This window comes from Cupriavidus sp. 09_S30 (assembly GCF_056930435.1).
This window is the reverse complement of sequence record NZ_JBXOWI010000002.1, coordinates 1-57671: the sequence shown is the minus strand read 5'-3', so window position 1 is coordinate 57671 and position 57671 is coordinate 1. Positions and strand designations below refer to the sequence as shown.

Below are 57671 nucleotides of genomic sequence, written 5' to 3'. Positions count from 1 at the left end.
GCCAGGCCGGCGTCAGCATGCGCTGCTCGACCGCCCGCACGTCCATCGCGGAGGCGGCGATCTGGGCCGCCAATGACTCGGTGAAGCTGGCGTCCGCGCCGGAGTCGGCCAGGATCTGCTCCGCCCATTGCCGCGCCTGCTCTTGTTTCTGCTGCGGCGTCCAATCGGCCTGCGTGACCAGCGCGAAGCCAAAGCGCTCGGCATCGCGCATCAGCGCCGACAGCGCATTGGGCAGCTGCTTGTCGAACACCCGCTTGACCCAGGCGTACTCGCCGCTGGACAACAGGCGGCCGACGGCACGCTCCGTCAGCGGCGATTCCTGATCCAGCAGGCGCGCACGCAGGAACGCCTCGAAGGTCGGCGGGGCAAACTCGCGGTCCATGCCGGTGGAGAGGCGGACAAACTGTTCGAAGGCGGCCTTCAGCCTGGCCAGGGCCTCCTCTGGCAGGGCCAGGGTCACATCGCTATGCATTTAGGTTCGCAGAAGGGCTCGCAGAAACGGGTACGGTCCTGCCTTTCCCGATGCCCGGCGGCCTTAGCAGGGGCCAGGCATGCGTCGAAGGCAGTCAGGTCAGAACGCGCTCCAGTCGCCGCTGTCGGCCGCTGCGGCGGGCACGGCCGCTGCGGGACGCGCGACAGGCACGGCCGGCGCCGGCCGCGACGCTGCCGCTGCGCCGGTGCCGACGCTCGGCTCACGGCGCGCCGCGCGTGCAGCGGCCGATTGCGTCAGCGCCGCCTTGGGCGTGCCCGCCGCCTTGGCGGCGGCCGGCGTCATCCGGTCGGCCGCAGCCAGGCGGAAGTGGGCCACCGATTCCTGCAGCTTGCCGGCCTGGTCTTCGAGCGAGCCGGCCGCGGCCGCTGCTTCTTCCACCAGCGCCGCGTTCTGCTGCGTCACCTCGTCCATCTGCGCCACGGCCTGGTTCACCTGCTCGATGCCCGAGCTCTGCTCGGCCGAGGCCGCGCTGATCTCGCCCATGATGTCGGTGACGCGCTTGACCGCCTGCACGATCTCTTCCATCGTCCGACCGGCCTGGCCCACCAGCGTGGTGCCGTTGTCCACGCGCGAAACCGTATCCCCGATCAGGCCCTTGATTTCCTTGGCCGCGTTCGCGCTGCGCTGCGCCAGGCTGCGCACTTCGCCGGCCACCACCGCAAAGCCGCGGCCCTGCTCGCCGGCGCGCGCGGCTTCCACCGCCGCATTCAGCGCCAGGATGTTGGTCTGGAAGGCAATCCCTTCGATCACGCCGATGATGTCGACGATCTTCTTCGACGCCTCGTTGATCTCCTCCATCGTCTCGACCACACGGCCCACCACCTCGCCGCCCTTGAGCGCGGTCTCCGAGGCATTGGCCGCCAGACCGCTGGCCTGGCGCGCGTTGTCCGCGTTTTGCTTGACCGTGCCGGTCAGCTCTTCCATGCTCGACGCCGTCTCTTCGAGCGAGGCGGCCTGCTGCTCGGTACGCTGCGACAGGTCACTGTTGCCGGCGGCAATCTGGCGCGACGCCGACGCGATCGACTCGGCCGAGACCTTGAACCCGTGCACCATGTGCGACAGTTCCTGTTGCATCTGACCCATCGCATGCACCAGGCTGTTCTTGTCGCCCGGGCGCGTCTTCACCGCGGTAGAGAAGTCACCGGAGGCAATGCGCGCAGCAATGGCCGCCGCATAGCCGGGCTCCCCGCCAAGCTGGCGCGCCAGCGCGCGGGCAACGAAGTAGCCGAGCAGAACCGATGCCGCCAGGCCGCCCAGCACCAGCACGAGCATCCAGACGCGGGTCGCATCGTAGACGCCGCGCGCTTCTTCCATATTGCTGCGGGCCCGGTCGTCGCGGCGCTTGACCATCTTGGCCATCACATCCTCGAGCGCGTGGCTGGCCTTGAGCAGCTCGGCACTTTCCGTAAACACCTGGCTATCGAACTGCGAGGTGTCGAGCGGCTGCTTGCCGACCATCTCGACGTACTTGAGCATGCGCTCGCGATAGGCGGGCATCAGTGTCTCGTACTGCTTGACCAGCGCCTGGCCTTCCTGCTGGATGAAAGAAGGCTTGGCCTTGCGGATGCGCTCATCGAGCGTGGCCAGGGATTTTTCGATCAGCTCCTTCTCGGCGGAGCGCTCACCCATGGTGGACGCCGACAGCAGTCCGATCTGGGCGCGGCTGACGTAGACAAGGTTGATATTGCCGTCCTGGACCGCCTTGAGCGCCTGCAGATCCTCGTTGTAGATCTTACCGGTCCACTCGGCCATGCGGCCCATGTTCACCACGCCGAGCAGCCCCATCACGGCGCCGATGACGGCCACGACGAGAAAGCCGGCAATCAGCCTTGTCGTGACGCGCAGTTGATTGAACCATTGCATGACAACTACCCCCTTGTCTTGAATAGATGCGACGGCGCCCGTGCTGCCCCCGCTGGATTGCTTCTTTCGGCTTCTTTTAGCTGCTTTCAGCTTCTTTTCACTTCTTTGTGCTTCCAGGCTGCGGCGCCGAGCGCCCCCCGCTCAGCCGCCAGCGCTGTCCGCTGCCGGCTGCAGCGCCAGGTCGGCCCGACGCGGGCGCTGCGGCCTGGCTTCAGCCTGCAGGCTGATGCGGAAGGTCGCAACGGCCTCGCGCAGCCTGCCGGCCTGGTCTTCGAGCGAGCCGGCCGCGGCCGCTGCCTCTTCCACCAGCGCCGCGTTCTGCTGCGTCACCTCGTCCATCTGCGCCACGGCCTGGCTCACCTGTTCGATGCCCGAGCTCTGCTCGGCCGAGGCCGTGCGGATCTCGCCCATGATGTCGGTGACGCGCTTGACCGCCTGCACGATCTCTTCCATCGTCTGACCGGCCTGCCCCACCAGCGTGGTGCCGTTGTCCACGCGCGCGACCGTATCCCCGATCAGGCCCTTGATTTCCTTGGCCGCGTTCGCGCTGCGCTGCGCCAGGCCGCGCACCTCGCCGGCCACCACCGCGAAGCCGCGGCCCTGCTCGCCGGCACGCGCGGCTTCCACCGCCGCATTCAGCGCCAGGATGTTGGTCTGGAAGGCAATCCCTTCGATCACGCCGATGATGTCGACGATCTTCTTCGACGCCTCGTTGATCTCCTCCATCGTCTCGACCACACGGCCCACCACCTCGCCGCCCTTGAGCGCGGTTTCCGAGGCGTTGACGGCCATGTCGCTGGCCTGGCGCGCGTTGTCCTCGTTCTGCTTGACCGCGCCGGTCAGCTCTTCCATGCTCGACGCCGTCTGTTCGAGCGAGGCGGCCTGCTGCTCGGTGCGCTGCGACAGGTCGTTGTTGCCGGCAGCCACCTGGCGCGTCGCCGTGGCGATGCTGCTCATGCCTTCCTGGATTTCATTGACCACCGACAGCAGGCTGCGCTGCATGGTCTGCATCGCCTGCGCCAGCGCCCCCACCTCGTCGGCCGCCTGGTATTCGAAACGGGTGGTCAGGTCGCCCGCGCCCATGCGCAGTGCGAAGTCGAGCATCTCCTCGACCGGACGGTGCACGCGCGCCAGCAGATGCGAGCCGGCTGAGAAGGCGCACAACACGGCCAGGCCGAAGCCGCCCCAGAGCCAGGGCCGCAGCGCCGACAGCGTCTCGGCGCCCTGGAGCTCCGCGGCTACCAGCGTCAGCAGGAAACAAGCCACCGCAGCGCCCTGCGACCAGATGATGCGGCGCTTCAGGTTGAGGCGGAGCAGGCGTCCGGCCCAGCCCAGCGGCCCGCGCCGCACCACCGCGCCGCCGCACACCATCAGGCCGCTGTCGCCTGCGCGGATGCGCGCATAGACGGCGCCCGCCGCTTCGGCCTGCTCGGGGGCCGCCATCGCCCGCACCGAGGTGTAGCCGATGATCTGGCCATCCACGCGCGTGGGCGTGACCGTGGCATTGACCCAGTAGAAGTCGCCGTTCTTGCGCCTGTTCTTCACCAACCCGCGCCAGGAATGGCCAGCCTGGAGCGATTGCCACAAGTCGGCGAACGCCTCCGGCGGCATGTCGGGATGGCGCACCAGGTTATGCGGCGCGCCCATCAACTCCTCATGCGAATAGCCGCTTGCCTCCACGAAGGCCCGGTTGGCGAACGTGATTCGCCCCTTCAGGTCTGTGCGCGAGATCAGGTAATCGGTCGGGGAGAGCTTGTACTCGTGGTGGGTGACTGGCTGGTTGTTTCGCATGTTCGCAATTGCGGCTGGGGCAAGGCCGGGGGGCCGCCGGGATCAGGCCGCGGCAGCCGCGTCGAGCGCGGCGAGTTCTTCGGTGTCAAGCAGCTTCTCGATGTCGACGAGAATCAGCATGCGGTCCTCGATTGAGCCCAGCCCGCGGATGTAGTCGGTATCCATATCACCCGACAGCAGCGGTGCGGCCTTGATCTGCGAGGGCGCCAGCGTCAGCACGTCCGACACGCCGTCGACCACGATGCCGGTGGTGCGGTGGTGCAGATCGACGATGATCACCACCGTGTACTGGTCATAGCTGACCTTTTCCTGGCTGAACTTGATGCGCAGGTCGATGATGGGCACGATGGTGCCGCGCAGGTTGACCACGCCCTTCAGATAGGCCGGCGCGTTGGCAATCTGGGTGACCGCCTCGTAGCCGCGGATCTCCTGTACCTTCAGGATATCCACGCCGTATTCTTCCTTGCCGAGCCGGAATGCCAGGAACTCCGCGCCGGCACCGTCGGCCTTGATGTTGTCTCTCATCTTCCGCTCCTGTTGTCTACCCGTGAAGTGCGGGCATGCCGGCACATCGGCCACATCGGCGCATGGCGCCGGACCCGCCACGACGCCACGACGCCAGCTTCAGCCTCCGTGATAACGGCAGGCCAGCGCGTGCCTGAAGGCCCACATCGATCGCCCTTCACCCCACGTCGGTAGGGTTCATCAGCGCCCCGACGGCAAGCAGCAGTTCCTCGGGATCGAAGGGCTTGCCGAGAAAGCCGGAGGCGCCGGCCTCGCGCGCCCGCGTGCGCACCGCGTCATCGGCCTCGGTGCTCAGCACCAGGATGGGCAGACGGGCGTGACGCGGATTGCCGCGCAGGGCGCGGATCAGCCCCAGCCCGTCGATGCCAGGCATGACCAGATCGGTCACCACCAGGGAGAAATCCGCTCCCGATGCCAGGGCGCACGCCTGTGCGCCGTCGCTGGCCTCGGCAACGGAATGGCCGGCGGCGCGCAGGCAGGCGGCGATCATGCCGCGCAGCGAAGGCGAATCGTCGACGACAAGGATGCTCGTGGAAGACATGGCGACTCCATAGGTCCGGCGTGCGGGCGCCGCTCCGAGGCACGGAGCGGCCGGCGCCACGGGCACCGGCCGACGCCACCGCGCCTGCGGTGGATAACGGCACAGCGGGCCACATCTTTAGCGCCCGTTGCAGAATGGCGAACGGACGCGCTGGCTGGCGCGGGCGCTCAGGCCGGCGCCGGCTCCCGGTCGCGCAGCAGGGCCGAGAATTGACCCGGCCCCAGCGGGCGCGCGAGCAGGTAGCCCTGCACTTCGTCGCACCCCATGCCGGCAAGGATGTCGAGCTGCGAGGCCGATTCCACGCCCTCGGCCACCACGCGCATGCGCAGCTCGTGAGCCAGCGCCACCATCGAACCCACGATGGCGCGCCCCTGGGCATCGGCATCGAGCCCGCCGATCAGGGTGCGGTCGATCTTCAGCGTGCCCACGCGCAGGCGTTTCAGGTAGCCCAGGCTGGAGTAGCCGCTGCCGAAATCGTCCAGCGCCACGTGAATGCCCAGCGCCTGCAACTCTGCCAGGGTTTCGAGCGACTTGCCGATGTCCTTCATCGCCGCCGTCTCGGTGATCTCCAGCGTGATCGCCGAGGGCGGGATGTCCTGCTGATGGATCTGCTCCATCAGGTATTGGGGAAAGTTGCGGCTGGCGAAGCGCAGTCCCGAGACATTGATCGCGACCGGCACGGTCGGCAGCCCCTGGTCGCGCCACTGCTTTACCTGGCGGCAGACGGAGGCGATCACCCAGTCGTCGAGCTTGTCGATCTGGCCCGACTGCTCGGCCACCATGATGAACTCCGCCGGATTGACCGCGCCCAGCGCGGCATGCCGCCAGCGGCAGAGCGCCTCCGCGCCCACCACCTTGCGCTGCTTGACGTCGAACTTGGGCTGGTATTCCAGCGACAGGGCATCATCCTCGATGGCCGGCCACAGGTCCCGCCGTATCACGCGCACCCGGCGTGCGCGCTCGCCCGCCGCCGAGCTGAACTGGCGCATCTGGTTGGAACCGCTTTCGCGCGCCTCGCTCAGGCTGACGCGAGCCGCCTGCATCAGCGTCTCGGAAGTCTGGGCATCGCGCGGGTAGATGGCGATGCCGATATTCACCCCGATCTGCATCTGCAGCCCGCGCGCGGCGACAAACTCGCCCAGCGATCCGAGCAGGCGCGAGCCAAGCTCCTGGGCCCGGCCGTAGCTGACCAGTTCCGGCACGCCGACCGCGAACTCGTCGCGCGCCAGCCGCGCAAGGAAGTCATGGGGCTCCAGCACGGCCTGCGCCAGCGCGCTGGCGTCCTGGGCCAGGATGTCGTCGGCGCGCACCTCGAACACCTCGTCGACCTCGCGGAAGTCGGCGATATGCACCAGCAGCACGGCGCAACTCGTGTCGGCAAACCGCGCATGCGCGATCGATTGTTCCAGCCAGCGCGCAAAGGCCGCCCGGTCGGGCAGTTCATCGACCACGCTGTATTCGCCGACCTCGTGGTCACCGCCCGCGGTGGGACGCACGGTCAGCCGGCCGGGATTGCGCCCGTGGGCACGGCGAACGAGGCCGCCGCCGTCAAGCGCACGGCCCAGGGCGCGCGGATCGGCCCCGTCATCCAGCGCGTTCACGATGCGCGCCTGCGCTGGCGTGCCGAAGCGCGAGCGCAGGCCTAGCACCAGCCACGTCATCATGGCCAGCGAGAGCACGCCGAGCGCCAGCCATGCCGGCGACGGCGCCTCGAAAGACGCCAGGCACGCGCGCGGCGACACGGCGCCGCGATGGCCGCATACCCGGCCCACTTCCATGCCAGCCGTCGCCATCGCGCCGGTGACGACCAGGGCGGCGATCACAGAGGCGCTGCGCCAGCGCAGAAGAGCGCGTCGCAGCAGCTTGAAAGCGGCAGCAAGCACGGCGCCCAGTCCAAGCGCGGCGATGCCGGCCTGCGGCGTTTCGCCGAGGTCCCGCACGCCGCCAGCGACGAGCACGATCCACGCAGGCAGGCCGACCGAGGCGCAAGCGCCCAGCATCAGCATCCAATGCATGGAGCGGAGGTTCCACCGGCCCGGCGCGCGTTGCCCGCCGGCCGCCCCAAGGCCCAGGCCGATGGCCAGACACAGCGAGACGACGAGTAGCAGGAGGCTATCAATCATTGCAGACAAGCGGCCGGCAATGGCAGCCGCGTGTATTGGGTGGGCACAACGTGGGCAAAAGCACGCATCATGTCATTTCAGGTGCGCCATGTGAACCCGGTGGGCGATTCGCGGCGCGCCTAGAAGGCGCTCCAGTCATCGCCAGCCGGTGCCGGCGTCGCAATGGCCGGACGCAGCGCCGGCACAGCCGCCGCGCGGGGGCGCAATTGCGGCTGCGGCCGCGACTGCGAGGATTGCGCCGCAGCCACCGCCTTCGCCGCGGCCGGCTGGCCGGAGACGCCGGCCAGCTGGAAGACGGACACCACGCTCTTGAGCTTCTGTGCCTGCTCCTCGAGCGCGCCGGCGGCCGCGGCCGCCTCCTCGACCAGCGCAGCATTCTGCTGGGTCACCTGGTCCATCTGGCCCACGGCCTGGCTGACCTGCTCGATTCCGCTGGTCTGTTCCTGCGAGGCAGCGCCGATCTCGTTCATGATGTCGGTCACGCGCTTGACGGCGTGGACGATCTCGCCCATCGTCTGCCCGGCTTCGGCCACCAGTCGGGTGCCGCTCTCGACGCGGCGCCCCGACTCGCCGATCAGCGCCTCGATTTCCTTGGCCGCCGCCGCAGAACGCTGCGCCAGGCTGCGCACTTCGCCGGCCACCACCGCAAACCCGCGGCCCTGTTCACCGGCGCGCGCGGCCTCCACTGCCGCGTTCAGCGCCAGGATATTGGTCTGAAAGGCGATCCCTTCGATCACGCCGATGATTTCGACCACCTTGCGCGAAGCGCCGTTGATCTCATTCATCGTGTCGACGACGCGGCCCACGACCTCGCCGCCCTTGAGGGCGATCTGCGAGGCCTCGCCGGCGAGCACGCCTGCCTCGCGGGCATTGTCCGCATTCTGGCGCACCACTGTGGTCAGCTCTTCCATGCTGGCGGCGGTCTGCTCGAGCGATGAGGCCTGTTCTTCGGTCCGCTGCGACAGGTCCTGGTTCCCGCTCGCGATCTGCTGCGTGGCGGAGGCCATGGAGTCCGCCCCCCCGCGCACCTCGGCGACGACCTTCGACAGGCTGTCCTGCATGGCCGCAAGCGCCTGCATCATGCGCCCGACCTCGTTGCGGGAGACACTGGTGATGCGCGACGTCAGGTCGCCGCGCGCGATACGCTCGAACACCGCCAGCGCTTCCTGCACCGGCGCGACGATGGCGCGCTGCAGGCCGATGGCGCAGAACAGGGCGGTCAGCAGGCCGATGGCGATCAGGACGATGGAGAGCACGCGCACCTGCTGGAAACGGCTCTGCGCGTATTCGAAATTGGCCCGGCCCGCCTTCAACTGGAAGTCCTGCAGCGCTTCGTGCGCGGTCACCATGGTCCGCTGGAGTTCCGGCAGGTTCTTCTTCACCAGCCGCGCGGCCGTCTCCTGGTCGCCGGCCAGGAGGGCACGCTGCAGAGGCAGCACGCCCTGCGCCATGAAGGCCTCGCGGGTGCGGCCCAGCTGCGCAGCCAGCGCCTTCTCCTCGTCCGTCTGGGGCAGGCTCATATAGCGGTCCCAGGCCGTGGCGGAACTGTCGACGAACACCTTGGAGCGCGCGACGACCGCCTCCATGTCCTCGCCCGGCAAGGTGCCGCGATCCAGCGCCAGGCGCGTGCGCGTGGTGCCCAGCATGGCCTCGGCCAGGTTCACCGCCGACGCCAGCTGGTTGGAATAGGTTTCCTGCAGCGAACGGTTGCTCTGCGAGATGCCGTACAGGCCCGCCGCGCCAAGCAGGAGCAGCAGCGCCGACAGCGTTGCCATCGCGCCGCGCAACAGCGTCTTGATCTCTATGTTTTTATGAAAGGACATGATGCACCTTGGACAAGACGTACCCGGCGGGGCACGCCTACGCCCCTTGGTTGGCAGACCGACTTCCCGATGACCCACTCGCAGGATATCGGCCGGCCGGGGACGTTCTTGAGTCACCCCGAGCGCAGCGGAATATACCAAACGCGTCCTTTTTGCTTTGCCGGGATTGTTATGCCGGCATCACTATTCGGCAATTCATGGCGCATCGTGGCGCTATCTTGCCGGAATGATCAGGTTATCCATGCTTTGTCGCCAAGGTGCCGGCGGACAGGAAACCATCTATGAGAAGGGGCTATCCGCGGACCTGAGCCGGCGCAGAAAGTTCATTAAACGGGCGCGCCCTCAATTTTTTTTGTAAAACCTTCCTCAAACGGGTTAAAGGCATTTGCACGGTAGGATTCGATCGTTATAATTCAGGCGAATCTTCACGCTCCCACCCCTAAATCGAGGCAAGCAATGGCGACATATCAGGAAATCGTTCAGCAAATCAGCGAACTCCAGAAGCAGGCAGAGGAAATCAAGGCACGCGAACAGGCTGCCGTGATCTCTGATATTCGCCAGAAAATCGAGCAATATGGCTTGACGGCGGACGACCTCGGTTTTGGCGCCAAGCCCGGCGCAAGCAAGAAGATGAGCCGCAAGGTACCCGTTCGCTACCGCGACAACGCCGGCAACACCTGGACGGGCCGCGGCAAGCGCCCGGGCTGGCTGACCCAGGCCCTGGCCGCCGGCAAGACGGTGGAAGACTTCCTGATCCGCTGAGCACCGCGGACCTAATGTCCTGTTCTGCAAATCACTAGGCAAAGTGAAATCGTCCAGTTGGCTGTCAGGCTAGGCGTGAGGAGGCGCCATAGCCGTAGCTATGGCAACGACGAGCAACGACGCCTAGCGGGCAACTGGGCGATTTCGCGACTAGGAATTTGCGGAACAGGACACTAGGCCTCAGGCCGGTCAGTACCGGCATCATCGGTTGAAGGCGCGGGCCTCGCCCAAGCGAGGCCCGCGCAGCATTTCCGTTCCGGGGGGACGGGCCGGGTGATGCGCAGGTACTGCCCGGCCTTTGCTTTTTCCGGCGGCTTATTGTGCGGGCGCCGCCGGCGTCATACGTGCTGCTATCGCGCCCCGCTCAGGCGCTCGTGAATCCCAGCGGATTCATTGACTGCCAGCGCCACGAATCCACACACATCCGCTCGATGTCATGCCGGGCATGCCAGCCGAGCAGCTTCTGCGCGAGCGCCGGATCCGCATAGCAGGCAGCAATGTCGCCTGGTCGCCGCGCGACGATCTCATAGGGCACGGGCCGCCCGCTGGCAGCCTCGTAGGCCTTGACCACCTCCAGCACGCTGTAGCCCCGTCCCGTACCGAGATTCACCGTCAGGCCACTGCCCTCGCGGCGCAGATATTCGAGCGCCGCTAAGTGGCCATCGGCCAGATCGCAGACATGGATATAGTCGCGCACGCCCGTGCCGTCGACGGTCTGATAATCACCACCGAAAACCATCAGCTTTTCCCGGCGCCCTCCCGCCACTTGCGCCACATAGGGCATGAGATTGTTTGGCACGCCGCCCGGATCCTCCCCAATCAAGCCGCTATGGTGCGCGCCGACCGGATTGAAATATCGCAGATAGGCAATGCGCCAGGACGGATCGGAGCGCTCGAGATCACGCAGGATCTGTTCGCCCATCAGCTTCGTCTGCCCATACGGATTGGTCGCCGACAACGGAAAATCCTCGAGAATGGGCACCGTGTGCGGATTGCCGTAAACCGTGGCGGAGGAGCTGAAGACCAGTTGTTTCACGTCCGCCGCCTGCATCGCCTCGCATAGCGCCAGCAGACCCTGCAGGTTGTTGCCGTAGTAGGTGAGCGGCTGCGCGACCGACTCTCCCACAGCCTTGAGGGCGGCAAAGTGGATCGCGCCGGTGATGTCGTTTTCTGCGAACAGTTTCCGCAATAGTGAGTCGTCACGCACATCGCCTTCGACGAAATGCGGAGTCTTGCCGGTGATCGTGGCGATGCGGTCGATCACCGAGCGGCTGCTGTTGCACAGATTGTCCAGGCCGATCACGTGGTAGCCCGCTTCCAGCAGCGCCACCCAGGTGTGGGAGGCGATATAGCCGGTGGCACCGGTCAGCAGCAAGGTTTCAGACATTGGTATTCCATTCCCTGTTGGTTTTAATTGATTTCCACGTATTCAGGCAGAGTCACGGCGCATCTGCAGCCGGCTCCGCGGGTGTTGCCAGTTGTCCGCTGCGCGCCATCCACGCTTCGTAGGCAGCGCGCAGACGCCAGCCTGATTCGAGATCGCGCATGCCGAGGTACTGGGCCACGGCCGCCGGCCCCGCGCCCGCCTCGAAATGCAGCACGCCATAACTATTGCGCAGCGTCTGCGGCGACGCGCGCTCACTGCGCCCGAGCAGCACGCCGGCCTGGTCCAGCAGGATCTCGACGCGGCGGTAGACCGAAGCGGCATGCATTGGCCGGCCGTCCGGCGTGGCCGGAAATGCCAACTGCCCGAGCGCACCGCCGGCACTGCGTACGTCGAGCCAGGACGCCACCGCCGGCCTGGCAAAGGCGAAGAGCGGTGCATCGTAGCTGCGGCCATTGTCCGGCCGCACCATGCGCACGGCGCTGAGGTCCGGGGCGAACTGCTCCAGACGCAGCGCGCGCGCCTGCCCGACCTTCAGTCCGGCCCCCAGCAGCACACCCAGAAGCGCCAGGTCGCGCGCACGCTTCCATTGTGTTGGCGAGTACTCACGTGCCGGCTCAGGCCCGCCGATCGCACCGAGCAGCTGCGCTGACAGGCGCTCCCGCTCGGCCGGCAACAGGAAGGCCATCGGATCGTTTTCGCCGTCGGCCAGCCTGGCTCGCACCGCCTGGGTGGCCGGATTGTGCAAACCCTGCTGCAGGCCGGCCAGATGATGGAAGATGCGCTCGATCAGCCGCGCATAGCGGTAGCGGTGGTGCTTGTGCAGATTCTGGGCATCGAGGAACTCGCCGATCTGTTCGGCCGACCAGCTCAACGGCGCCAGTCCGCGCTCGCCGGACCAGCGCAGCAGCTTGCCCCACATGGCCCGGTAGACGATGGCGGTTGCCTTGCGAAAACCATGGCTGGCCAGCCAGCCATCGAACGCGCGCTCCGGCTGGCTGCGCCAGGCAGCCAGGTCGGCGTCAAACAGCGCCGGCTGCGTTTCGCTGCTGGCTGAGTTGGTGTTCACTGACGCTCCTGTACCATGCCGAGGCCCATCCTGATCGTGCCGAAGGGTTGACGCACATTGCGGCATTGTAATCAAAGGGCCACAGCTGCAGACACCGGCTCACAGTCTTTAACGCCGCGCCATCCTTGCCGCCGCGCCATAGCCGGCCCAAGCATGCAACGGCGAGGCAGAAAAAAGATAACTATACGACACCCTAAGGTCACGTGACGGGGCAGACATCGCCAGCAGCAACAATTAGTCGGTAGTTGGCCGACAGTTAGCAAAATCGCTGCAACAGAATTAAAAAATGCGAAATGGCATTTTTGCCGGGCTCGGAATACATTCGAGACATTGTGACGCGCGTGCGCGATACCGATTTCCGGCCTTGGTATCGGGCGTGCCCATCGCCAGGAGCCCTGCATGACCGGATTTCAACACCAAGCAAATGGCACTGCCGCTTGGGAACCCGACAGCCGCGCGGTGCCGGCCAATGCTGCTCGGGAAGCAGCCCCGGTCTACTACCGCCTGCCCGACACGCCCGAGGGGCTCCATATCAAGGAATACCCGAGCGGATTGCGCATACTCGTGCGCTTCGTGGGCGTGGAGGAACAAGTCGTCAGATATACGATCTGACGCCCGGCTGGAGGCGCCGTACTACCTGGCGCCCCGATTGGCTCCCCGATTCCCGGCTGCGGTCATTGCGCACATGACACCGGGCGCTATCGCATGAATATGGCGCCGGACCGTGGCGCCACCATGTCTCCGCCTGCCCTCTGGGCCAGGATTCAGCCCGCGAGGTCCGCGGGCATTTTCTTCGTGTTGCGCGGGACAAGAAAAAAGCCGGCGCAATGCGCCGGCTTCGGGTTCTTGCCACAAGGCCGCCAGGATCAGCCGACGGTGGCCCCGGACGACTTGACCACCTTGGACCACTTGGCCGCTTCCGACTTCATGAAGTTGGCCAGGTCGGCGGGCTTCTCGGGATGCGCCTCGGCACCCTGCTCGGCCAGTTGCTTCTGCACCTCGGGCTTCTGCAGGATCTTCACCACTTCCGTGTTGAGGCGGTCGATGATCGGCTGCGGCGTGCCAGCGGTGGCATACAGCGCGAACCAGGAAGTCGCCTCGTAGCCCGGCACCCCGGCTTCCGCCACGGTCGGCACGTTGGGCAGGGCGGGCGAGCGCTTGGCGGAGGTCACGGCGAGCGCGCGCAGTTGGCCGGCCTTGATATGCGGGTAGGACGAAGGCAGGTTGTCGAACATCAGGCCGATCTGGTTGCCCAGCAGGTCGTTCACGGCGGGGGCGCTGCCCTTGTACGGAACGTGCTGGATGTGCAGGCCGGTCATCGCATTGAACAATTCACCCGACAGGTGCATCGACGAACCGCTGCCCGAGGAACCGAAGGACAGCTTGTCCGGGTTCGCCTTGGCATAGGCGATCAGTTCCTTGATGTTCTGCGCCGGCACCTTCGGGTTCACCACCACCACGTTCGGCACCATGGCCACGCGGGTGATCGGCGCGAAGTCCTTGACCGGGTCATACGGCAGCCTGGCGTAGAGCGACTGGTTGATCGCGTGCGTGCCGATGGTGCCCATGAACAGGGTGTAGCCGTCGCCCGGCGCCTTGGCCGCCAGCGCCGCGCCGATATTGCCGCCGGCGCCCGGACGGTTGTCGATCACCACCGGCTGGCCGAGCGACTTGCTCAGTTGCAGGCCGACGATGCGTGCCAGGATGTCGGTGGTGCCGCCTGCCGAGAACGGCACGACCAGCGTGATCGGCTTGGTGGGGTAGCCGCCCTGCGCAAAGGCCGACCCGGCCACGCCGGCAAAGGAGGCCGCAAGCGCCATGCCGGCTGCCAGCAGGCGCCGGCGCGCCTTCGAGGTTTGGGACTCGAAACTCATGAACATGCTCCTGATATTGTTATGCCGGTCCGCCCTCTTATGAAAGGCGGACCACAGTGTCGGGCTGGCGGTCTTCTTCAGACAGGCGCCACGCCCAGGGTCGTTCCGCCACAGACATAGAGAACCTGTCCGGTGACGAAGCCGTTGTCGGGCGACAGGAAGAACAGCGCGGCGCGTGCCACGTCCTCCGGCGTCCCCATGCGCTTCACCGCGATGCTCGCGAGAATGCGCTTGGTCCGTTCGCTGCCCTCCGGATTGCTGCGGCGGAACAGCTCGGTGGCGATCGGACCGGGCGCCACGGCGTTGACGGTGATGCCATCGCCGCCGAGTTCCATGGCCAGCGTGCGCGCCATGCCGATCATGCCGGCCTTGGTGGCCGAGTAGACCACGCGCTCGGTCTTGCCCAGCGCGGCGCGGGAAGCCATCTGCACGATGCGGCCGAAGCCCGCGGCACGCATGGCCGGCAGGCAGGCCTGGATCAGCAGCATGCTGGCCTGCAGGTGCAGGCCCACCACGTAGTCGAGGTCGTCCAGCGTGGCGGTGTCGATGGTGCCGGGCCGCGTGGCGCCGGCATTGTTGACCAGGCGCGTGACGGCGAAGCGCTCACACACCTGCTCGCCAACCGCGCGCGTGGCGGCGGCATCGGTCAGGTCGGCCTGGAAGAATGTCATGTTCGGATGCGACCAGCTCGGTTCGGCGTAGTCGACATTGACCACCTGGGTCACGCCGTCCGCCAGCAGCATCTCGCAGATGGCGCGGCCGATTCCGGAACTGCCGCCGGTGACCAGCGTGGCAACGGGAAGAGACATCTTGTACTCCACACCGGCAAGGGTGCCGGGCAATGCTGAGAGAAGGCGCGGCGGGCCGGCGAGCCGGTCGGCCCCGCCGCCTGGGTTCACTCGCCGGGGAAGGCGCAGTGCAATGCGTTGGCTACCGCCGGATCCACTGGATCCGCTGGACCCGATCGATCAGACCGATCGGATCCTCCTGACTAACAGCACAACTAACGGCATCGCGCCAGCCAGGTTTAGCGCGGACCGGTCGCCTTCGGGCAAGCGGTCCGCCCCGCGCGTCAGACGCGCTCGATCACCATCGCGATGCCCTGGCCCACGCCGATGCACATTGTGCACAGCGCGTAGCGGCCGCCGGTGCGGTGCAGCTGGTACATCGCAGTGGTCACCAGGCGCGCGCCGCTCATGCCCAGCGGGTGGCCCAGGGCGATGGCGCCGCCGTTGGGGTTGACGCGGGGATCGTCGTCACGCACGCCCAGTTCGCGCAGCACGGCCAGGCCCTGCGCGGCAAACGCTTCGTTCAGCTCGATCACATCGATCTGGTCCAGCGTCATGCCGAGCTGCTTCATCAGCTTCTGCGTGGCCGGTGCCGGGCCGATGCCCATCACGCGCGGTGCCACGCCAGCCGTGGCCATACCGACGATGCGTGCCTTGGGCGTCAGGCCATGCTGCTTCGCTGCCGCTTCGCTGGCCAGCAGCAGCGCGCAGGCGCCGTCGTTGACGCCGGAGGCATTGCCGGCGGTCACGGTGCCGTCCGGGCGCACCACGCCCTTGAGCTTGGCCAGCGCTTCCATGCTGGTGGCGCGCGGGTGCTCGTCGCGCTCCACCACGATCGCATCGCCCTTCTTCTGCGGGATCGTGACGGCGGTGATTTCCTGTGCCAACGTGCCGTCGGCCTGCGCGCGCGAAGCCTTCTCCTGGCTGCGCAGCGCCATCAGGTCCTGGTCTTCACGGCTGATCTTGTAGTCAGTGGCGACGTTCTCGGCGGTCTCGGGCATCGAGTCCACGCCGTAGGCAGCACGCATGGCCGGGTTGATGAAGCGCCAGCCGATGGTGGTGTCGAAGATCTGCGCATCGCGCGAGAAGGCGCTGCTGGCCTTGCCCATCACGAAGGGGGCGCGGCTCATGCTTTCCACGCCGCCGGCGATCATCAGGCCGGCCTCGCCCGCCTTGATGGCGCGCGCGGCGGTGCCGGTGGCATCCATGCCCGAACCGCACAGGCGGTTGATGGTGGCGCCCGGTACAGCTTGCGGCAGGCCCGCCAGCAGCAGCGACATACGCGCGACGTTGCGGTTGTCCTCGCCGGCCTGGTTGGCGTTGCCGTAGATCAGGTCGTCGATGGCGCTCCAGTCCACGTTCGGATTGCGCGCCATCAGCGCCTTCAGCGGCACTGCGCCCAGGTCGTCCGGACGCACCGCGGACAGGCTGCCGCCGTAGCGGCCGATGGGGGTACGGATGGCGTCGCAGATAAAGGCTTCGGTCATGTCTCGTCTCTCGTCTCGTTTGGTTGTCGTGTATGCCGGGGCGCACCGCTCAGGCGGCGGCGCCCTGCTTCAGGGGCACGCCGGTCAGGCGCTGCAGTTCCTCGAAGGACAGGCCCTCGACCAGGTCGCGCGCGACCAGGCCGTCGGCCGTCACGTCAATGGTAGCCAGGTCGGTGTAGATGCGGGTGACGCAAGCGATGCCGGTCAGCGGATAGGTGCACTGCGGCACGATCTTGCTTTCGCCCTTCTTGGTCTGGTGCTCCATCATCACAAAGACCTGCTTGGCGCCGCTCGCCAGGTCCATGGCGCCGCCCACTGCGGGGATCGCGCCCGGCGCGCCGGTGTGCCAGTTGGCCAGGTCGCCCTTCTCGGAGACCTGGAAGGCGCCCAGCACGCAGAAGTCGAGGTGGCCGCCGCGCATCATGGCGAAGGAATCCGCGTGGTGGAAGTACGAGCCGCCCGGCTTGAGCGTGACAGGCTGCTTGCCGGCGTTGATCAGGTCGCCGTCTTCCTGGCCGGCTGCGGGCGCGGGCCCCATGCCTAGCAGGCCGTTCTCGCTGTGCAGCAGGATCTCGCGGTCGGCGGGCAGTTGGTTGCCCACCAGGGTGGGCAGGCCGATGCCGAGGTTGACCACGGCACCGTCGGGAATGTCCTTGGCTACGCGTGCAGCCATCTGATCGCGGGTGAGGCGTTGCATATCGGTTCTCCTTTCGCTCTCAGGCTTGGTCAGGAAATGCGGGTGGGACCGCAGTCCACCTGGACGACACGCTTGACGAACAGGCCCGGCGTGACGATGTGCTCGGGATCCAGCTCGCCCAGCTCCACCACCTTGTTGACCTGCACGATGGCGCACTTGGCGGCCATGGCCATGATCGGGCCGAAGTTGCGCGCGGTCTTGCGGTAGGTGAGGTTGCCCCAGCGGTCGGCGAGGTCGGCCTTGATCAGGGCGAAGTCGGCATGGATGGGCGTCTCGAACACATAGCCCTGGCCGTTGATGATGCGGGTTTCCTTGCCCTCGGCCAGCGGCGTGCCATAGGCGGTACGGGTGAAGAAGCCGCCGATGCCGGCGCCGGCGGCGCGGATGCGCTCGGCCAGGTTGCCCTGCGGCACCAGTTCGAGCTCGATCTCGCCCGCGTGAAAGAGCGAGTCGAACACGTAGGAATCTGCCTGGCGCGGGAAGGAGCAGACGATCTTGCGCACGCGCTTGGCCTTCAGCAGCGCCGCCAGGCCCGTGTCGCCATTGCCGGCGTTGTTGTTGACGATGGTCAGGTCGCGCGCGCCCTGGGCGATCAGCGCGTCGATCAGCTCGGCGGGCATGCCGGCCAGGCCGAAGCCGCCGATCAGGATGGTGGCGCCGTCGTGGATGCCGGCAACCGCCGCTTCCACCGAGTCGAATATCTTATTGATCACTTGCGTTCCTGTTTGGAAAGCCCCGCTCAGCCAGCCGGAAGCCGCCGCTGTGCGGCGCGCAATACTGTCTCCGGAGGTCTTCGCCGGGCGATTCGTCCTGCCGGCAGCCCTTGCGGACGTGGCAGAACACCCACCAGCAGGTCTTGCCTGTATTTGTTCTAATTGCGAACTTGAATTCGCTGAATGAACATAGTACGCTTGACAGGGGTGAGGGTCAAGCGTAGTGCCCGCCACCCACCCCATCCTCCGGCCTGCCCGGCCCGCAGCCGGGTGCAGGCACCTGCAAGCGGCCGGCGGCAATGCGCGCGGCTCGTCACCGCGCTGCCGAGGCACGCTGCAGAAGCAAGGTCAAGGCAGCCGCAGGACCGCGCGGCTGCCCTCCGCCCCTGGCCGGATCTCCAGCCGCACGTCGATGCGCTCACGCAGCTCGCTGACATGCGAGACCACGCCCACCAGGCGCCCCGCCTGCTGCAGGTCCAGCAGCGTGCGGATGGCGAAATCCAGGCTCTCGGGGTCGAGCGTGCCGAAGCCCTCATCCACAAATAGCGTATCGAGCTGGATCCCGCCAGCCCGCGACTGCACCACGTCGGCCAGCCCCAACGCTAGCGACAGCGAGGCCAGGAAGCCTTCGCCGCCGGACAGCGTGCTGGCCGGCCGCGGCAGGCCGGTGTCGTGATCGAACACCTCCAGGTCGAGCCCGCCGGCCACGCGCTTGTCGCCCTGCTCGCGCACGCGCTGCAGTTCATAGCGGCCGCGGCTCATGCGCACCAGGCGCAAGGACGCGGCTTCCAGCACTTCGTCCAGCAAGGTCGCCAGCACGAAGCGCTGGAAGCTCATGCGACGCGGGTTGTTGCCGCCGGCCACCTCGGCCAGCCGGCCCAGGATGGCGAAACGGGACTCGATGCCGCCCGCCTCGGCAGCCAGTTCCTGCAGCCGCTGACGGCAAGCGAGCAGGCTCTGCTCGACTCTTGCCAGCGCCGCCTGCTCGGCGACCAGGGTCTCCAGCGCCGCCTGCGAGCGGGCCCGCTCGGCACGCAGCCCCTCCAGGTCAGGCGCCTGGTGCCGCGACGCCGCCTCGGCCGCGCGCGCCTGCCGGTCGGCGGCGGCCGCCAGCGCCAGGTCGAAGGCCCGCAGTTCCGCCTCGAGCGCGTCGAGCCGGGCGGGCTCCATGCTGGCCGCCTCCAGCGCCTCGGCCGAGGCAAACCCCGCCTTCGCCAGGGCCTGCTCGAAAGCCTCGCGCGCCAGCCCGAATTGCTCCGCCTGGCGCCCGGCCTCGTCGCGCGCCGCCGCATGGGCGGCGCTGGCCGCGGCCTGGGCCGCTGTGGCCTGGCGCTCGGCGGCCAGCGCATCCTGCAGCGCGGCTTCGGCCGCCGCCAGCTCCGCGCGCGCAGCCTGCAGCGCGCGCGCCACGGCCTCGGCATCGCGCTGTGCCTCCGGCACGTGCTCGCACGCTGCGCTCCACTCCCCTTGGCGCCGGGCCGACAGATCCGAGGCTTGTCGCGCGGCGCCGTCTGCCGCGGCCAGCGCCGTCTCCGCCCGGCTCAGCGCCTCCCGCTGCGCCGCCACGCTCGCGCCCAGCGTTTCGGCCTGGGTGGCGGCCGCGCGTGCTTGCGCCAGGGCCTGGGCCTGCGCCTCGGCCTGCAGGGCGAGCGAGCGGGCAGCGTCGGCGGACACGTCGCCGGCCGCGCGCTCCAGTTCCCCGAGCCGTGCCTGGGCCGCCAGCAGATCCGCCTGCGCCGACTGCGCGGCCGCGCTGGCAGCGCGCATGTCCTGCTCGGCCTGCTCCACGCGCGCACGTGCCGCATCGAGCGCGGCGTCGGCCACCGCGGCCTCGAGCGGCAACGCCGGCGTGGGATGTGCCGTACTGCCGCAGACAGGGCAGGGATCGCCCTCGTGCAGCGCAGCGGCCAGGCGACCCGCCTGGCCAGCCAGCCAGGCGGCCTCGGTCTCGCGCAGCGCGTTGCGCGCCGCCTGCAGCGCATTGCCGGCCTCCTGCTCCCGCGCCGCTCGCTCGGCCCGGCGCGCCAGCGCTTGCTGGCAGGCCCCGCTGGCCTCGCCATGCTGCGCCAGCAAGGCGGCACGCTGGCGTGCGGCATCCAGCTTCAATGCAGCGGCTTCGACACCGGCGGCAACACCGCGCGCAGCCTCTAGCGCTGACTCGGCCTGACGCAATGCCGACTCGTGCTGCCGGCGCACGGCCCCGGCGCGCTCGTGCGCTGCCACGGCCTGCGCCTGGGCTGCCTGGGCGGCTGCCAGGGCATCGCGCAATTCGCCCAGCCGGCGGGCATGGGGGAGTACACCCTCCAGCCAAGCCACCTGTTGCTGCGCCTGCTGGCGCACCGGATCGCGCGCGCGCTCGGCCGCCAGGGCGGCTGCGGCGGCGTGCGCGCCGGCCTCTTGCCGCGCCAGCGCAGCCGCGGCATCGGCCGCCGCCTGCGCAGCGCGCTGGTCCAGCGCCTGCGTCGCGCGCAAGCGCTGCAGGACGGGCGCGACCGACATGGCCTGGCGCGCGGCGCGTGCGCGCTGGCGCTTGGCATCGCACTCCGCCTGCCCTGCTTGCAGGGCGGCGAGGGCTGCCTGCGCCTGCGCCGACTCGGCGAGTGCCGCGGCAGCATGCTCGCCTTGTTGCAGGTGCAGCCCCGCCAGCGCCAACGCGGTGCGCGCGGCGCCGTCGCGTTCGCGCAAGGCATTGGCCTGGCATGCCGACTCCGCCAGGCGCGCCTCGAGCGCCTCCAGGTTCTCAAGGCCATGCTGCTGCAGCAATTCCGTGCGCCGGATCTCCACCCGTTCGGCATCGCGCCGCAGCTCGAGTGCCTGCACCTTGAGGAGATCTTCCACGCGGCGATACAGCTCGGTGCGGAACAGGCGCTCGAGGATGGCCTGACGGGTCTTGGAGTCGGCCGTCAACAGTTCGCGGAAGCGCCCCTGCGGCAGCACGATCACCTGACGGAACTGGCTGCTGTCAAAACCGAGCAAGCCCTTCACGTAGTCATCCACCTTACCGGGCTGGCTAGCCTTGCTGAGCCAAGCGCCGCTCTCGAAGGCATCGAGCTGCGCCTTGGCGGTCTCCTTGACCGTGCCGTCGCCGCGCAGCTTGGGCCGCTCCTGCGCCGGCGAACGGACGATGCGGTAGCGCTGCGCGCCGAGCGAGAACTCGAGCTCGACCTCGCAGCGCAGCCCGGCTGCGGCGTTGGCGCTGCGCATGTCCTGCGCGCTGCGCTCGCCGCCCGAGGTATCGCCGTACAAGGCGAAGCAGATCGCGTCGAGAACGGTGGTCTTGCCCGCGCCGGTGGGCCCGTGGATCAGGAAGAAGGCGTGCTCGCCCAGCTGCGTGAAATCGATGGCCTCGCGCGCAGCGAAGGGGCCGAAGGCCTGCATGGCCAGCTTCAACGGTCTCATGCGCCGGCTCCCGACTCGGCCTGCAGGCTGTCCAGGGCCTGCACCAGCGCCTGGCGCTGGCCGGCATCCATATCGGCATCGGTCACTTCGCGGAAGAAATCGGCGAACAGCGTGGCGGTGTCGAGTTCGCGCAGGCGGCGCCCTGCCGCGGCGGCGGCGCCTGAGCGCGCCAGCACGGCGCGCTCCAGCGCGAGCGTGTTCGGATAGGCCTGGCGCAAGCGCGCCATCGGATCGAGCAGCGCACCCGTATCGGTCAGCACGGCATGGATGTAATCGTCGCGCGCCGGATCGTCGGCGCCGGCCGCCACCAGCGCGGCGAGCTCGCCCTGCAGCACGCGCAGGTCGCGTCGCGGCTTGAGCGCGATCGGCTCGATGCGCACGCTGCCGTCGCCGCCCAGTTCGATCAGGGACACCGACTTGGCGTGGGCCGCCTCCGATACCGAGTACTTCAGCAGAGAGCCCGCGTAACGAATGCGCTCGCCAAGCGTCTGCGGCCGGTGCAGGTGTCCCAGGGCAACCAGGTCGAAGCCGTCGAACACGCTCGCCGCCACCGCCCCGCTGCCACCGACCGACAAGGGCCGCTCCGACTCGCTGGCCGCGCCGCCGACCACGAAGGCGTGGCCGACCACCACCGAACGCGTGCCCGGCGGATGCGCGGCGCGGATGGCATCGAGCTGCGTGACCAGCGCCGCCTCGTGTCCGGCCGGCTCGGTGCCGAAGGCGTCGCGCACCAGGGCCGGCTCGGCATAGGGCAAGGCGTAGATGCACACATCGCCATCGGCATCGCGCAAGGTGATGCGCAGCGGCTCGCGCGTGACGAGCCCCGCCACATGCAGGCCCTGCTCCTGCATCAGCCGCGCGCCGAAGGCGAGGCGCTGCGCATTGTCGTGATTGCCCGCGATCATGACCACGGGCACGCGCAAGCCGACCACGATGCGCGCCAGCACGTTGTCGAGCAGGGCCACGGCCTCGGGCGGGGGAACCGCCCGGTCATAGACGTCGCCGGCCAGCAACACGGCGTCGGGGCGCAGTTCGCGCACCAGCGTGACGAACTGGTCGAGCACATGGGCCTGGTCCTCGACCAGGCTGCGCGCGTGGAATAGCCGGCCGAGATGCCAGTCGGCGGTGTGTAGGAAACGCAATCTGACTCCTGATGCTTGATGGGTGCGGCGATGCCGCAACACGCCAGTGCGCATCATAGCGTCGCGCCCGGCCGGGCCGGCGTTCGGGCACGGTTCAGGGGACGCGGCTCAGGGTGCGTGGTTTCGGGGACCCGCTCCACGCGGGCCGCCCCTTCCTCTCCGTACCGATCACGAAACCTCGCCCGGGTCTCGTAACTGAGCCGCAATACTCCTGACACAACCGCCCTGGATCGCCCTGGATGTATTGCTTGACTAACATCCACGACGCAAATGATAATCCTTCTCATTCGCAACAATAACTATTTGAAGCCAGGGAAAGGATCGTGCAGACCACAGCCGTTGTCAGAAGATGCAAGAAGACCAATTCCATTCCACGTCTCTCCGGCGCCGTTGGCATCGCGGTGGCGGCCACCCCGGTCGCCGCGCAGCAGGCCGGCAGCACCACGGTGGCCGCGGCCGAGCTGCCGCCCGTGACGGTCAGCGGCGCGACCGAAAGTGGCTTCAAGCCCGAGACCACGTCCTCGATCAAGACCCCCGAAAAGCTGCTCGACACGCCGCGCTCGATCACCGTGATCCCGCAGGAGGTGATCCAGAGCACCGCCTCGACCAGCCTCACCGACGTGCTGCGTACCGTGCCCGGCATCGCCTTCGGTGCCGGCGAAGGCGGCAACCCGGTGGGCGACCGCCCCTTCATCCGCGGCTATGACGCGCAGGCCAGCACCTTCCTCGACGGCTTCCGCGACATCGGCTCGCAGTCGCGCGAACTCTTCAACGTCGAAACCGTGGAAGTGAGCAAGGGCCCGGCCGGCGCCTATGACGGCCGCGGCTCGGCCGGCGGCAGCATCAACATCACCAGCAAGGCGCCGCGCCTGGAGAACTTCGCCGAGGGCAACGTCAGCCTGGGCAATGCCGACTACAAGCGCGCTACAGTCGACGGCAACTGGCAGTTTTCCGAGCATGCGGCATTCCGCCTCAACGCCATGGCCCACGACCAGGAGGTGCCCGGCCGCGACGTGACCAAGCAGAGCCGCTGGGGCATCGCGCCGAGCATCGCCTTCGGCCTGGGCACCGACACGCGCCTGACGCTGTCGTACTACCACATGCAGTCCAACGACATCCCGGACACCGGGATTCCGTACAACAACCCCACCTTCAACGCGCGCACGGATGGCCGTCCCCGCACCAGCTTCCCGGGCGATGGCTCGCCGGTCAACGTGCCGCGCAACACCTATTACGGCCTCGCCGACCGCGATTTCCGCAAGGACCAGGCGGACATGGGCACGATCCGCTTCGAGCACGATTTCAGCCCGGCGCTCCGCTTGCGCAACCAGACGCGCATTGCCCGCACCCACCAGGACTACATCTGGACCCAGCCTGACGACAGCCAGGGCAATATCTACTACGGCATGGTCTGGCGCCGCGCCAATACGCGCGTGAGCACCGTCAACACCATCGCCAACCAGACCGACCTGTTCGGCACCGTGCAGACCGGCTTCGCCAGGCACAAGTACGCCTTCGGCTTCGAGTTCTCCCAGGAGAAGAGCGAGAACGACAGCTACAACGTGGCCACCGGCAGCAACCGCTGCCCCAACGGCCCCGGCGCCGCCGGCGGCTACAACTGCACCACGCTGCTCAACCCGAATCCGAACGATCCGTGGGCGGGCAGCATCTCGCGCGTCAACAACCCGACCAACTCGAAGACCAACACGGCCTCGGTCTACCTGTTCGACTCGGTCGAGCTGAGCAAGCACTGGCTGGTCAACGGCGGCATCCGCTACGACCATTACGATGCCAACTTCACCAGCGGGGTGGATGCCAAGACCGGCCTGCGCTCCGACTTCGGGCGCACGGACAACCTGTTCAACTACCAGCTCGGCATCGTCTTCAAGCCAATTGAGACCGTCAGCCTGTACGCGTCGTACGGCACCTCATCCACGCCGGCCGGCTCCTTCCTGACCCAGGGCAGTGACGGCAATGCGCTCGGGCCTGACCGCAAAGGCAATGTCGGCAACCAGCTCGCGCCCGAGAAGAACCGCGCCTTCGAACTGGGCGCCAAGTGGGACGTGCTGCAGCGCCGCCTGGCCCTGACTGCCGCGCTGTTCCGCATCGACACCAGCAATGCCCGCATCACGATGCAGAACGGCACCGTCGCGGCAGTCGGGGACAAGCGGGTGGATGGCTTCGAGCTGGGCTTCGCCGGCAACGTCACCGACAAGTGGGCGGTGTTCGGCGGCTATACCCACCTGAAGAGCGAACTGCGCAATGCCGGCGGCGCGGGTGCCGAGTTCGGTCTCGCCAACGGCACCTCCTTCCCCAACACGCCGGACGACAGCTTCAGCCTGTGGACCACCTACGAGGTACTGCCGAAGCTGACCATCGGCGGCGGCGCCTACTACGTGTCCAAGGTCTGGGGCAATGAGTCGACCAACAAATGGGTCCCCTCGTACTGGCGCTTCGACGCCATGGCCTCCTACCGGGTCAACAAGAACCTGGCGCTGCAACTCAATGTGCAGAACCTGAGCGACAAGGTCTACTACAACCAGGCCTACGCATCGCACTACGCCTCGATCGCACCTGGCCGCGCCTTCATCTTCAGCGCCAACGTGCGCTACTGACCGGCGGCACGCGCCAGCGCGTGCCCGGCGCCCCGGCCTCGCCCGCCCCGGCAAGGCCGGGGCATTCACTTTCCCCGCCATGCTCGAACTGCCCTTCCGCACCGCCACGCCCGGCGAACTCGAACAGCTCACCCCGCCAGCCCTGCGCGACAAGCTATGCGGCCCCGCCCATCTCGCGCTGCCCTGGCTTGGCGCCGCGGCCCTGGCTGGCCACCTCGACGCACAGGCCATGCTGGGCCAATGGTTCCTGGCTGGCCGCGGGATGCCGCGCGACGCGGCGCGCGCCTTCGCCTGGTTCAAGCATGCCGCCCACGCGGGCCACGCGGGCGCGGCCAACCTGGTGGGGCGCTGCTACGAGAACGGATGGGGCACGCTGCAGGATGCGCACGCTGCCGCGCGCTGGTACCGGCTGGCCGCCGAGCGGGGATCGGACTGGGGCATGTACAACCTGGCCACCGCCCTGGTGCTCGGCAACGGCAGCGCAGCGGACCGCGCGCAGGCGCTGGCCTGGTACCGGCGCGCGGCCGCGCTCGGCCATGCCAAGTCGCTCAACATCATCGGCGGCTTTTACGAAGATGGGTGGGAGGTGGAGCAGGATCTGGCCCAGGCCGCGGACCACTACCGGCGCGCCGCCGAGGGCGGTGACTTTCGCGGCCAGTTCAACCACGCACGCCTGCTGGCGCTGGGCGGGCAGGAGGCCGAGGCCGCGCGATGGATCCGCCTGGTGCCGCGCAGCGCGACGCCAGCCTTTCTGTCCCGGACGCAGGATTTCCTGCGCGACGCGCCGCATCCCGCGCTGCGCCGCATGCACGCGTGGCTGTGTGAAGCGATGCCGCACGGCACGAATGCCCGTGCGGCCTGAATCCCTTGCTCGACGCTCAGTCGACGCGGAAGCCGACCTTCAGCGTGACCTGGAAGTGCGCCACATCGTCATTGACGATATGGCCGCGCGTCTCGATCACCTCGAACCAGTCGATGTGCTTGATGGTTTCGCTCGCCTTGGCGATGGCGTTGCGGATGGCCTTGTCCGTGCCCTCCGGTGAGGAACCGACGATCTCCACCAGCTTGTAGGTATGGTTTGACATGGCGCCCTCGTTTTGGCTGCGAATCCTGGCTGCGATTCTTGGCTGGAATGCGGGTGATGGCGCACGGTCGCGCGCCGTTTCCATGATAGGCAGCGCCGCGGACATTGCCCAGCCGGGCTGGCATCATGCCACCCCGGCCCGGCCGGCGGCGGCCGGATCCCGCTCCCGGAAGTAGGCCTCGAAGAACTCCACGCAGACGCGGATCTTGGCCGAGGTGGTCAGGCGCGACGGATAGACCGCCCAGATATTGGCGTCCTGCCGGTAGTCGGGCAGCAGCTGCACCAGGGCCCCGCTGGCCAGCAGCGGGCCCACGTCCCAGGTCGAACGCAGCGCGATGCCATGCCCGTCCACCGCCCAGCGCACCACGATCTCGCCGTTGTTGGAAGACAACGGACCGGTCACCTTGACGGTCTGCTCCTCCCCGCCGTCGCGCAGCTTCCAGACCCCGAAGGGATGGTCGCGCTCCTTGATCACCAGGCAGTCGTGGCTGGCCAGTTCGGCCAGCGTGCGCGGCTGCCCGCGGCGCGCGAGGTAGGACGGTGCCGCGCACAGCACGCGGTGATTGGCGCCCAGACGGCGTGCGATGTGATGCGGCGCGATCTCGTCGCCCACGCGGATATCGAGGTCGAAGCCCTCGGTCGCCACATCGACGAGACGGTCGAAGACCTCGAAGCGCACCTGCAGCGCCGGGTACTGCCGCACCAGTTGCGAGATGGCCGGCGCCACCACATTGCGCCCGAAGCCGAAGCTGGAGCACACGCGCAGCAGGCCGCGCGGATTGCGCCGCGTACTCGACACTTCCTCGAACAGGTGGTCGATGTCGTCCAGGATGCGCTGGGCCAGGGCATAGACACGCTCGCCGTCCTCACTCACCACCACGCGCCGCGTGGTGCGGTGGAACAGACGCACGGAAAGCGCCGCCTCCAGCAGTTGGATGCGCTTGCTGATGTAGGCCGGCGACACCCCGAGCGCCTCTGCGGCGGCGGAAAAGCTCGAGCGGCGGGCTACCTCGATGAAGACACGCAGGTCTTCGTTAAGCAGTTCATTCTTCACGGATCGTGTTTTATCACTTCACGATTCGGCTGATTATATTCCGGCCGCCGCAACTTACCATGGTCGCCGATTCTCCTTTCCTGAAGCGATTCCCCCATGAACCACACCCCCAAGGCACCGCTGCGCATCGCCGTCATCCCCGGAGACGGCATCGGCAAGGAAGTGATGCCGGAAGGCCTGCGCGTGCTCGCGGCCGCCGCCGAACGCTTCTCGCTCGCGCTGGAATTCGTCCACTTCGACTGGGCCCACTGCGACTACTACCTGCAGACCGGCGCCATGATGCCGCCCGACTGGCGCGCCCAGCTCGAAGGCTGCGACGCGTTGTACTTCGGCGCGGTCGGCTGGCCCGACAAGGTGCCCGACCATGTCTCGCTGTGGGGCTCGCTGCTCAAGTTCCGGCGCGAATTCGACCAGTACGTCAACCTGCGCCCGGTGCGGCTGTTCGAGGGCGTGCCCTGCCCGCTGGCCAACCGCAAGCCGGGCGACATCGACTTCTACGTAGTACGCGAGAACACCGAAGGCGAGTACACCGCGCTGGGCGGCCGCATGTTCGAGGGTACCGAGCGCGAGGTGGTGCTGCAGGAATCGGTGTTCAGCAGAGTCGGCACCGACCGCGTGCTGCGCTACGCCTTCGAGCTGGCGCGCGCGCGCCAGCGCCGCCACCTGACCGTGGCCACCAAGTCCAACGGCATCGCCGTCAGCATGCCCTACTGGGACGAGCGCACCGACGCCATGGCAGCGCACTATCCCGACGTCACCGTGGACCGCCAGCACATCGACATCCTGACCGCGCGCTTCGTGCTGCAGCCCACGCGCTTCGACGTGGTGGTGGCCTCCAACCTGTTCGGCGACATCCTGTCCGACCTGGGCCCCGCCTGCGCGGGCACTATCGGCCTGGCGCCGTCGGCCAACCTGAACCCGGACCGCCGCTTCCCCTCGCTGTTCGAGCCGGTGCATGGCTCGGCACCGGACATCTACGGCAAGAACATCGCCAACCCGATCGCCATGATCTGGTCGGGCGCGATGATGCTGGACTTCCTCGGCGGCGCGCGTGCCGCGGACAGCGCCGACGGCGCGCCCGACGCCCGCTTCCGCCAGGCGCACGACGCCATCGTGCAAGCCATCGAGACCGTGCTGGCGCAGGGCCCGCGCACGCCCGACCTGGGCGGCGGCGCCAGCACCACTGAAGTCGGCGAGGCCATCGCGCGCCTGGTGCGCGCCGCCAGCGAGGCAGGCGCGCTGGCCGCCTGACTCCCGCTCCCTTGCGCCGCCCGGGGGCGGCCGCGGCGCAAGGGCATCGCTCTCCACCATAACGACGGCCCCCACAGGAGACAGACATGCAAGACCGCGCATTCAAGCCGGGGCGCCGGCAACTGCTGCTCGGCGCCGCCGGCACGCTTGCCGGCACCCTCGCCGGCATGCTGCCGCTGGCGTCCGCACGGGCCGCCGATAGCGACTACCCTTCCCGCCCCATCACCTTCATCTGCCCGTGGCCGGCCGGCGGCACGGCCGACGTGACCATGCGCGTGCTGATGCAGCTGGTCGGGCGCGAGCTCGGCCAGTCGGTGGTGGTGGACAACCGCGCCGGCGCCTCGGGCATGATCGGCACCAAGGCCCTGGCCAATGCCCGCCCCGACGGCTACACCATCGGCCAGATCCCGCTGTCGGTGACGCGCTTCTCGCAGTTGGGCGTGGTGCAGATGGACCCGCTCAAGGACCTGAGCTATCTCGCACGCGCCTCGGGGCAGACCTTCGGCATGGTGGTGCGCAGCGATTCGCGCTTCAAGTCACTGGCCGACCTGGTCGCCTTCGCGCGCGCCAATCCCGGCAAGGTGAACTACGCCACCGCCGGCGTGGCGGGCCAGACCCATGTGGGCATGGAGGAGTTCGCGCTGAACGCCGGCATCAAGCTCAACCACATCCCCTACAAGGGCGGCGCGCCGGCGCTGTCCGACCTGCTCGGCGGCCAGGTCGACCTGCTGGCCGACTCCAGCTCCTGGGCGCCCTACGTGGAGCAGGGCAAGCTGCGCCTGCTCGCCACCTGGGGTGCGCAGCGCCTGCCGCGCTTCAGCAGCACGCCCACGCTCAAGGAGCTCGGCTACAACGTGGTGATGGACGCGCCCAACGGCATCGGCGCGCCGCGCGGACTGGATCCGAAGATCGCGCTGAAGCTGCGCGAGGCGCTGCGCCGCGCCATCCTCAGCACGGAATTCAAGACGGCCTGCGAGAAGATCGACGCCATCGTGATGTACCAGGACGCCGACGACTACCGCAAGTTCGTCGCCGACAACTACGAGCACGAGAAGAAGCTGATCGAACGGCTCCACCTCAAAGAGATGCTGGGCTGATCCCGGCACACCACGAAGAAAGCCCGATGACCACCGCCACCCAGGACACCCGCAAGGACCTTTCGCGCGCACTGATCCGCCTGCACGCGCACGACAATATCGTGATCGCGCGCGCACCGCTGGCGCTCGGCCAGAGCGTCGAGCTCGACGGGCAGGCGCTGCGCCTGCGCGCGCAGGTGCCGGCGGGCCACAAGGTCGCCGCCGAGGCGATCGCCGCCGGCACGCCGGTGCGCAAGTACGACACCGTGATCGGGCTGGCCGCGCGCGACATCGCGCCCGGCGAGCACGTGCACGCGCACAACCTGCGCTTCGTCGAGTTCGAGCGCGAGCCGGCCTTCTGCCAGGACGTGCGTCCCGTCGACTACGTGCCCGAGCATGCGCGCGCCACCTTCCAGGGCATCGTGCGCGCCGACGGCCGCGTGGGCACGCGCAACTACATCGGCATCCTGTCCTCGGTCAACTGCTCGGCCACCGTGATCCGCAAGATCGCCGAGTGGTTCACGCCGGAACGCCTGGCCGGCTATCCCAACGTCGACGGCGTGGTCGCATTCCAGCACAGCAGCGGCTGCGGCATGTCCTCGCCCAGCCTGCACTTCGACGTGCTGCGCCGCACGCTCGCCGGCTATGCGCGCCATCCCAACCTGGCCGGCGTGCTGATCGTCGGGCTGGGCTGCGAGCGCAACCAGGTCGCGGACCTGGTCGATTCGCAGGCACTGCGCGATGGCGAGGGCGGCACCATGCTGCGCACGCTGGTGATGCAGGAGTCCGGCGGCACGCGCGCCACCATCGAGGCCGGCGTGGCCGCGGTGCGCGAGATGCTGCCGCTGGCTAACGCGGCCGTGCGCCGGACGGTGCCGGCCAGCCACATCAAGGTGGGCCTGGAATGCGGCGGCTCGGACGGCTTCTCCGGCATCACCGCCAACCCCGCGCTAGGCGCCGCCATGGACATCCTGGTGTGCCACGGCGGCACCGCCATCCTGTCGGAGACGCCCGAAATCTACGGCGTGGAGCATATGCTGACGCGGCGCGCGGTCACGCCCGAGGTCGGGCAGAAGCTGCTCGACCGCATCGCCTGGTGGAAGGAATACACGCGCGGGCACAACGGCCAGTTCAACGGCGTGGTGGGCCCGGGCAACCAGCAAGGCGGCCTGGCCAATATCTTCGAGAAATCGCTCGGCTCGGCGATGAAAGGCGGCACCACGCCACTGCAGGCAGTGTATGAGTATGCCGAGCCGATCGACCGCGCCGGCTTCGTCTTCATGGATTCGCCGGGCTACGATCCCTGCGCCGTCACCGGCCAGATCGCCAGCGGCGCCAACATGATCCTGTTCACCACCGGCCGCGGCTCGATGTTCGGCTCCAAGCCCGCGCCCACGCTGAAGCTGGCCAGCAACACGCCGATGTTCACGCGGCTGCGCGAGGACATGGACATCAACTGCGGCCGCGTGCTCGACGGCGAGCTGACGGTGCAGCAGATGGGCGAGGAGATCTTCGCCCACCTGCTGCGCGCCGCCTCGGGCGAGACCACCCGCAGCGAGGCTCTCGGCCTGGGCGACGGCGAATTCGTGCCCTGGCACCTGGGCATCGTCAGCTGACCGCGGACGCTGGATCGCGCCGGCCACCTGCACTCCCTCACCGCGCGGCAGCGATGCGCCGCGCGGCCTCCTTTCCGCTGTTTCGTTTCCTCACGCACACCATGCCCTCGACTCCTTCCCCGACGCTGCCGGCGTCCCTGGCCCCATCCCGTGCCGACCTGATCGTGTCCCGCTGCCTGATCGACGGTGCCTGGCGCGACGCCGCCGACGGGCGCCGCTTCGCCGTGACCGATCCCGCCAGCGGCGACACCGTGGCCGAGGTGCCCGATTGCGGCGCGGCCGACGCTGTCGCCGCGGTGGATGCCGCCCAGCGCGCCTTCGCCGGCTGGCGCGCGACGCCGGCACGCGAGCGCGGCGCGCTGCTCAAGCGCTGGCACGCCGCCATCCTGGCGCACCAGGAGGACCTGGCGCGGCTGATCTCGCTCGAGCAAGGCAAGCCGCTGGCAGAAAGCCGCGGCGAGGTGCTGTATGGCGCCTCCTACGTCGAATGGTTCGCCGAAGAGGCGCGCCGCATCCACGGCGATATCCTCCCCGAGGCACAGGCCGGCAAGAAGCTGTTCGTGCTCAAGGAGCCGGTCGGCGTAGTGGCGGCCATCACGCCCTGGAACTTCCCGCTCGCCATGCTGGCGCGCAAGATCGCGCCGGCACTGGCAGCGGGCTGCACGGTGGTGGCCAAACCGGCCGAGGACACGCCGCTGACGGCGCTGGCGCTGGCGCGGCTGCTGCAGGAGGCCGGCGCGCCAGCCGGCGTAGTCAACGTGCTGCCCGCCTCGCGCGCACAGACTCCGGCCGTGGCCGATGCCTGGCTGGCCGATGCGCGCGTGCGCAAGGTCTCCTTCACGGGCTCCACCGCGGTCGGCAAGCATCTGGCGCGCGCCAGCGCCGACACGCTGAAGAAGCTCTCGCTGGAACTCGGCGGCAACGCACCCTTCATCGTCTTCGATGACGCCGACATCGATGCCGCTGTGGCCGGCCTGCTCGCCGCCAAGTTCCGCAACGCCGGCCAGACCTGCATCTGCCCCAACCGCGTGCTGGTGCAAGACGGCATCCACGACGCTTTCGTCGCCGCGCTGGCGCGCGCGGTCGGCGCGCTGCGCGTCGGGCCGGCCGCCGCCGGCGCGGCCGAGGTCGGCCCGCTGATCAACCAGCGCGCGCTGGCCAAGGTGCAGCACCACGTGGAAGACGCGCTGGCCAAGGGCGCGCAGCTCGTCACCGGCGGCGCGCGCCACGACTGCGCCGAGGCGCCGCGCGGCCATTTCTTCGCGCCCACCGTGCTGAGCGGCGCCACCACGGCGATGCAGTTCAACCAGGAGGAGACCTTCGGCCCGCTGGTGCCGGTGTTCCACTTCACCACCGAGGCTGAGGCCATCGCCATGGCCAACGCCACGCCCTACGGGCTCGCCGCCTACTTCTATTCGCGCGACATCGCCCGCGTGTGGGACGTGGCGCAGGCGCTGGAGGCCGGCATGGTGGGCGTCAACGAAGGCGCGCTGTCGAGCGAGGCGGCGCCCTTCGGCGGCATCAAGGAATCCGGCTACGGGCGGGAAGGCTCGCGCTACGGGCTGGACGACTACCTGCACACGAAGTATGTTTGCCAGGGCAACCTGGAACGGTGCGCGGCGCGCTGAGGCGCCGCGCCTTTCCCTGTGCCGGAGACTTCCATCATGTCCTACGACAACACCTTCAAGGCCGCCATCGCGGCCGGCCGCGCGCAGATCGGCCTGTGGATCTCGCTGCCCGACGCCTACTCCACCGAAGTCTGCGCCACCGCCGGCTTCGACTGGCTGCTGCTCGACGGCGAGCACGCGCCCAATGACGTGCGCAATGTGCTGACCCAGTTGCAGGCCGTCGCACCCTACCGCGCGCATCCGATCGTGCGGCCGCCGCACGGCGACACCGCGCGGATCAAGCAGCTGCTCGACATCGGCGCGCAGACGCTGCTGGTGCCGATGGTGGACACGGCCGAGCAGGCACGCCAGCTCGTCTCGGCGATGCGCTATCCGCCGGCCGGCATCCGCGGCGTGGGCAGCGGCGCGGCGCGCGTCTCGCGCTGGGACCTGCGCCGCGACTACCTGGATCGCGCCGATGCCGAGGCCTGCCTGCTGGTGCAGGCCGAGACCCGCCAGGCGCTGGACAACCTCGAAGCCATCTGCGCGGTGGACGGCGTGGACGGCGTCTTCATCGGCCCGGCCGACCTGAGCGCCTCGCTCGGCCATCGCGGCAATCCCGGCCATCCGGAGGTGCAGGCGGCCATCGAAGACGCAATCCGCCGCATCGTGGCCAGCGGCAAGGCGGCCGGCACGCTCACCCCCGATCCGGCGCTGGCGCGCCGCTACCTGGCGCTCGGCTGCACCTTTGTCGCCGTGGGCTTGGACGTGCGCCTGCTCGCCACCGCCACGCGCGCACTCGCGCGTGACTTCTTGCCGGCGGCCGCGCCCGCCGCGCCGGCAGGCCCCGCCGCCTCGGGCCCCTACTGAGCCGAAGCCAGCGGCGCCGTTCCGCACGGCGCCGCGCCTTGGCCTGGGCCGCCGCGCTACTCCGCCTTGATTCCGTGCGTGCGGATCAGCGCAGCCCAGGCCGCCGTCTCGCTGCGGATGCGCGCAGCCAGCGCGTCCGGCGCGCCGTCCGCGCCGGCAACCGGCTCCATGCCCTGGCGCTGCAGTTCCGTGCGCACGGCGGGCGTCGCCAGCACCGCGCGCACTTCCTGGTAGAGGCCGTCGACCACCGGCGCCGACGTGGCGCGCGGTGCCATCAGCGCATACCAGGAGCTGACTTCCACGCCCGCAATGCCCTGCTCCGCCAGTGAGGGGATCTGCGGCGCGGCCGGCGAGCGGCGTGCCTGCGTGACGGCAAGCGCGCGCAGCGCGCCCGACTGGATGAAGGGCGCCAGCGTGGGCAGCGCGCCGAGCAGGACGGGGACCTGTCCACCCACCACGTCGTTGACCGCCTGCGTGGTGCCCTTGTAGGGCACGTGCAGCAGCGTGACGCCCGCCTTCTGCGCGAACAGCTCGCCGGCCAGATGCAGCCCGCTGCCAACGCCGGGGCTGGCGAAGCCGAGCGGCGGGTTCGTCTGCTTGGCGAGCTGCACCAGCTCGGCAACGTTGTGCGCCTTCACCGCGGGATGGACCGCCAGCACGTTCGGCGAGCTCGCCAGCAGCGCCACCGGGCGGAAGTCGCGTTCGACCTGGTAGGGCAGCGCCGGCATCAGGGTGGGGTTGATGGTGAGGTTACCCGCCGGCGCAATCACCAGCGTGCAGCCGTCGCCGGCGGCGCGGCGCACGGCGTCCATGCCGATATTGCCGTTGGCGCCGGGCTTGTTGTCGACCAGCACGGAAGCGCCGTTGCGCTTCTGCATGCCGTGGCCGATCGCGCGCGCCAGCAGGTCGGCCACGCCGCCCGCCGGGAAGGGCACCACCACGCGCAGCGGCTTGCAAGCGGGCAGCCCCGCGACGGCCGGCGCCGAAGCACCGGCGAGGATACAAGTGAGGCCAAAGGCCAAGGCAACACGCGTCATCATTACGCTCCTCCTCATGTTGTCGACACCGAAGCGCGCGGCAGGTAATGCCGCAGCCTGCGCTCGGCCCATACCACGCCCGCGTAGGCGACCACGCCGATCAGCGTCAGCGCGGCGATCGACACGAACACCGCCGCGGAGTTGCATCGCCCAGCGGCCAGCGGCCAATCGAGCGCTCCTACTGCGTCTTTGTTTTGCCCATGAAACACCGATCCATTATTGGAACATCGATCAAAATATAACGCCTCTTGTGGAGGCTCGAGACTAGGGTTGACCCCTAGCAGGTGGGAGGCAGCCCGATGCCGCTTCCGCTGGCAGGGCGCCGCCGTGCGCTCTGTAGAAAGGGGGACGACGATGGCCGAGGGCCCAAGGCTCGCAGTCAGCGTTCGTGCCGGATAGCGCTGCGTACCAGGTGCGCAGGCAGCTGCCGATCGAGGCCGATGCCTTCGCCAGCCCGCCACACAGGAACGCGAGGCAGGACCGTCAGCCGGATGCGCGGCAACGCGGCGCGGTGGTGCACGCGTGCGAATGTGCCCCGCAAGTTGTCGCTGCCCGGCCGGACATCTCACGCACGCGCTGCGTGCCTTGCGCGCGCTGCACGTGCACGTGCACGAGTGCGCGTTTGCCTATGTGCATCGGATGCACATCCCCTTTTCATGTGACGCACATGCGTCAATGCTGTGTGATGAAGCGCGAATAAACGAACGGCGCATGTGAGGCATGCGCGTGAGCCATGCGCGTGAGGATGTGCATCGCGCGTGCACCATGTCAGTCGAACGCCGACAAGCCTTGTGCCGGCTCCCTGGCATATCGCCTCGATATGTGCCCCATGGGGTAGTGGGTTGAACAATGGCGCCATGCCATCGTCCAATCTATGTAGTGTTCTTAGGAGTCAACTCATGCAAGGCAAGTACAACCCCATGCGCATCAGTAGCGGCCACGCCGCCCTGCTCGGCGTCCTGGCGCTATACACAGCCCTGCTCACACCGGGTACGAGTGCGGCCGCGGTCCCCGCGACCCCGATGGTTCCCGCCACTACCGGCCCCATCACCTATGTCTGCGGCGGCGTCGGCGCAGACGAGCAGCAGGCGCTGCAGGCCGATGCGCGGCACTATGACATGAGCCTGCTGTTCACGCAGGGACAGCGCGGCGAGTATCTGTCGGACGTGGAAGTCACGGTCAAGCACAATGGTACGGAAGTGGCATCGTTCCAGGCTGAAGGACCGCGCTGCCTGATCAAGGCCCCGAAGGGCAGGTACCAGATCAGCGCAACGTACTTGGGCGTGGAAAAACGCGTCGACCTCGGCTCGGGCCAGAGCAAGCAACTCAACTGGTAGCGTAGCAGCGTAGCGGCCCGCTTCCTGCGGCCCGTCTCCTGCGTCCCGCATGCCCGGCGTGCCCGGGGGCCCTGCACGATGCGGACAGCGGTGGCACACTTGCGCTCTGACTCAATCACGATGGAGCAAGCCACCATGCCGCAAAGCCGTTGGATCCGCATCGAAGCCGAGATGGGCAGCTTCGACGCTTACCTGAGCCTGCCGCCCGCCGCATTGCAAGCCGGCGCACCGGGCATCGTCCTGCTGCAGGAAATCTTCGGCGTCAACGAGCACATCCGCGCGGTGGCCGACCAGTTTGCCGCCGATGGCTACGTGGTGCTCGCGCCGGACGTGTTCTGGCGGCTCGCGCCGCGCGTCGAGCTGGGCTACGTCGGTGCAGACATGGAGCGTGGGCTCTCGCTGCGCAAGCAGGTCGATGTCGGCCTTGCCGTGCAGGATATCGGCGCGACCGTACATGCCCTGCGCAAGGAGACGGGCGGCGGCAAGGTCGCCGCGGTGGGCTACTGCTTCGGCGGCCTGCTGTCCTACCTGTCCGCCGCGCGCGGGCTGGTCGATGCCGCGGTACCGTTCTACGGCGGCGGCATCCAGAACAATCTGCAGGAAGCCGCATCGATCCAGGTGCCAGTGCAGTTCCACTACGGCGCCCTGGATGCGCACATCCCGCCCGAGGCCGTGCAGCAGGTGCGCGATGCCGTGGCCGGCAAGGACGCCGAAGTCTTCGTCTACGACCAGGCCGACCACGGCTTCAACTGCTGGGCACGCGCCTCTTACCACCAGCGCTCCGCGGCGCTGTCGCACGGCCGCGCGCTGACCTTCCTCGCGGGCGCGCTCTAAGCGCTCTACCTAAGCGCTCTACGCTAAGCGCTTCAAGGCGTTCCTGCGCCGCCGGCAACTGCCGGCGGCGCCTTGCCAACTGCCCTCTGGCACCCTTATGCTGGGCGCCAAACCCGCTTTTCAGACTTGCTGGCCCCAAACAATAACGACGGAGACCACCATGCAGTCAGAGCAGCAGCGTGCCCTGCGCAATACCATTCCCGACGCCATCGCGCGTGCCGTGCGGCGCAACCCCGACCGCGTCGCCATCCGCTTCGGCGAACGTGCCTGGACCTTCCTGGAGCTGGAACTGGCCAGCGCTCGCGTAGCGGGCGCCCTCGCCGCCTGGGGCCTGCAGCCGGGCGATCGCGTGGCGGCCTTCGGCAAGAACTCCGACGCCTACCTGCTGCTGTGGCTGGGCTGCCTGCGCGCGGGCCTGATCCACGTGCCGGTCAATTACTCGATGACGCGCAAGGAGGCCGAGTACATCATCGGCCAGTCCGGCGCCAGCGCGGTGTTTGCCGATCCTTCGCTGGCCGAGCGGGTTGCCGGCCTGCCGTGCCGGCTTAGCGGCACGCTGCACGGCGGCGGCGCGCACGACGTGCTGCAGGCCGCCGCCCAGGGTCCGCAGGCTGACATCGCAGCGGCGCTCAGCGAGGACATGCCCGCACAGATCCTCTACACCTCGGGCACCACCTCGGCACCCAAGGGTGCGGTGATGACGCACCGCGCGCTGCTCGCGGAGTACGCCAGCGCCATCGCCTGCTGCGACATCCGTGCCGGCGACCGCGCGCTGGCCGCGCTGCCGCTCTACCACTCGGCGCAGATGCACGTGTTCCTGATGCCCTTGCTGCTGATGGGCGGCACTTCATTGATCGCCGACAGCCCGGAGGCCGGCTTCTGCCTGCGTACCATCCATGAGGAGAAAATCAACAGCTTCTTCGCGCCGCCCACGGTGTGGATCGCCCTGCTGCGCCATGCCGATTTCGACCCGGCACGCCTTGGCTCGCTGACCAAGGCCTACTACGGCGCCTCGATCATGCCGGTGCCGGTGCTGATGGAACTGCAGGCCAGGCTGCCGGCGCTCAGCTTCTACAACTGCTACGGCCAGAGCGAAATCGGCCCGCTCGCCACCGTGCTGGGCCCGGACGAGCACCGGGACAGGCCCGCGTCGGCCGGGCGGCCCGTGCTCAACGTGGAGACCCGCATCGTCGACGAGAAGATGTGCGATGCTGCACCGGGCGAGCTGGGCGAGATCGTGCATCGCTCGCCCCAGCTGCTCACCCATTACTGGGACAAGCCCGAGCAGACCGCCGACGCATTCGCCGGCGGCTGGTTCCACTCCGGCGACCTCGGCTATATGGACGAGGCCGGCTATCTCTACGTGGTCGACCGCATCAAGGACGTGATCAACTCCGGCGGCGTGCTGGTATCGAGCCGCGAAGTGGAAGAATGCCTGTACACGCATGACGCGGTCGGCGAGGTGGCGGTGATCGCGCTGCCGCACCCGAAGTGGGTGGAAGCGGTGACGGCCTGTGTGGTGTTGAAGCGCGGCAACGAGACCCGCGAGGAGAACCTGCTGGCGCATGCACGCGCCAGCCTGGCAGCATTCAAGGTCCCCAAGCGCATCGTCTTCGTGAACGACCTGCCGCGCAACACCGCGGGCAAGCTGCTCAAGCGCCAGCTGCGCGACGACTACGCGGGATTGTTCGGCGACTGAACGGTGGCGGCACCGGGCCGCCAGCGGGCACCAGCGGGCACCAGCGGGCACCAGCGGGCGCTCAGTAGGGCATCGCCACGCCGTTCTCGATCTTCACGCGGTCGCCGTTGCGCAGATGATAGGCGTCGGACTGCGTCAGCGTCAGGTAGGCGTTGTCGTTGGTGCGCACGCGCAGCCGGAAGACCTGCGGCGCGGTGCTGGCGCGCTTCTCGACCTCGTTGCCTGCCAGCGCCCCGACCACCGCCCCGCCGATCGTGGCCACGGTATTGCCGCGCCCGCCTCCGACCTGGTGGCCCAGCAGTCCGCCGACGAGGCCGCCCACCACGGCGCCGGCGCCGCTGGTGCCCGCCGGTTGCGCCTGCAGCAGCTCGATGGACTCCACCCAGCCATAGCGCACGCCATAGGCGGGAGCGCCGGCTGCGCCCTGCGCGTAGCCTGGCTCGCCGTAGGCCGGCTGCTGCGGGTAGCCGGACTGCTGCGGGTAGGCCGGCGCCTGGCCATAGGCAGGCTGCTGCGGATAGCTGGGCGACTGGGGATAGGCTTGCGTATACTCCGGCGCCGTCGCGACCGGATACGACGTGGCGGTGCTGCCATAGCCGTCCTGGCTCACATAGGTACCGCTGCCGTAGCTGCTGCCATAGGTCCCGCCGTAGCCATTGGTGTAGCCGTTGCTATAGCTATTGCCATAGCCGCCGTATCCCCCATAGCCATATGGCGCGGTGGCACAGCCGCCCAGTGCCAGCACGGCGAGCGCGGCGGCGGTGGCGGACAGCAGGGAACGGGCGGAAAGGGACATGATGGCAGCGGCTCCAGCGCATTGTTATCGACGATGCGCGGGAGTCTAGGGCCGCGGCCGCATGGCGGGTGTCACCAGGAACACTGATTGGTAACACACTGTAACGGGGCGGCACGTTTACCCTTGGCAGCGTGTCACGCCGCAGCAGAACCATGTTTCGGCAACCCTTCGCTAGCGTGCCTGAGGGCCGGAAAGCGCGTGGAGCCGCTCGCCTGCAGCGCCCTGCTTGTCCGCCGTGTCAGCCCCGTTCCGCGCCGTCGTCGTTGAACGCAGTGATGCGTGCCACGCGGAAGGTACCCTTCAGCGATTCGAGTTCACTTCGGTGCAGCATGGCCAGCCGGGCCAGGCAGCGCTCGCCCTTGGGCTGCAGGCGCACCTCGACGATGCGGCGGTCATCGGCGTTGACCTGGCGCCTGACCAGGCCAGCTTCCTCGCAGCGGTTGACCAGCGCAACCACGCCATGCGGCTTGGCTTGCAGCCGCTCGGCCAGTTCGCCGATCGAGGCCCAGTCCTTGCCCGGACAGCCTCGCACATGCAGCAGCAGCAGGTACTGCTGGGCCGTAATCCCTTCGCCGCGCGCGGCATCCTCGGAGAAGCGCAAGAAGCGGCGCAGCTGGTAGCGAAAGTCGGACAGGGCTTCGAAGTCCTGCTTATCGAGCGGGGGCGGGGCAGCGGTGGAACGGCGGGTCATGTCTGCTGGGCAAGATGGGAACCGGCGCTTGGGCGCCGATGCTCATTATAGGGATCGGAGCGCCGCAATCTCCCCATTCGCTGCCGGAGCGGGCGAGGGCTGTGGCAGAATCGTGCGGTTGCTGACCCTTTGCGGCCTCTTTCCAACGCCCACGGAAACTCCCTGATGTTCACGGAAATTGCACTCTTCCTGCTCGATACCGTCTTCACCCTGTTCGGCATGGCGCTGCTGCTGCGCCTGTGGATGCAGCTCACGCGGCTGCCGACCCGCAATCCGGTCTCGCAGGGCGTGTTCCAGGTGACGGACTGGCTGGTGCGCCCCTTGCGCCGCCTCATTCCCGGCATCGGCGGCTTCGACTGGGCCACGCTGATCGCCGCCTGGCTGACGGGCGTCGTCTATCTCACGCTGGCGCTGGCAGTCTCCGGCGGCAACCCGCTCGACTTCCTGCCGTTCACCCTGCTGATGGCGATTCCCAGCGTGCTCAAGTGGACGGTGAGCCTGGTGATGTGGGTCACGCTGCTCATGGCGCTGCTGTCCTGGGTCAACCCGCACTCCCCCGTCACACCGATCATCCATCATCTGACTGCGCCACTGCTGCGCCCGATCCAGCGCGTCGTGCCGCGCCTGGGCGGTTTCGACATCTCGCCGCTGGTGCTGTTCGTGATCGCGCAGATCCTGCTGATGGTGATCGCGCGCCTGGGTGCCGGCATTTCCAGCAGCCACTTCCTGCTGTAACTGCCAGCCGTGTGGCGCCTACGGCACCACGCGGCATTGTCCAGGTGGCTGGACAGTGTTTTGATGATTGATGCTTTTTCTGTTCCTCGGCAAGTTCTACATTACGGGCAACGTGGCTTCGACCACGACCACTGCCAGGAACGAAAGAGAAGCATCATGAAGACTCCCGCACAAACCCGCAGCATCGCCATCTCCCTGCTCTGCGCGATCGGCCTCTCGATGGCCGCCAGCGCTGCCCACGCCGCCAGCCCGGTTTCCGACCTCGCCCGCCTCGACGGCAGCATCGGCCACCTCAGCGCGCGCGATCCCTACTCCGAGGGCGCCCGCATCGGCAACCGCGATCCGTTCGTGGAAGGCGCGCGCATCGGCAACCGCGACCCGTACTCGGAGGGCGCCAACCTCGGCACCCGGGACACGTATTCCGAAGGCGCGCACATCGGCGGCCGCGACGGTTACACCGAAGGCGCCTGATCCGCGCCAGCCACGCCGACGGCTGCTCCCCCAGCCGTCAGGCGAGCGCGATACCGGCCTGCTCCTGCGTGGCCAGCATCGATTCGATCTCATCCATGAAGGCCCGCACCTTGCGCGGCTGCAAACGCCGGTCCGGCAGCAGGGCAAAGACCCGCAGCGGCGGCGGCGTGTATTCGGGCAATATCCGCACCAGTCTGCCCTGGGCCACCTCCGCTTCGCAGTAGTGCAGTGCCAGGCGCGCGATGCCCAGCCCCGCCAGCGCTCCCTGCAAGCGCAACTCGGCATTGAAGGTCTGCATGCGCGGACGGATCGGTACTGAGACGCTCTCCCCCTCGTACATAAACTCCCAGACCGTATCGCCCGGCGTGGTCAGCACCGGCAGGTTGGCGAGCTGCTCAGGCTTCGCCTGCTGCGGCAGCGTCGCGGCCAGTGCCGGCGCGGCGAACAGGCCGCGCTCGACATGGTAGATGCGGCGGGCGACGGTACCGGAATCCGGCAGGTCGGCGTCCACCGCGACGAAGGCAATGTCGAAGCCATCGCGGATCGGATCCACCAGGCCCTGCGCCGTCTCGATCGATACATCGAGCGCAGGATGGGCCTCCAGCGTGCGGCAGATCACGCCGCCCAGTTGCTGGGCGCCGAACTCATACGGCGTGGCGATGCGCAGCACGCCCTGCACGCGCTCTTCGCGCGCCAACGTTTCCTGGCGGATTTCGCGCAGCCGCGCGAACAGGGGCGCCACGTCGCGGTAGACGGCGCTGCCGGCGTCGGTCAAGCGCATCCGGCGCGTGGTGCGCTCCAGCAGCTTGGCGCCGATGGCGTCCTCCAGCCTGGCCACCGCCGCCGAAACCCGCGACTTCGGGCACTCGAGCTGCTCAGCCGCCGCGGTGAAGGTGCCGTACTCCACCACGCAGCAAAAAGCCTCCCAGTCGTTCCACTGAATCGTTTCGTTCACTGACGATACTTCCCTCTACAGCCCCGCCGTATATTTCATTCGCGCGACATTATGCGGCACGCAGCGGTGCCCGTCTGCAGTAGAGGCCGCCAGGCCGCCGGCCCGCCCGTGCGATACGCACCGAGGATCACTTTTGCGCGGCTCGGCCCCGGCCTTGCACCGGGCTCCGCCCGTGCCGTGCGCCGCCTCCGGCACTGGCGCCGAACGCGCATTTCCTCTACCCTTTCGGCCTTTCCGTGCTATTCGGCATCGTGCCGATTTCACCGATGGGCACCCCAGCCACCCCCACCCCGACCGCCGAACCCGGCGCCGGCCCGGCCGCCGAGAAGCCGAGTGACAGCTACGTGCAATCCTTTGCGCGCGGCCTGTCCGTGATCCGCGCCTTCAGCGCCGAGCATCCGGCCCAGACGCTGACCGAGATCGCCCAGGCCAGCGGCCTGACGCGGGCCGGCGCGCGCCGCATCCTGCTGACCCTGGTCGGCCTCGGCTACGTGCAGGCCGATGGCCGGCTGTTCCGCCTGACGCCCAAGATCCTGGACCTCGGCTTCGCCTACCTGACCTCGATGCCGTTCTGGAACCTGGCCGAGCCGATCATGGAGGCGCTGTCGCAGGAGGTGCACGAGAGCTGTTCCATCTCGGTGCTGGACGGCACGGAGATCGTCTACGTGCTGCGCGTGCCGGCACGGAAGATCATGACCATCAACCTGTCGATCGGCAGCCGCTTGCCGGCTTACTGTTCGTCGATGGGAAGAGTGCTGCTCGCGGGCCTGCCCGAGGCGGAGCTGGACCGGGTGCTGCGCGCCTCCGACCTGCGCGCCCGCACGCGCAACACCGTGACCGGCATCGATGCGCTCAAGACTGTCATCGCGGACATCCGCGCCCGCGGCTGGGCAGAGAACGATCAGGAGCTGGAGGAAGGCCTGGTGTCGCTGGCCGCGCCCATCCGCAACCGCGCAGGACAGGTGATCGCGGCCATCAATATCAGCGGCCAGGCCAACCGCACCAGCGCCGCAGACATGGTGAAGAACTTCCTGCCGCCGCTGCTGGCCGCCTCCGAGAAGATCTCCAACCTGGTCGGCCTGCGCACCTGAGGCGCGGCGGCTCCCTGCGCGGCGATCTGCCGCGCAAGGGCATGCCCGCTCAGGCCGGCGGCAGCGCCACGCTGCCGAATGCCGCCGAACGCGTGCCCGGCAGCGCGTGGTTGCTGGCGCCATGATAGGCGAAGGCTACCGACAGCTTGACCGCATCGGAGACATTGCGCCCCGCGCTGTGGAACAGGCGGCTGTCGAAGAAGAGCACGTCGCCGCGATGCAGCGACAGCGGCACGATCCGCTGCAGCAGCGCCTGGCTGGCCGGATGCGCCTCGACCAGGAACTCCAGCGCGTCGAGCTGCTCCGGCGCCAGCGTCACCTTGTGCGAGCCGGGAATCACGCGCAGCACGCCATTGCGTTCGTCTTCGTCGCCCAGCGCCAGCCAGACCGTCACGAGCTCTGGGCTGGCAAAGGACCAGTAGCGCGTATCGCGGTGCCAGCCGGTCTCGCTGCCAAAGTGCGGATGCTTGGTCATCACGCAGTTGTGGTGCGCCAGCGTCAGCCGTGCCGGCTCGCCAAGCAACCCCTCCACGACCTGCACCAGCGCCGGATCGCCTGCCCAGCGGCGAAACGCCTCATCGCGGCCGTAGGCCTGGCGCAGGCGCCGCACGGTGCCGCCGCCCTCGGCATCGCGGCTGGTCGGCGCGCCCGGGTAGCCGAGTTCGGCCTCGTACTCCACGGGGGGCACGGCGCCCGCCAACTGCTGGCGGGCCACCTGCTCCAGCGCCGCGCATACGGCCTCGGGCGCGAAGCCGCGCAAGACGAGGTAACCATCCTGGTGGAAATCCGCGGCCAGCTTGTCCAGCGCGGCGGGAAGCGGAGTGCGCCCGCGGGCCGCGTCGGGCGCCGTCGGGGAGAGTTGCTGCGGGGAAGTCATCGCGTGTGACTGGTTGATCGGCAATAGCTTCGATAATGCCAGAAGCGGGCCGCCCCGGTGAACCCGCACGACCGTGCGCCAGCGGACAGTCCGCACCGGTACGGCCACCGCTACAATGTCGCGTCACCCCCACCCGGAGCCGGCTGTCGTGACCGCCCGACCGAGAATTGCCAACGCGCTCGCCGAGGCGCAGACACAGCTGGGCCGCATCGTGCTCGGCAAACCACTCCAGGTCCGGCTCGCGCTGGCGTGCATGCTGGCACGCGGCCATCTGCTGCTGGAAGACCTGCCGGGCGTGGGCAAGACCACGCTTGCCCACGCGCTGGCGCGCACGCTGGGCCTGCAGTACCGGCGCGTCCAGTTCACCAGTGACCTGCTGCCGGCCGACCTGATCGGCGTCTCGATCTTCCTGCGCGAGGCCGGCGAATTCCGCTTTCATCCCGGGCCAGTGTTCTCCCAGGTGGTGCTCGCCGACGAAATCAACCGCGCCCCGCCCAAGACGCAGAGCGCCCTGCTCGAGGCCATGGCCGAAGGACAGGTCACCCACGATGGCACCACCCATGCCCTGCCCGCGCCCTTCTTCGTGATTGCCACGCAGAATCCGCTGGAGCAGCTGGGCACCCACGCGCTGCCCGAATCCCAGCTCGACCGCTTCACCATGCGGCTGTCCCTGGGCTACCCGGACCCGGCCTTCGAACGCGTGCTCTACCTGGGCGGCGCAGGCCAGGCAGAGGCACCGGCGATCGTGGATGCCGCCCTGGTGCGCGCCCTGCAGGCGGCGGCGGCACAGGTCTATACCAGCCCGGCGCTGGTCGACTACGTGCTGGCGCTGGTGCAGGCCACGCGCGGCCGGCGCGAATTCGCCGCCGGCCTGTCGCCGCGCGCCGGGCTGGCGCTGCTCGCCTGCGCACGCGCCTGGGCCTTGCTCGATCAACGCGAGCTGGTTCTGCCGGAAGACGTGCAGGCCGTCTTCGCCGCGGTGGCGGCCCACCGGCTCTTGCCCGGGACGGCGGCCGGCGCCGACGAGGCCATGGCCGAGCTGCTGGCCGAAGTCGCGATTCCCTGAGTCTCCCATGCTGCGCGCCCAGCCAGATGCCGCGGCGGGACCTGGCGCCCGCCACCGCCCGCCGCAGGCCGGCGAGACGCAGGCCGGCAAGACGCGGGGCGCCATGCGCTTGCGCCGCCGCCGCGAGCCGGTGGACGGCGTGGTCACGCTCGACCGCCGCCATCTCTATATCCTCCCGACCCGCAGCGGATTCGGCTTTGCCGTGCTGCTGGCGGCCATGCTGCTGACTGCGCTCAACTACAACATCAGCCTGGGCCTGGCCCTGACCTTCCTCCTCAGCGGCCTCGGCATGGGCTGCATGTGGCAGGCCTACCGCAACCTGCTCGACCTGGCCGTGAGCGGCGGCAGGGCCGGCACCGCCTTCGCCGGCAGCACGGTCACCTTCCACATCCGGCTGCGCAATGCAGAGGCAGCGCCCCGTTTCGGGGTGGTGCCGCGCGTGGCGGGAGATAAGGTGCCCGAGCGGGACAGCCTGCACCTGGAGCCGGCTGCAGACACGGCGCTCGCCCTGCAGCTCGAAGCGCCACGCCGCGGCTGGCTGGTCCTGCCGCGCCTGACCCTGTCGAGCCGCTTTCCACTAGGGCTCTTCCATGTCTGGAGCCATGCCGACCTGCCACTGGCCGCGCTGGTCTATCCTGCGCCCGAGCCCGGCGCGCCGCCGCCGCCCTGGGCAGCACAGTCTGCAGGAGACGGGCCCAGCGCGCGCGGCGGCGAGGACGGCATCGACCAGTTGCGCCGCTACCGCAATGGCGACCCGCTGCACCGCATCGCCTGGAAGCACAGCGCGCGCACCGGCCGCTGGATGACACGCGACGGCAGCCCCGAGACACGGCCCGCCTGCTGGCTCGAATGGCAGGCCATACCCGCCTCGTTCGACCATGAGGCCAGGCTGTCCCGCTTGTGTGCCTGGGTGCTGGCAGCGGACGAATCCGTCCGTTTCGGCCTGCGGCTGCCCGGTGTCGAGATACCGCCCGCCAGCGGCACGGCACAGCGGCGCGCCTGCCTGGAGGCCCTCGCACTCTGGCCCGGTGCGCCTGCCGGAGGCCCGCCGTGACGGTGAGCACGCGCCCGCTCGGGCACGACGAACACGGCCTGCTGCTGGGGCAGCTCGCGCTGGTGCTGGCGCCGCAAGCCCGCACCCTGCCTTTCACGGTGAGCCTGCTGCTGATGCTGTTGCTGCTGTGGCGCTGGCTGTTGTGGAGCCAGCGCGCACCACTGCCTTCCCGGCTGATGATGGCCGTGGTGGCCGGCCTGGTTCTGTTGACGGCCGCGGCGCTGGCCTGGCAGTCAGGCGGCAGCTTCGGCCGCGAGCTGTCGGTGGCGCTGCTCGGTGCCTTCGTCATCCTCAAGCTGCTGGAATGCCGAGCCCTGGGCGACGCCACCCTGGTGACCCAGCTCTGTTTCTACCTGCTGCTGAGCCTCTACTTGTTCGACCAGCCGTTCTGGCTGGCCCTCTACGGCGCCGCGGTGGCGGCCTGGCTGTTGCGCAACTGGCTGTGGCTGCAGCACCCCGAGGCGCGCGGCCGGCTCGCCGCCTGGCGGCTGCTGGGCCGCATGGTACTGCTCGGACTGCCTTGGGCGCTGCTGCTCTTCGTCCTGTTCCCGCGGCTGGACCAGCCGCTGTGGCGATTGCCGGATTCGTCCACGGCCGGAACCACGGGGTTGAGCGACACCATGCGGCCGGGCAGCGTCGGCGAGCTGATCCGCTCGCCGGAGCTGGCCCTGCACGCCACCATCCGCGGCGCCCCGCTGCCCAACGCGGCGCTCTACTGGCGTGCCATGGTGCTGTGGGACTATGACGGGCAGGCCTGGCTGCCAAATGCCGCACGCCGGCGCGCTGTGCAGCCGGCCCAGGCTCCCGCACCCGACGCAGAGGATGGCAGCGTCGACTACGACGTGACCCTCGAACCGAGCGGACAGCGCTGGCTGCTGCTGCTCGATCGCGGCCAGACGCTCGAGCGCGACGGCACCGCCATCGGCGTCACCGTCGACGGCGAATTCCTCGCCAGCGCGCCAATCGGCCAGCGGCTGCACTATCGCGCCCGCTCCACGCCGCCGGCGCCGCAGCCGCTCGACGCCCAGGCTCAGCGGGCCGCGCTGGCCCTGCCGCCCGGCAATCCGCGCAGCCGTGCGCTGGCGCAGCAATGGGCAGACAGCTATGCGGATCCTTGGCAGCGCGTGCAGGCTGCACTGCGCCTGTTCGCCGCCGCCCCCTTCCGCTATACGCTGTCACCACCACCGTTGGGCGCGCAGCAGGTGGACAGCTTCGTCTTTGACACGCGCAGCGGCTTCTGCGAGCACTATGCCGGCAGCTTCGTCTTCCTGATGCGTGCCGCCGGCGTACCGGCACGCGTGGTTGCCGGCTACCAGGGCGGAGAGTACAACCCGATCGGCGGCCACTATATCGTGCGCCAGGCCGATGCCCATGCCTGGGCCGAGGTCTGGCTGGCCGGCCGCGGCTGGGTCCGCGTGGACCCCACCGGGGCGGTGTCCCCCAGCCGCATCGAACAGGGCGCCGCCGAAGCGCTGAGCGCAGAAGCCGGCGGCCTGAGCGGATGGCCCCAAGGCCCCGCATGGCTGCGCCAGGTGCGCTGGGGCTGGGACGGCATGGTCTACGCGTGGCAGCGCTGGGTCGTGCAGTACGACCGCAAGCAGCAGGCCAGGCTGCTGCAGCGGCTCGGCATCGGCACCAGCCAGCCGCAGGTGCTGCTTGCCGGGCTGGCCATGCTGGCCCTGATGCTGCCGCTGCCGCTGTGGCTGCGCCGTCGACATGCCGACCCGGTGACCGTGCTCTATGCCCGCTTCTGCAAAACGCTGGACAGGCTTGGCTGTGCCCGCGGGCCGGCCGAAGGGCCGCGTGCCTTCGCGGAACGCGCAGGCGCGAGGCTGCCGGCCGCCGCGCCACTCGTGCATGCCTTTATCGATCACTACATACGGCTGCGCTATGGCGAGCTGCCGGCCGCACATCGCGGCGCTGAAATCGCCGCGATGCGGCTTACGCTGCGCAAGCTGGCACGCCTGCCTCGTTCCCGCTGATCTTGTCGGCCCAACCACTTGAACGTGGTACTCACGCACGCGGCCTGTGGTCAACGCCTTCACCTCTGCGCTGGGTGCGGTGCTATTGCAGAATCGGCAGTGCGCCGAGCACGCGAACCTGACAGGTGCGCCGGGACAAGGGCCGGAAGCGGTGACGCAATGGCTCAGCCAGATGCAGAGCCCTGACAGTGCGAGGCATGGACGCAGCACACAGCCATCAGGGGGCGGTGGCGCAACTGGATATGCTGGTCGAGCAGCAGGCGCAGCTCATCGCCTGCGAGAATCTCTATCGACTGGTCGTCGACTGGTCGTGTATTGGCACTGGCCGCGAGGGGCTTCGTGCTGATGCAGCGCCGGCTTGACTGAGGCGGCGTCGCTGCCGCGCAGCGCGGCTTGGCGGAGGGGTAGCGCTGGCCACCCCGAGGGAAACGGATCCCCGGGATCAGAACAACGGGAGTTGGCGCATGCCGAAACCGACGGTCTCTTCCACACGCATGCGGGCATGGGCCAGCGAACCTTCCGCGCCCGAATAGTTGCCGGCGGCCCAATGGTAGACCACGGGCAGGTCGCCGCGCTCTGACAGCCGGACCTCGCCCAGCTTATCGCCGCGCTCATTGCGGTAGTAGTGTGAACGGTAACCGCGCTCCCAATGCGGGGCTACGGTCTTCTTGTGGCGGCGGGGCGCCGACGGCGTGGACTGCGGCGCGCGGCGCGCTCTGTCTGTACCCGCACCGGCCGGGGCCCGGGTGAAATCCAACTGCATAGACTTCCTTGTTCAATCGCTCCGGCTTGCGCCCGGGGAACCGGTCGCGGGGACGGAGCAGAATTTGATGCGTCGCAGGCGTGATGATACCCGTAAAGACGCTCGTTGGAAGCCCCCCTGTGAGCCGGAATGCCGCGATCTGCAAGGCTTAGCGGGAGGTATACCCCGCGCGTATACGCTTCGTATACGTCTCGTATACGCGTCCGTTTACCCAAGGTATACGGACCGTAAACGAGCACGGCGGCGCGGCAGTTTACCCGCCGCGCCGCCGTCGACCTCACCGCAATCTAGGTCGCTCAGCCCAGATCGAGCGGAATGAAGATGCGCGCGTCGTCGCGCTGCACCAGCAGCGCAACCTGCTTGCCTGCCTTGGCCACCAGCGAGCGCAGCTGCTCGGCGGAAGTGATCGCCGTGCCGTTGAGCGACAGGATCACGTCACCGGGCTGGATGCCCACCCGCGCGGCCGGACCGCTCACGTCCTCCACCACCAGACCGCCATCGATGCCGCTATCGCGTTTCTCTTGGGGCGTCAGCGCGCGCACCGCCAGGCCAAGCCGGCCGCCGGCCTCGCTCGGGCCGTTCTTCTGCGCCACCGCCTGGTCACGCGCCGCGCCCACCTTCACGCTCAAGGTCATCGCTTGACCCTTGCGGATGATCTTCACCGTGCCGTCGGTGCCGGGCTTGATGTCGGCCACGTGCTCCGGCAAATCGCCCGAGTGGTCGATTACGTCGTCGTTGAACTGCACGATCACGTCGCCCGCCTTCAGCCCCGCCTTGGCCGCCGGGCTGTCAGGCTCGACCGAGGTGACAAGCGCGCCCGACGGCTTGGGCAGGCCGAAGGAGTTGGCCAGCGCCTGGTTGACTTCCTGCACCGCGATGCCCAGGCGGCCGCGCGTCACCTTGCCATGCTCGACCAGTTGCTGCTCGACCTTCGTCGCCACATTGATCGGAATAGCGAAGGACAGGCCCTGGTAGCCGCCGGTCTGGCTGTAGATCTGCGAATTGATGCCGATCACTTCGCCGCGCTGGTTGAACAGCGGGCCGCCCGAGTTGCCGGGGTTGACCGCGACGTCAGTCTGGATGAAGGGCACATAGGTGTCGTCGGGCAGCGAGCGGGACTTCGCGCTGACAATGCCGGCCGTCGCAGTATTCTCGAAACCATAGGGCGAGCCGATCGCCAGCACCGGCTCGCCGACACGCACGACCGAGGCATCGCCGAGCTTGACGGTCGGCAGGTTCTTCGCGTCGATGCGGATCACCGCGATATCGGACTGGGCATCGGAACCGAGGACCTTGGCCTTGAACTCACGCCTGTCGGTCAGCTTGACGGTGACTTCCTGGGCGCCGTCGACCACGTGCGCGTTGGTCAGGATCAGGCCATCGGAATTGATGATGAAGCCCGAACCCAGGCCGCGCACAAGCTGCGGCTGGCTGTTCTGCGGCATCTGGAACTGCGGGCCGAAGCGCTTGAAGAACTGGAACAGGGGATCATCCGGATCCATGCCCTGCGGCACCTGCGCGGAGGTCCGCTGCGCGCGAGCGGTCACGCTGATATTGACCACTGCCGGACCATATTGCTGCACGATGCCAGAGAAGTCGGCCGGGCTCGCCACGGCCACGGGCTGGGCCGGTGCGGCCGCCACCGAGGTCGCGCCGTAGGTGGGCGGGATGACTTCCTTCTGGAGATAGGCGTAGCCTCCGGCAATGGCGGCCAACGCGGCAATACCGACGGCCGAACGAGCAAAAGTCTGGCGAATCATGGAATGTCCCTTTCTTTGATATCCGGCGCCTTAACCTTCCCTGGCGCGACGGAACCATCCTATCCAACGATCCTTAAGTCAGACTTAAACTGCCGAAGGGCATTGATGTGCACCAGGTCGATCGCGGGCCCAGCATGTGAGCACATGCCCACTCTCAATAGAAGGGAATTGTTCAGCGGCGGACTTGCGCTGCCATTTCCCCGGGCAAGGCATTGCGCCGGATTTTTGGCCAGTCAGGCGCTTTTTGCCACGCCAGGCACTAAGCTGGAAAATCGCACGCCGGAATCAGGCCCATATCCGGGCGGGCGGTGAGTATTCACTCCTACGAACCCACCAGGAACTGCCATGAAACTCGACAAATTGCTGTACACCGCCCACGCGACCGCCACCGGCGGCCGCGACGGCCGCGCCGTCACATCCGACGGCCAGTTGGATATCAAGCTCGCAGTTCCCAAGGAAATGGGCGGTGGCGGCAATGGACTGAATCCGGAGCAGCTGTTCGCCGCGGGCTACTCAGCCTGCTTCATCGGTGCAATGCGCTTTGTCGCCGGCCAGCAGAAGGCCGTGCTGCCCGCCGACACCTCGATCGAGGGTGCCGTCGGCATCGGGCCGGCAGGCCAGGGCTTCGGCCTGCAGGTGGAATTGAAGATTTCCATCCCGGGCTACGACAAGGCCGAAGCGCAGAAGCTGGTGGAGCAAGCGCACCAGGTCTGCCCCTATTCCAACGCAACACGCGGCAATATCGACGTCGTGCTGACCGTGGTCTGACACGGCCCCGCGGACAAAGTCAGTCCGCTGCCGGGGTATCGGCGTCGGCACTGTTCGCCGGCTGGGGTGCTGGTGCCGGCTCCGGGCCGGCGCAATAGGCCCGCTTCTGCTCGGGGCTGAGGCGCTTGACCGCGGCCTCGGCTCGCGACGCCTCAGAGCGGCTGGGAAAGGCACGGCTTCCGAGGATGCGGATCGGCTTACGGGCACGCGTGTATTTGGCGCCCGTGCCGGCCTGGTGCTCGGCAAAGCGTCGCAGAACGTCAGTGGTGATGCCGGTATAGATCGTGTTGCCCTCGCACTCGAGCAGATAGAGGTACCAGGTGGCGGGGGTCGACATGACGAGGAATGGAGCGGTGTGGGCGCCTGAGGTGACGAAGCCGAGGGTATTACGCGTGTATCCAGCGATTATCGCCTTGGGTGAAGCTGGGCGTCAGGTCTTTTCTCGGAAGCCGCAAAGCAAAACCCCCCAGATCCTTTCGGATCTGGGGGGTTCTGGGAATGGAGAGCCTGGCGATGACCTACTTTCACACGGGTAGTCCGCACTATCATCGGCGCAAAGTCGTTTCACGGTCCTGTTCGGGATGGGAAGGGGTGGTTCCGACTCGCTATGGTCACCAGGCATAAAGGGTTGCTGTGCCGGGGTTGAGCCGTCGCAGCGAATAGGGATGTAGTCTTGGTTGTGAGGTATCGGCACAGAGGCGATACGTCAACCAGTGAAACACACTGGTTATAGGATCAAGCCTTACGGGCAATTAGTACTGGTTAGCTTAACGCATTACTGCGCTTCCACACCCAGCCTATCAACGTCCTGGTCTCGAACGACCCTTCAAGGAGGTCAAGCCTCCAGGGAATCCTCATCTTCAGGCGAGTTTCCCGCTTAGATGCTTTCAGCGGTTATCTCTTCCGTACATAGCTACCCTGCGATGCCTCTGGCGAGACAACAGGTACACCAGCGGTACGTCCACTCCGGTCCTCTCGTACTAGGAGCAGCCCCCGTCAAGATTCCAACGCCCACGGCAGATAGGGACCAAACTGTCTCACGACGTTTTAAACCCAGCTCACGTACCTCTTTAAATGGCGAACAGCCATACCCTTGGGACCGGCTACAGCCCCAGGATGAGATGAGCCGACATCGAGGTGCCAAACACCGCCGTCGATATGAACTCTTGGGCGGTATCAGCCTGTTATCCCCAGAGTACCTTTTATCCGTTGAGCGATGGCCCTTCCATTCAGAACCACCGGATCACTATGTCCTGCTTTCGCACCTGCTCGACTTGTCGGTCTCGCAGTTAAGCACGCTTTTGCCATTGCACTTTAGGTACGATGTCCGACCGTACCAAGCGTACCTTCGAACTCCTCCGTTACACTTTGGGAGGAGACCGCCCCAGTCAAACTGCCTACCATGCACTGTCCCCGACCCGGATTCACGGGCCAAGGTTAGAACCTCAAACAAACCAGGGTGGTATTTCAAGGACGGCTCCACCGAAACTAGCGTCCCGGTTTCAAAGCCTCCCACCTATCCTACACAGATCGGTTCAAAGTCCAATGCAAAGCTACAGTAAAGGTTCATGGGGTCTTTCCGTCTAGCCGCGGGGAGATTGCATCATCACAAACACTTCAACTTCGCTGAGTCTCGGGAGGAGACAGTGTGGCCATCGTTACGCCATTCGTGCAGGTCGGAACTTACCCGACAAGGAATTTCGCTACCTTAGGACCGTTATAGTTACGGCCGCCGTTTACCGGGACTTCAATCAAGAGCTTGCACCCCATCATTTAATCTTCCGGCACCGGGCAGGCGTCACACCCTATACGTCCACTTTCGTGTTTGCAGAGTGCTGTGTTTTTATTAAACAGTCGCAGCCACCAGTTTATTGCAACCCCTTCACCCTTCTGGCGCAGGCCAGTCAAGCTACCAGGGCGTACCTTATCCCGAAGTTACGGTACCAATTTGCCGAGTTCCTTCTCCCGAGTTCTCTCAAGCGCCTTAGAATACTCATCTCGCCCACCTGTGTCGGTTTGCGGTACGGTCTCGTATGACTGAAGCTTAGAGGCTTTTCTTGGAACCACTTCCAATTGCTTCGCGACCTGAGTCGCTCGCCCCGCAGCCTTGAATTACGCGCCCGGATTTGCCTAAGCGCCTTCTCCACTGCAGGGACCGGGACTTCCAACACCCGGACAACCTTCCGCGATCCGTCCCCCCATCGCATCATACGACGGTGCAGGAATATTAACCTGCTTCCCATCAGCTACGCATCTCTGCCTCGCCTTAGGGGCCGACTCACCCTACGCCGATGAACGTTGCGTAGGAAACCTTGGGCTTACGGCGAGGGGGCCTTTCACCCCCTTTATCGCTACTCATGTCAGCATTCGCACTTCTGATACCTCCAGCATCCTTTACAAGACACCTTCACTGGCTTACAGAACGCTCTCCTACCACGCACTTGCGTGCGTCCGCAGCTTCGGTGACTGGCTTAGCCCCGTTACATCTTCCGCGCAGGACGACTCGATCAGTGAGCTATTACGCTTTCTTTAAAGGGTGGCTGCTTCTAAGCCAACCTCCTGACTGTTTTAGCCTTCCCACTTCGTTTCCCACTTAGCCAATCTTGGGGACCTTAGCTGGCGGTCTGGGTTGTTTCCCTCTTGACACCGGACGTTAGCACCCGATGTCTGTCTCCCGTGATTGCACTCTTCGGTATTCGGAGTTTGCTATGGCGGGGTAATCAGCAATAGACCCCCCAACCATGACAGTGCTCTACCCCCGAAGGTGAGACACGAGGCACTACCTAAATAGTTTTCGGAGAGAACCAGCTATTTCCAGATTTGTTTAGCCTTTCACCCCTATCCACAGCTCATCCCCTAACTTTTCAACGTTAGTGGGTTCGGTCCTCCAGTACGTGTTACCGCACCTTCAACCTGGCCATGGATAGATCATCTGGTTTCGGGTCTACACCCAGCGACTGAACGCCCTGTTCGGACTCGCTTTCGCTACGCCTGCCCTAATCGGTTAAGCTTGCCACTGAATGTAAGTCGCTGACCCATTATACAAAAGGTACGCCGTCACCCCCGAAAGGGCTCCGACTGTTTGTATGCATGCGGTTTCAGGATCTATTTCACTCCCCTCCCGGGGTTCTTTTCGCCTTTCCCTCACGGTACTGGTTCACTATCGGTCGATCACGAGTATTTAGCCTTGGAGGATGGTCCCCCCATCTTCAGACAGGATTTCACGTGTCCCGCCCTACTTGTCGTACACCTAGTTCCACAACGCTGTTTTCGCATACAGGGCTATCACCTGCTATGGCCGGGCTTTCCATCCCGTTCTGCTAACAACACTGCTAAAGAGTACAAGGCTCTTCCCATTTCGTTCGCCACTACTTTGGGAATCTCGGTTGATTTCTGTTCCTGCAGCTACTTAGATGTTTCAGTTCGCCGCGTTCGCTTCCCTTGCCTATGTATTCAGCAAGGGATGACCCATACGGGCCGGGTTTCCCCATTCGGACATCTCCGGATCAAAGCTTGTTTGCCAGCTCCCCGAAGCTTTTCGCAGGCTACCGCGTCCTTCATCGCCTGTGATCGCCAAGGCATCCACCACATGCACTTGTTCGCTTGACCCTATAACGAGTGTGTCTCAAGCTCGCGCTTGAAACGGTTCGCTACAGGTTGAGTTCTCGCATTTGTGCCGTATTCCAAGTCATCTTTCGATCACTTAAATACTTTGGTTGATACAATCACAACCCGGTATCACGTTAAACTACATGCGCGTCTCATCAACACGCCGTGACACCTTTACTACATCCCATATTGTTAAAGAACAGCCGATCTGGACCAGGTCCAGTCGCTTGGCCAATGCCAAATGCAAGCACTCAACGCTAAGCGCTTGCATTTGGCTTGTCCAACCCAAGGTCGATGGTGGAGGATGACGGGATCGAACCGACGACCCCCTGCTTGCAAAGCAGGTGCTCTCCCAGCTGAGCTAATCCCCCCTCAGATAACTTGGTGGGTCTGGTAGGACTTGAACCTACGACCCCCGCCTTATCAAGACGGTGCTCTAACCACCTGAGCTACAGACCCTTGGCTGTAACAGCAAACAGACCGATAAGTGTGAACGCTTAACTAAGGAAGCACGCTCTGGAAAGGAGGTGATCCAGCCGCACCTTCCGGTACGGCTACCTTGTTACGACTTCACCCCAGTCATGAACCCTGCCGTGGTAATCGCCCTCCTTGCGGTTAGGCTAACTACTTCTGGCAAAACCCACTCCCATGGTGTGACGGGCGGTGTGTACAAGACCCGGGAACGTATTCACCGCGGCATGCTGATCCGCGATTACTAGCGATTCCAGCTTCACGTAGTCGAGTTGCAGACTACGATCCGGACTACGATGCGTTTTCTGGGATTAGCTCCCCCTCGCGGGTTGGCAACCCTCTGTACGCACCATTGTATGACGTGTGAAGCCCTACCCATAAGGGCCATGAGGACTTGACGTCATCCCCACCTTCCTCCGGTTTGTCACCGGCAGTCTCTCTAGAGTGCCCTTTCGTAGCAACTAGAGACAAGGGTTGCGCTCGTTGCGGGACTTAACCCAACATCTCACGACACGAGCTGACGACAGCCATGCAGCACCTGTGTCCACTTTCTCTTTCGAGCACCTAATGCATCTCTGCTTCGTTAGTGGCATGTCAAGGGTAGGTAAGGTTTTTCGCGTTGCATCGAATTAATCCACATCATCCACCGCTTGTGCGGGTCCCCGTCAATTCCTTTGAGTTTTAATCTTGCGACCGTACTCCCCAGGCGGTCAACTTCACGCGTTAGCTTCGTTACTGAAGAAATGAATCCCCAACAACTAGTTGACATCGTTTAGGGCGTGGACTACCAGGGTATCTAATCCTGTTTGCTCCCCACGCTTTCGTGCATGAGCGTCAGTGACGTCCCAGGGGGCTGCCTTCGCCATCGGTATTCCTCCACATCTCTACGCATTTCACTGCTACACGTGGAATTCTACCCCCCTCTGACATACTCTAGCCTTGCAGTCACAAGCGCAATTCCCAAGTTGAGCTCGGGGATTTCACGCCTGTCTTACAAAACCGCCTGCGCACGCTTTACGCCCAGTAATTCCGATTAACGCTCGCACCCTACGTATTACCGCGGCTGCTGGCACGTAGTTAGCCGGTGCTTATTCTTCCGGTACCGTCATCCCTCCGGGGTATTAGCCCAAAGGATTTCTTTCCGGACAAAAGTGCTTTACAACCCGAAGGCCTTCTTCACACACGCGGCATTGCTGGATCAGGGTTGCCCCCATTGTCCAAAATTCCCCACTGCTGCCTCCCGTAGGAGTCTGGGCCGTGTCTCAGTCCCAGTGTGGCTGATCGTCCTCTCAGACCAGCTACTGATCGTCGCCTTGGTGAGCCTTTACCTCACCAACTAGCTAATCAGACATCGGCCGCTCCTATTGCGCGAGGCCTTACGGTCCCCCGCTTTCACCCTCAGGTCGTATGCGGTATTAGCTAATCTTTCGACTAGTTATCCCCCACAACAGGGCACGTTCCGATGTATTACTCACCCGTTCGCCACTCGCCGCCAGACCGAAGTCCGCGCTGCCGTTCGACTTGCATGTGTAAGGCATGCCGCCAGCGTTCAATCTGAGCCAGGATCAAACTCTTCAGTTCAATCTCTGTGTGTCCTTTCGGTTTCCCTACGGGACTCGCTCTTTCGAGCGGTCGCTCACTCTCAGAAAACTGACTGGCTCCGTCCGAAGACGAAACCAAACATGTTTACTGTGCGAGCACTGATAACTTGTAAGCTAAAAGACCGAGGTCTTCCGCTTCCTGCATCAAGCGCCCACACTTATCGGCTGTTTGTTTGTTAAAGAACTCACGCGATTCGCTTTGCTTACCGCGTCGCTGCGTTATCAGCAGCAGAGAAACGAGATTATCAACGACTTTCTACGTTTCGTCAACAGGTTCGAAGCATCTTTTTTGCTTCGGTCAGTCGCGCTTCGCAGCACCACCAACCATCCCATCGACCCCGCAACCCGCGTCGCGCCTGGCTTTGCCGGGTGCTTCGTGTTGCGAGGGGGCGAATATTAGGCCAGTTCCTCTAGCTTGGCAAGTGCT

General features: G+C 67.0%; 46 protein-coding genes, 2 tRNA genes and 3 rRNA genes (1 of these 51 running past the window's edge). 20 read left to right on the top strand and 31 right to left on the bottom strand.

What is annotated here, in order from left to right; genetic code table 11:
• The 7 genes from AC1Z3O_RS20485 to AC1Z3O_RS20455 all read right to left on the bottom strand — a co-directional run.
• A protein-coding gene (locus AC1Z3O_RS20485) for a DUF4088 family protein (protein ID WP_483517719.1) crosses the window boundary here: on the bottom strand, positions 1 to 472 show its 5' portion. The gene continues 263 nt to the left of window position 1, outside the view; only the first 472 of its 735 coding nucleotides appear in the window; its start codon is at positions 470 to 472; its stop codon lies beyond the left edge, outside the window.
• A 99-nt stretch (positions 473 to 571) separates the two neighbouring features.
• Positions 572 to 2356 (bottom strand): methyl-accepting chemotaxis protein, encoded by a 1785-nt coding sequence (locus AC1Z3O_RS20480; RefSeq protein ID WP_483517718.1) that lies wholly within the window; start codon positions 2354 to 2356, stop codon positions 572 to 574.
• A gap of 141 nt (positions 2357 to 2497) precedes the next feature.
• Complete coding sequence (locus AC1Z3O_RS20475; protein ID WP_483517717.1) at positions 2498 to 4147, bottom strand: methyl-accepting chemotaxis protein; 1650 nt, start codon at positions 4145 to 4147, stop codon at positions 2498 to 2500.
• A 42-nt stretch (positions 4148 to 4189) separates the two neighbouring features.
• A complete protein-coding gene (locus AC1Z3O_RS20470) occupies positions 4190 to 4672 on the bottom strand; it encodes a chemotaxis protein CheW (protein WP_483517716.1) in 483 nt (160 codons plus the stop codon).
• Between the two features lie 157 nt (positions 4673 to 4829).
• The gene (locus AC1Z3O_RS20465; protein WP_483517715.1) at positions 4830 to 5213 is read right to left on the bottom strand and encodes a response regulator; all 384 of its coding nucleotides are present in this window, start codon (positions 5211 to 5213) and stop codon (positions 4830 to 4832) included.
• Between the two features lie 167 nt (positions 5214 to 5380).
• Positions 5381 to 7345, bottom strand: a complete 1965-nt coding sequence (locus tag AC1Z3O_RS20460; protein ID WP_483517714.1) for a putative bifunctional diguanylate cyclase/phosphodiesterase — start codon at positions 7343 to 7345, stop codon at positions 5381 to 5383.
• Between the two features lie 110 nt (positions 7346 to 7455).
• Positions 7456 to 9159, bottom strand: coding sequence for a methyl-accepting chemotaxis protein (locus AC1Z3O_RS20455; RefSeq protein ID WP_483517713.1), 1704 nt, complete (start codon positions 9157 to 9159; stop codon positions 7456 to 7458).
• A gap of 456 nt (positions 9160 to 9615) precedes the next feature.
• Here AC1Z3O_RS20455 and AC1Z3O_RS20450 point away from each other — a divergent pair, with 456 nt between their 5' ends.
• Positions 9616 to 9921 (top strand): H-NS histone family protein, encoded by a 306-nt coding sequence (locus AC1Z3O_RS20450; RefSeq protein WP_483517711.1) that lies wholly within the window; start codon positions 9616 to 9618, stop codon positions 9919 to 9921.
• 364 nt (positions 9922 to 10285) lie between these two features.
• Here the strand turns inward: AC1Z3O_RS20450 and galE are convergent, their stop codons facing one another.
• Positions 10286 to 11308, bottom strand: a complete 1023-nt coding sequence (galE, locus tag AC1Z3O_RS20445; protein ID WP_483517710.1) for a UDP-glucose 4-epimerase GalE — start codon at positions 11306 to 11308, stop codon at positions 10286 to 10288.
• A gap of 52 nt (positions 11309 to 11360) precedes the next feature.
• On the bottom strand, positions 11361 to 12374 hold the full coding sequence (locus tag AC1Z3O_RS20440) for a tyrosine-type recombinase/integrase (RefSeq protein ID WP_483517709.1): 1014 nt from the start codon (positions 12372 to 12374) through the stop codon (positions 11361 to 11363).
• Positions 12375 to 12773: 399 nt separating this feature from the next.
• Here AC1Z3O_RS20440 and AC1Z3O_RS20435 point away from each other — a divergent pair, with 399 nt between their 5' ends.
• Positions 12774 to 12986, top strand: coding sequence for a hypothetical protein (locus AC1Z3O_RS20435; protein WP_483517708.1), 213 nt, complete (start codon positions 12774 to 12776; stop codon positions 12984 to 12986).
• A gap of 254 nt (positions 12987 to 13240) precedes the next feature.
• On the opposite strand, the gene AC1Z3O_RS20430 is transcribed toward AC1Z3O_RS20435, so the two are convergent.
• The 7 genes from AC1Z3O_RS20430 to AC1Z3O_RS20400 all read right to left on the bottom strand — a co-directional run bounded on the left by AC1Z3O_RS20430 (position 13241) and on the right by AC1Z3O_RS20400 (position 22474).
• A complete protein-coding gene (locus AC1Z3O_RS20430; RefSeq protein WP_483517707.1) occupies positions 13241 to 14248 on the bottom strand; it encodes a Bug family tripartite tricarboxylate transporter substrate binding protein in 1008 nt (335 codons plus the stop codon).
• 77 nt (positions 14249 to 14325) lie between these two features.
• Entirely contained in the window at positions 14326 to 15057 is a 732-nt protein-coding gene (locus tag AC1Z3O_RS20425; RefSeq protein ID WP_483517706.1) for an SDR family NAD(P)-dependent oxidoreductase, read from the bottom strand.
• Between the two features lie 263 nt (positions 15058 to 15320).
• Positions 15321 to 16523: a 3-oxoadipyl-CoA thiolase gene (gene pcaF / locus AC1Z3O_RS20420; RefSeq protein WP_483517705.1), complete on the bottom strand. Its 1203-nt coding sequence runs from the start codon at positions 16521 to 16523 to the stop codon at positions 15321 to 15323.
• A gap of 49 nt (positions 16524 to 16572) precedes the next feature.
• On the bottom strand, positions 16573 to 17220 hold the full coding sequence (locus tag AC1Z3O_RS20415) for a 3-oxoacid CoA-transferase subunit B (RefSeq protein ID WP_483517704.1): 648 nt from the start codon (positions 17218 to 17220) through the stop codon (positions 16573 to 16575).
• A 29-nt stretch (positions 17221 to 17249) separates the two neighbouring features.
• Positions 17250 to 17933 (bottom strand): 3-oxoacid CoA-transferase subunit A, encoded by a 684-nt coding sequence (locus tag AC1Z3O_RS20410; protein WP_483517703.1) that lies wholly within the window; start codon positions 17931 to 17933, stop codon positions 17250 to 17252.
• A gap of 348 nt (positions 17934 to 18281) precedes the next feature.
• Positions 18282 to 21332, bottom strand: a complete 3051-nt coding sequence (locus AC1Z3O_RS20405) for an AAA family ATPase (RefSeq protein WP_483517702.1) — start codon at positions 21330 to 21332, stop codon at positions 18282 to 18284.
• A complete protein-coding gene (locus AC1Z3O_RS20400; RefSeq protein ID WP_483517701.1) occupies positions 21329 to 22474 on the bottom strand; it encodes an exonuclease SbcCD subunit D in 1146 nt (381 codons plus the stop codon). Before AC1Z3O_RS20400 ends, AC1Z3O_RS20405 begins: the two co-directional genes overlap by 4 nt.
• Positions 22475 to 22842: 368 nt before the next feature.
• Here AC1Z3O_RS20400 and AC1Z3O_RS20395 point away from each other — a divergent pair, with 368 nt between their 5' ends.
• Positions 22843 to 25089 (top strand): TonB-dependent receptor, encoded by a 2247-nt coding sequence (locus AC1Z3O_RS20395; protein WP_483521865.1) that lies wholly within the window; start codon positions 22843 to 22845, stop codon positions 25087 to 25089.
• Between the two features lie 79 nt (positions 25090 to 25168).
• Complete coding sequence (locus AC1Z3O_RS20390; protein ID WP_483517700.1) at positions 25169 to 25951, top strand: tetratricopeptide repeat protein; 783 nt, start codon at positions 25169 to 25171, stop codon at positions 25949 to 25951.
• Positions 25952 to 25967: 16 nt separating this feature from the next.
• Here the strand turns inward: AC1Z3O_RS20390 and AC1Z3O_RS20385 are convergent, their stop codons facing one another.
• A complete protein-coding gene (locus AC1Z3O_RS20385) occupies positions 25968 to 26174 on the bottom strand; it encodes a dodecin (RefSeq protein WP_483517699.1) in 207 nt (68 codons plus the stop codon).
• Positions 26175 to 26297: 123 nt separating this feature from the next.
• Positions 26298 to 27227, bottom strand: a complete 930-nt coding sequence (locus AC1Z3O_RS20380) for a LysR substrate-binding domain-containing protein (RefSeq protein ID WP_483517698.1) — start codon at positions 27225 to 27227, stop codon at positions 26298 to 26300.
• A gap of 96 nt (positions 27228 to 27323) precedes the next feature.
• Here AC1Z3O_RS20380 and AC1Z3O_RS20375 point away from each other — a divergent pair, with 96 nt between their 5' ends.
• The 5 genes from AC1Z3O_RS20375 to hpaI all read left to right on the top strand — a co-directional run bounded on the left by AC1Z3O_RS20375 (position 27324) and on the right by hpaI (position 33647).
• Positions 27324 to 28478, top strand: a complete 1155-nt coding sequence (locus AC1Z3O_RS20375) for a tartrate dehydrogenase (RefSeq protein ID WP_483517697.1) — start codon at positions 27324 to 27326, stop codon at positions 28476 to 28478.
• An 86-nt stretch (positions 28479 to 28564) separates the two neighbouring features.
• The gene (locus tag AC1Z3O_RS20370; RefSeq protein ID WP_483517696.1) at positions 28565 to 29575 is read left to right on the top strand and encodes a Bug family tripartite tricarboxylate transporter substrate binding protein; all 1011 of its coding nucleotides are present in this window, start codon (positions 28565 to 28567) and stop codon (positions 29573 to 29575) included.
• A gap of 26 nt (positions 29576 to 29601) precedes the next feature.
• Entirely contained in the window at positions 29602 to 31170 is a 1569-nt protein-coding gene (locus AC1Z3O_RS20365; protein ID WP_483517695.1) for a UxaA family hydrolase, read from the top strand.
• Positions 31171 to 31271: 101 nt separating this feature from the next.
• Positions 31272 to 32798 (top strand): NAD-dependent succinate-semialdehyde dehydrogenase, encoded by a 1527-nt coding sequence (locus AC1Z3O_RS20360; RefSeq protein WP_483517694.1) that lies wholly within the window; start codon positions 31272 to 31274, stop codon positions 32796 to 32798.
• 36 nt (positions 32799 to 32834) lie between these two features.
• Positions 32835 to 33647 carry a 4-hydroxy-2-oxoheptanedioate aldolase gene (hpaI, locus tag AC1Z3O_RS20355; RefSeq protein ID WP_483517693.1) on the top strand — a complete coding sequence of 271 codons (813 nt, stop codon included), beginning with the start codon at positions 32835 to 32837 and terminating at the stop codon, positions 33645 to 33647.
• 56 nt (positions 33648 to 33703) lie between these two features.
• On the opposite strand, the gene AC1Z3O_RS20350 is transcribed toward hpaI, so the two are convergent.
• Positions 33704 to 34687, bottom strand: coding sequence for a Bug family tripartite tricarboxylate transporter substrate binding protein (locus tag AC1Z3O_RS20350; RefSeq protein WP_483517692.1), 984 nt, complete (start codon positions 34685 to 34687; stop codon positions 33704 to 33706).
• An 896-nt stretch (positions 34688 to 35583) separates the two neighbouring features.
• Between AC1Z3O_RS20350 and AC1Z3O_RS20345 the strand changes: the two genes are divergently transcribed.
• The 3 genes from AC1Z3O_RS20345 to AC1Z3O_RS20335 all read left to right on the top strand — a co-directional run bounded on the left by AC1Z3O_RS20345 (position 35584) and on the right by AC1Z3O_RS20335 (position 38554).
• Positions 35584 to 36021: a hypothetical protein gene (locus AC1Z3O_RS20345; RefSeq protein ID WP_483517691.1), complete on the top strand. Its 438-nt coding sequence runs from the start codon at positions 35584 to 35586 to the stop codon at positions 36019 to 36021.
• Between the two features lie 135 nt (positions 36022 to 36156).
• The gene (locus tag AC1Z3O_RS20340) at positions 36157 to 36855 is read left to right on the top strand and encodes a dienelactone hydrolase family protein (protein ID WP_483517690.1); all 699 of its coding nucleotides are present in this window, start codon (positions 36157 to 36159) and stop codon (positions 36853 to 36855) included.
• A 160-nt stretch (positions 36856 to 37015) separates the two neighbouring features.
• Positions 37016 to 38554 carry an acyl-CoA synthetase gene (locus tag AC1Z3O_RS20335; RefSeq protein WP_483517689.1) on the top strand — a complete coding sequence of 513 codons (1539 nt, stop codon included), beginning with the start codon at positions 37016 to 37018 and terminating at the stop codon, positions 38552 to 38554.
• Between the two features lie 61 nt (positions 38555 to 38615).
• Here the strand turns inward: AC1Z3O_RS20335 and AC1Z3O_RS20330 are convergent, their stop codons facing one another.
• Positions 38616 to 39350 carry an outer membrane lipoprotein gene (locus tag AC1Z3O_RS20330; RefSeq protein ID WP_483517688.1) on the bottom strand — a complete coding sequence of 245 codons (735 nt, stop codon included), beginning with the start codon at positions 39348 to 39350 and terminating at the stop codon, positions 38616 to 38618.
• A 238-nt stretch (positions 39351 to 39588) separates the two neighbouring features.
• The gene (locus AC1Z3O_RS20325) at positions 39589 to 40041 is read right to left on the bottom strand and encodes a MarR family winged helix-turn-helix transcriptional regulator (protein WP_483517687.1); all 453 of its coding nucleotides are present in this window, start codon (positions 40039 to 40041) and stop codon (positions 39589 to 39591) included.
• A 165-nt stretch (positions 40042 to 40206) separates the two neighbouring features.
• Between AC1Z3O_RS20325 and AC1Z3O_RS20320 the strand changes: the two genes are divergently transcribed.
• The gene (locus AC1Z3O_RS20320) at positions 40207 to 40776 is read left to right on the top strand and encodes a YggT family protein (RefSeq protein WP_483517686.1); all 570 of its coding nucleotides are present in this window, start codon (positions 40207 to 40209) and stop codon (positions 40774 to 40776) included.
• A gap of 156 nt (positions 40777 to 40932) precedes the next feature.
• Complete coding sequence (locus AC1Z3O_RS20315) at positions 40933 to 41247, top strand: hypothetical protein (protein WP_483517685.1); 315 nt, start codon at positions 40933 to 40935, stop codon at positions 41245 to 41247.
• 37 nt (positions 41248 to 41284) lie between these two features.
• Here the strand turns inward: AC1Z3O_RS20315 and AC1Z3O_RS20310 are convergent, their stop codons facing one another.
• On the bottom strand, positions 41285 to 42202 hold the full coding sequence (locus AC1Z3O_RS20310; RefSeq protein ID WP_483517684.1) for a LysR family transcriptional regulator: 918 nt from the start codon (positions 42200 to 42202) through the stop codon (positions 41285 to 41287).
• Between the two features lie 266 nt (positions 42203 to 42468).
• Here AC1Z3O_RS20310 and AC1Z3O_RS20305 point away from each other — a divergent pair, with 266 nt between their 5' ends.
• Positions 42469 to 43293 carry an IclR family transcriptional regulator gene (locus AC1Z3O_RS20305; protein ID WP_483517683.1) on the top strand — a complete coding sequence of 275 codons (825 nt, stop codon included), beginning with the start codon at positions 42469 to 42471 and terminating at the stop codon, positions 43291 to 43293.
• 49 nt (positions 43294 to 43342) lie between these two features.
• Here the strand turns inward: AC1Z3O_RS20305 and AC1Z3O_RS20300 are convergent, their stop codons facing one another.
• Entirely contained in the window at positions 43343 to 44170 is an 828-nt protein-coding gene (locus AC1Z3O_RS20300) for a phytanoyl-CoA dioxygenase family protein (protein ID WP_483517682.1), read from the bottom strand.
• Positions 44171 to 44318: 148 nt separating this feature from the next.
• Here AC1Z3O_RS20300 and AC1Z3O_RS20295 point away from each other — a divergent pair, with 148 nt between their 5' ends.
• The 4 genes from AC1Z3O_RS20295 (at position 44319) to AC1Z3O_RS20280 (ending at position 48634) form a co-directional block, all read left to right on the top strand.
• Positions 44319 to 45236: an AAA family ATPase gene (locus tag AC1Z3O_RS20295; RefSeq protein WP_483517681.1), complete on the top strand. Its 918-nt coding sequence runs from the start codon at positions 44319 to 44321 to the stop codon at positions 45234 to 45236.
• A gap of 7 nt (positions 45237 to 45243) precedes the next feature.
• Complete coding sequence (locus AC1Z3O_RS20290; protein ID WP_483517680.1) at positions 45244 to 46290, top strand: DUF58 domain-containing protein; 1047 nt, start codon at positions 45244 to 45246, stop codon at positions 46288 to 46290.
• Entirely contained in the window at positions 46287 to 48272 is a 1986-nt protein-coding gene (locus AC1Z3O_RS20285; RefSeq protein WP_483517679.1) for a transglutaminase TgpA family protein, read from the top strand. The genes AC1Z3O_RS20290 and AC1Z3O_RS20285 overlap by 4 nt, the downstream gene beginning before the upstream one ends.
• Positions 48273 to 48469: 197 nt before the next feature.
• Positions 48470 to 48634, top strand: a complete 165-nt coding sequence (locus tag AC1Z3O_RS20280; protein ID WP_483517678.1) for a hypothetical protein — start codon at positions 48470 to 48472, stop codon at positions 48632 to 48634.
• A gap of 80 nt (positions 48635 to 48714) precedes the next feature.
• Here AC1Z3O_RS20280 and AC1Z3O_RS20275 read toward each other — a convergent pair whose 3' ends face one another.
• The gene (locus AC1Z3O_RS20275; protein WP_483517677.1) at positions 48715 to 49035 is read right to left on the bottom strand and encodes a hypothetical protein; all 321 of its coding nucleotides are present in this window, start codon (positions 49033 to 49035) and stop codon (positions 48715 to 48717) included.
• 296 nt (positions 49036 to 49331) lie between these two features.
• The gene (locus AC1Z3O_RS20270; protein WP_483517676.1) at positions 49332 to 50795 is read right to left on the bottom strand and encodes a DegQ family serine endoprotease; all 1464 of its coding nucleotides are present in this window, start codon (positions 50793 to 50795) and stop codon (positions 49332 to 49334) included.
• A 345-nt stretch (positions 50796 to 51140) separates the two neighbouring features.
• On the opposite strand from AC1Z3O_RS20270, the gene AC1Z3O_RS20265 reads away from it, so the two are divergent.
• Entirely contained in the window at positions 51141 to 51563 is a 423-nt protein-coding gene (locus tag AC1Z3O_RS20265; RefSeq protein ID WP_483517675.1) for an organic hydroperoxide resistance protein, read from the top strand.
• Between the two features lie 19 nt (positions 51564 to 51582).
• Here the strand turns inward: AC1Z3O_RS20265 and AC1Z3O_RS20260 are convergent, their stop codons facing one another.
• The 6 genes from AC1Z3O_RS20260 to AC1Z3O_RS20235 form a co-directional block, all read right to left on the bottom strand.
• Positions 51583 to 51900, bottom strand: a complete 318-nt coding sequence (locus AC1Z3O_RS20260) for a GIY-YIG nuclease family protein (RefSeq protein WP_483517674.1) — start codon at positions 51898 to 51900, stop codon at positions 51583 to 51585.
• A gap of 168 nt (positions 51901 to 52068) precedes the next feature.
• Positions 52069 to 52182 (bottom strand): 5S ribosomal RNA (gene rrf, locus AC1Z3O_RS20255).
• Positions 52183 to 52294: 112 nt separating this feature from the next.
• A 23S ribosomal RNA gene (locus tag AC1Z3O_RS20250) occupies positions 52295 to 55172 on the bottom strand.
• Positions 55173 to 55467: 295 nt separating this feature from the next.
• A tRNA-Ala gene (locus tag AC1Z3O_RS20245) sits at positions 55468 to 55543 on the bottom strand.
• A gap of 11 nt (positions 55544 to 55554) precedes the next feature.
• A tRNA-Ile gene (locus AC1Z3O_RS20240) sits at positions 55555 to 55631 on the bottom strand.
• Positions 55632 to 55692: 61 nt separating this feature from the next.
• A 16S ribosomal RNA gene (locus AC1Z3O_RS20235) occupies positions 55693 to 57224 on the bottom strand.
• The 16S, 23S and 5S rRNA genes sit together here with 2 tRNA genes alongside, the layout of an rRNA operon.
• Positions 57225 to 57671 lie beyond the last annotated feature (447 nt).

Bases quoted from the DNA above. Each gene is read 5' to 3' on its own strand.
- pcaF (WP_483517705.1), bottom strand. From the start codon at position 16,523: ATGACCGAAGCCTTTATCTGCGACGCCATCCGTACCCCCATCGGCCGC.
- AC1Z3O_RS20425 (WP_483517706.1), bottom strand. From the start codon at position 15,057: ATGTCTCTTCCCGTTGCCACGCTGGTCACCGGCGGCAGTTCCGGAATC.
- AC1Z3O_RS20370 (WP_483517696.1), top strand. From the start codon at position 28,565: ATGCAAGACCGCGCATTCAAGCCGGGGCGCCGGCAACTGCTGCTCGGC.
- AC1Z3O_RS20435 (WP_483517708.1), top strand. From the start codon at position 12,774: ATGACCGGATTTCAACACCAAGCAAATGGCACTGCCGCTTGGGAACCC.
- AC1Z3O_RS20265 (WP_483517675.1), top strand. From the start codon at position 51,141: ATGAAACTCGACAAATTGCTGTACACCGCCCACGCGACCGCCACCGGC.
- hpaI (WP_483517693.1), top strand. From the start codon at position 32,835: ATGTCCTACGACAACACCTTCAAGGCCGCCATCGCGGCCGGCCGCGCG.
- AC1Z3O_RS20325 (WP_483517687.1), bottom strand. From the start codon at position 40,041: ATGACCCGCCGTTCCACCGCTGCCCCGCCCCCGCTCGATAAGCAGGAC.
- AC1Z3O_RS20350 (WP_483517692.1), bottom strand. From the start codon at position 34,687: ATGATGACGCGTGTTGCCTTGGCCTTTGGCCTCACTTGTATCCTCGCC.
- AC1Z3O_RS20405 (WP_483517702.1), bottom strand. From the start codon at position 21,332: ATGAGACCGTTGAAGCTGGCCATGCAGGCCTTCGGCCCCTTCGCTGCG.
- AC1Z3O_RS20320 (WP_483517686.1), top strand. From the start codon at position 40,207: ATGTTCACGGAAATTGCACTCTTCCTGCTCGATACCGTCTTCACCCTG.
- AC1Z3O_RS20465 (WP_483517715.1), bottom strand. From the start codon at position 5,213: ATGTCTTCCACGAGCATCCTTGTCGTCGACGATTCGCCTTCGCTGCGC.
- AC1Z3O_RS20280 (WP_483517678.1), top strand. From the start codon at position 48,470: ATGGACGCAGCACACAGCCATCAGGGGGCGGTGGCGCAACTGGATATG.
- AC1Z3O_RS20330 (WP_483517688.1), bottom strand. From the start codon at position 39,350: ATGTCCCTTTCCGCCCGTTCCCTGCTGTCCGCCACCGCCGCCGCGCTC.
- AC1Z3O_RS20300 (WP_483517682.1), bottom strand. From the start codon at position 44,170: ATGACTTCCCCGCAGCAACTCTCCCCGACGGCGCCCGACGCGGCCCGC.
- AC1Z3O_RS20430 (WP_483517707.1), bottom strand. From the start codon at position 14,248: ATGAGTTTCGAGTCCCAAACCTCGAAGGCGCGCCGGCGCCTGCTGGCA.
- AC1Z3O_RS20340 (WP_483517690.1), top strand. From the start codon at position 36,157: ATGCCGCAAAGCCGTTGGATCCGCATCGAAGCCGAGATGGGCAGCTTC.
- AC1Z3O_RS20480 (WP_483517718.1), bottom strand. From the start codon at position 2,356: ATGCAATGGTTCAATCAACTGCGCGTCACGACAAGGCTGATTGCCGGC.
- AC1Z3O_RS20450 (WP_483517711.1), top strand. From the start codon at position 9,616: ATGGCGACATATCAGGAAATCGTTCAGCAAATCAGCGAACTCCAGAAG.
- AC1Z3O_RS20260 (WP_483517674.1), bottom strand. From the start codon at position 51,900: ATGTCGACCCCCGCCACCTGGTACCTCTATCTGCTCGAGTGCGAGGGC.
- AC1Z3O_RS20275 (WP_483517677.1), bottom strand. From the start codon at position 49,035: ATGCAGTTGGATTTCACCCGGGCCCCGGCCGGTGCGGGTACAGACAGA.
- AC1Z3O_RS20415 (WP_483517704.1), bottom strand. From the start codon at position 17,220: ATGCAACGCCTCACCCGCGATCAGATGGCTGCACGCGTAGCCAAGGAC.
- AC1Z3O_RS20390 (WP_483517700.1), top strand. From the start codon at position 25,169: ATGCTCGAACTGCCCTTCCGCACCGCCACGCCCGGCGAACTCGAACAG.
- AC1Z3O_RS20475 (WP_483517717.1), bottom strand. From the start codon at position 4,147: ATGCGAAACAACCAGCCAGTCACCCACCACGAGTACAAGCTCTCCCCG.
- AC1Z3O_RS20385 (WP_483517699.1), bottom strand. From the start codon at position 26,174: ATGTCAAACCATACCTACAAGCTGGTGGAGATCGTCGGTTCCTCACCG.
- AC1Z3O_RS20470 (WP_483517716.1), bottom strand. From the start codon at position 4,672: ATGAGAGACAACATCAAGGCCGACGGTGCCGGCGCGGAGTTCCTGGCA.
- AC1Z3O_RS20335 (WP_483517689.1), top strand. From the start codon at position 37,016: ATGCAGTCAGAGCAGCAGCGTGCCCTGCGCAATACCATTCCCGACGCC.
- AC1Z3O_RS20315 (WP_483517685.1), top strand. From the start codon at position 40,933: ATGAAGACTCCCGCACAAACCCGCAGCATCGCCATCTCCCTGCTCTGC.
- AC1Z3O_RS20305 (WP_483517683.1), top strand. From the start codon at position 42,469: ATGGGCACCCCAGCCACCCCCACCCCGACCGCCGAACCCGGCGCCGGC.
- AC1Z3O_RS20290 (WP_483517680.1), top strand. From the start codon at position 45,244: ATGCTGCGCGCCCAGCCAGATGCCGCGGCGGGACCTGGCGCCCGCCAC.
- AC1Z3O_RS20270 (WP_483517676.1), bottom strand. From the start codon at position 50,795: ATGATTCGCCAGACTTTTGCTCGTTCGGCCGTCGGTATTGCCGCGTTG.
- AC1Z3O_RS20375 (WP_483517697.1), top strand. From the start codon at position 27,324: ATGAACCACACCCCCAAGGCACCGCTGCGCATCGCCGTCATCCCCGGA.
- galE (WP_483517710.1), bottom strand. From the start codon at position 11,308: ATGTCTGAAACCTTGCTGCTGACCGGTGCCACCGGCTATATCGCCTCC.
- AC1Z3O_RS20345 (WP_483517691.1), top strand. From the start codon at position 35,584: ATGCAAGGCAAGTACAACCCCATGCGCATCAGTAGCGGCCACGCCGCC.
- AC1Z3O_RS20360 (WP_483517694.1), top strand. From the start codon at position 31,272: ATGCCCTCGACTCCTTCCCCGACGCTGCCGGCGTCCCTGGCCCCATCC.
- AC1Z3O_RS20365 (WP_483517695.1), top strand. From the start codon at position 29,602: ATGACCACCGCCACCCAGGACACCCGCAAGGACCTTTCGCGCGCACTG.
- AC1Z3O_RS20455 (WP_483517713.1), bottom strand. From the start codon at position 9,159: ATGTCCTTTCATAAAAACATAGAGATCAAGACGCTGTTGCGCGGCGCG.